The organism is Polaribacter sp. 11A2H (genome assembly GCF_011379025.1).
In the GTDB taxonomy this organism is placed as follows: Bacteria; Bacteroidota; Bacteroidia; order Flavobacteriales; family Flavobacteriaceae; genus Polaribacter.
Genome location: NZ_WTLD01000004.1, coordinates 115,344 through 173,014 on the forward strand (window position 1 = coordinate 115,344; position 57,671 = coordinate 173,014).

The following is a 57,671-nucleotide window of genomic DNA, read 5'->3' on the forward strand; positions in this document are numbered from 1 at the left end:
GATATGCTTCTTTCGATTATTCTCCAATTGGTATGAGAGAATCTAAATTAGTTAGAGTAGATTTATTGTTAAATGGACAACCTGTAGATGCCCTTTCTGCACTTTTACATGCAGATAACGCCTATACAATTGGTAAAAAAATAGTAGAGAAATTAAAAGAATTAATTCCACGTCAACAGTTCGATATTCCTATTCAGGCAGCAATTGGAGCAAAAATTATTGCCCGTGAAACTACCAAAGCATTGCGTAAAGATGTTACAGCAAAATGTTATGGTGGAGATATTTCTAGAAAACGTAAGTTATTAGAAAAGCAGAAAAAAGGTAAAAAGAGAATGCGTCAGGTTGGTAATGTAGAAATTCCGCAAGAAGCATTTATGGCAGTTTTAAAGCTGAATGATTAAATTTCAATTATGGAAGAGGCTTATGATGTTGTAATTATTGGAGCAGGAACAGCTGGCTTAATGCTTGCAAGAGAGCTTGGTAAGACTAAATGTAAAATATTACTTTTAGATAGGAGAAAAGATTTATTAAATTTTTCATTTAAAACTTTAGCGAGTTTTATGGATTTAAAAGATTTTGATTTATCAGAAAATATCGTTGCTCAGCATATTAATACAATGGTAGTTCACTCTAAAAGAGTAAAATCTGAAATTAAAGATGATTTATATATTTTAGACAAAGAAATACTTCATAAAGAACTTTTAGAGTCTCTTGATTATAATTATGTAGATATTAAAACAGGAGTACATGTAAATGATATTTTTAAAGAAAACTCTAAAGACTTATATACTCATATATCAGATAAAAAGGGAAATATATATAAAGGTAAAATCTTTGTTGATGCTTCTGGTACAGTTGGTGTAATTAGTAAAAAAGTTGGATTATTAGATAGTAGCTACAGAGTTGCAACAGGTGTTGAATACAACGTAAAATACCATGGGAATTCTAATGAGATGCACTTGATGATTGGCAAAACTTATGAAGGAGGTTATGGTTGGATTTTTCCATTAAAAAATGAAAGGGCAATTATTGGCTTTGGTACTTTAGAAGAGACACTTTTTAAAGGTTTGAAAAATAGATTAAATAAAATTATTGAATTACCAAAATTTAAAAAACTAGTTACTAAAGATAATGATTTAGTAGAAGGAGGTAGTATTCCAATAACACCAGTTTTAGAAAAATTTACTTTAAATAATTTAGTTTGTGTAGGTGATAGTGTTTCTCAAGTAAATCCTATTGCAGGGGAAGGTTATAAATTTATATTTGAAGCTGCAATTATGGCTAGTAAACATATAAAAAACGCTATTGAAAATAAAGATATTAATCTTTTAATTGGCTTTGAAGAAGATTGGAAAAAGAGATTTTCGTCTAATTATAAAAGATCAAAAATAGCGCAAAATAGAATCTTTAGTTCTTTTTCTAAAAATGATATTTCAACCGATATTGGTATGGTTTTATTAAAATTAAGATCCAATAAGAAAAATGTTCAAACGCTATCTGGAGAATATGAATAATTTTAATTTTTCAAAAAATTTATAAAAAATGCTCTTGATTTTATCAAGAGCATTTTAATTTTCATTAAGAATAGAAAAGTAACAATAGCATCTGCGATGCTAATCTCTTCCTCCTAATATTTGCAGTCCCCAATATAATAAAGAAGCTAAAGAACCTAAAGCAGCTACTAAGTAAGTTCTTGCAGCCCATTTTAAAGCATCTGTTGCGCCAGCTAATTCTTCTTGAGAAACCATATTCTTGTTTTCTAACCAAGCCAAAGCTCTATTACTTGCATCATATTCTACAGGTAAAGTAATAAAACTAAAAAGTGTTGCAAACCCCATAAAAACTAAACCAGCAATGGCAATGTAAAAACCAATTCCAGTAGCTCCAGAAGCTGCTCCCATAATTAGACCACCAATTACCAACCATTGCGAGAATTTAGAAGTAACACTTACAATAGGTACTAATTGAGATCGCATTGTTAAATAACTATACGCTTTTGCATGTTGTACTGCGTGTCCGCACTCATGTGCAGCAACAGCCGCAGCTGCAGCATTTCTTTGGTTATACACAGATTCACTTAAGTTTACTGTTTTATCTGCAGGGTTGTAGTGGTCTGTTAATCTACCAGGAGTAGAAATTACTTTTACATCAAAAATACCATTATCAGCTAACATCTTTTCTGCAATTTCAGCACCGCTCATTCCATTTCTAAGCTGAATTTTAGAGTATTTTTTAAATTTGTTTTTCAGCGTATTACTTACTAACCAGCTCGCTAAAGCAATTGCACCAATTAAAATATAGAATCCTATCATAAATTATATTGTTTAAAAATTGTATTTCACTTTTCTTTGATAAATTTACAACATAAAGTATTCCAATTTATTATTTGGAAGATAAAAATGACAAAATGACAAGGAAACCTAAAATATTACTTATATATACTGGCGGAACGATTGGTATGATGAAAGACTATAAAACAAATGCCTTAAAAGCATTCGATTTTAGTCAGATTGTAGAAAAGATTCCAGAATTACAACAGTTAAACTGTACTATAGAAAGTATTTCTTTCGAAGAGCCCATAGATTCATCAAACATGAATACTGTATATTATATAAGTATAGTAGAAATTATTGAAGAAAATTATAAAAAATTTGATGGTTTTGTGGTTTTATCAGGCTCAGACACTATGGCGTATACTTCTTCTGCAATAAGTTTTATGTTAGAAAATTTGCAAAAACCGATCATTTTTACAGGATCTCAACTACCAATTGGAGATTTAAGAACCGATGCTAAAGAAAATTTAATTACCTCAATAGAAGTTGCAAGTGCAAATAAAAATGGAATGCCCATTATATCTGAAGTTTGTTTGTATTTTGAATACAAATTATACAGAGCAAATAGAACAACAAAAATAAGTTCTGAAGAATTTGAGGCTTTTACCTCTTTAAATTTTCCTCCATTAGCAGAAAGTGGTGTGCATCTTAAATTTAATGAGCATATTGTTCAACACTCTAATAATAAAGATAATGTTTTAATTGTTAGAAAAAAATTGGTTGAGGAAGTAGTTATTTTAAAACTGTTTCCTGGAATATCAAATTTAGTGATAGAAAGTATTTTAAATATTCCAAATTTAAAAGGAGTTGTATTAGAAACGTATGGGGCTGGTAATGCACCAAATTCAGAAAGTTTTATTGGTTTGTTAAAAAAGGCAATAGAGAAAGGTATTAAAATTGTAAACGTAACCCAATGTATAAGTGGTCGGGTAATGATGGGGCATTATGATACAAGTTTACTGCTTTTAGAAATGGGGGTTATTAATGGTAGAGATATTACCACAGAGTCTGCTATTGCCAAATTAATGTACTTATTAGATAAAAACCTATCAGATGAGGAGTTTATACATTTTTTTGAAAAATCTTTAAGAGGCGAATTAACTGATAATTATCATTTTTAAACATATAATTGAGTTAAATGAAGTTTTTAACATCAAATAGATTGATTTTTTTTTTAAATGCTCAATATTTTTTTGTTACTTGGCACTCTCAAAAGTATTAGAGGGGTAATTTTTTAATTATTTTAGTTAAATTGCCTTTCATATTGTTTTTTTGAGATGAAAATTAATATCTTTAACCCGTTAACTATTAAAAATTAATTATAACAAAGATGAAAAAAGTAGTAAATGTCCTATCCGTAACAGGATTTATGTTTTTTGGAGCTATTCAATCAACTTTCGCACAAGAAGCAGCTGAAGAGTCAAAAACTTTCCACCAAGAATTAAAACAACGTTTTATAGAAGGTGGCCCAGAATTTATGGGAATTGTATTAGTAGCCTTAATTTTAGGTTTAGCAATTGCAATTGAAAGAATTATTTATTTAAACTTGGCAACAACTAATACTAAGAAATTAGTAGCTAGTGTAGATGAAGCTTTAAGTTCTGGTGGTGTAGAAGCTGCTAAAGAAGTTTGTAGAAACTCTAAAGGACCAGTTGCATCTATCTTTTACCAAGGTTTAGACAGAGTAGATGAAGGAGTAGATGCTGCAGAAAAAGCTGTAGTTTCTTATGGAGGAGTTCAAATGGGACTTTTAGAGAAAAACATTTCATGGCTATCTTTATTTATTGCTTTAGCACCGATGCTTGGGTTTATGGGTACGGTAATTGGTATGATTCAGGCTTTTGATATGATTGCAGTAGCAAATGATATTTCTCCTGGAGTAGTAGCAGTTGGTATTAAAGTAGCATTATTAACAACCGTATTTGGTTTAATTGTAGCTATTATTTTACAGATTTTTTATAATTATATCGTTTCTAAAATCGATAGTATTGTAAACAACATGGAAGATGCATCTATTCAATTAATAGATTTATTAGTGAAATATAAAAAATAAGATACATTATGAAAAATAATTTATCAAAAATTTTAAACATATTTATAGCTGTAATAGCTGTAATTGGAGCCTTTCTCTTTATCAACATCTTTATGAGTGATGAGGGAGACACAGCAGCCTTAAGTGGTTCTGTTGGTAGTATAGTGACATTTTCTACTATATTACTTTACTTTGCAGTAGGTACAACATTGTTGCTATCTTTATTTAGCCTTTTTACAAATCCAGAAAATTTGAAAAAGACTTTAGTAGGAGTTGCTGCTTTAGGTGTAGTATTAGTTTTTGCTTACTTTTTAGCAGATAGTAGTGCTGTGCTTGATACACAAGGAAAAGTACTAGAAGGTGGAGAAGCAGGTACTTCTAGTAACCAATGGGTAGGAACAGGTATATGGTATAGCGTTTGTCTAGGCCTAGTAGCTAGTTTGTTCTTTGTATACGATTTAGTAAAAGGATTAATAAAATCATAATAATATGGCAAGAAGAGAGAATCCAGAAATTAATGCAGGTTCTATGGCAGATATTGCCTTCTTGCTGTTAATCTTTTTCTTAGTAACAACAACCATGAATGTGGATTCAGGAGTTTCCAAAAAACTTTCTGAAAAACCACCAGCAGATTATGTACCACCTGTTATTAAAGAAAAAAACATTTTTGAGGTAAACATTAATAGAAATAATGAGCTTTTAGTTGAAGGCGAAAGAATGGATATTAAAGACCTAAAAGAAGCTGCTATTGCTTTTGTAGACAATGGTGGAGGTGAAGGTAAAGTTGAAAATGGTGTTGCTAGTGGACCATGTGCTTATTGTAAAGGTGAAAGAAGTGATGATTCTTCAGATCACCCTAACAAAGCAATTATATCGGTACAGAGTGATAGATTAACAGAGTATGGAACTTATTTAACTGTTCAAGATGAATTGTTAAAAGCTTATAGTTTTTTAAGAAATAGATTAAGTGTTGAGAAATACAAAATCCCTTTTGAAGAACTTGAAGAAGCTTATAAGGATGATAGGACTAATGAAAATTTGAAGAATAGAGTTGAATTTATTAAAACAGCTTATCCTCAGATTATTTCAGATCAAGAACCTACAAATTAATTTTTAAAATTTAACAGTATGTCTAAATTTAGAAAAAAGAAGAAAGGAATGCCAGGAGTAAATACTGCAGCTTTACCTGATATTGTATTTATGTTGTTATTCTTTTTCATGGTAACTACTACCATGAGAGAAACTTCTTTACAGATTGATGCTCCAAGGTTACCTTCGGCAACAGAAGTAAAGAAATTAGAGCATAAAAGTTTGGTAACAACAATTTATGTTGGTAAAGCAAAGGATGCTAAATATGGTACGAGTTTTAATAGAATTCAATTGAATGATAAAATTGCTACTGCGGATGAAGTTCCTGCATTTATAATAAATGCAAGATCTAAAGTTTCTGAAGCAGAAGTTCCATTTATGACAACTTCTATTAAGGCAGATACAGAATCTAGTGTTGGTACAATTACAGACATTAGATTAAAATTAAGAGACGTAAATGCTCTTAAAATTAGTTATTCTGCTTCTAAAAAGACTGAGTAATCTATATAATATAATTTTTAAGGAAAAGGATAATTCAATGGATTATCCTTTTTTTTATGTTTTTTTTTTTAAATTAAAATGTATTAATGAAATATTCTATATTTATAATTCGTTAAATTTATATATGAAAACAGTTTTAACTCTCCTTTTAATATTAATTAATGTATTTGGAGCTTTTGCCCAGAAAGACTCCTTAAATCTAGGTGACAGATATGCAGAAGATCAAATTTATATTGGAGTTTCTTACGCACAATTTGTAGATCAACCACAAGAAATATCTAAAAGTAATTTTTCCTATGGACTTTCTATTGGGTTTATGAAAGATGTAATTCTAAATAAACAGGGTAGTATATCTGTAGCAGCAGGAGTAGGGTATGGATTTGATTTTTTTAATCATGAGCTTAAAGTAGAAGAAATAAATAACACAACTACTTTTAGTAGTGATGCTAGTATTAGTGCTAATTTGTTTAAATCACATAACTTAGAGTTTCCATTAGAATTTAGATGGAGAACTTCTACAGCGACTAAATATAGTTTTTGGAGGGTGTATGGTGGTATTAAATTCTCTTACAACTTTGCTAATAGATTTCAATTTGATAATGATAGCAATAATACTTTTAAATTCAAGAATGTTTCTAGTTATAATAAATTGCAGTACGGCTTAACACTTTCTACAGGTTATGATGAGTTTAATATAAACCTTTACTATGGTTTAACACCAGTTTTTAAAAATAGTACTATAAGCGGAGAAGTTATAAATACTAAAATATTAAAATTTGGACTAACTTTTTATCTTTTATAAGAAGTAGTATACAATACTTTGATGTAAATAAACCTTACAATACTTAAATAAGCTTCTTTTAATGTATGGTTTTTTAACTGTAATCTTACACTAAATAGGATACCAGATAGTATTAAGGCCGATATAATTACTTCTATTAAATTCTGATGATATGATATGGGAAGTGTAAAAAATAAGTCTGTAAAGATCCCTAAAGAAGTTAAAATGTTCTCTTTTTACCTTAAAAGAAAATATTAAATATATAATGACAAACCCAATGTGATTGTATAATAAAGATTGCTAGATCTGATAATTTTGTCGTTTTATATAAGATATTAGTTAATAATTAGAAACCACAGCAATTAGTGTTTTTTATTTCTAAATGCTTTCTACGTTAAAAATTTTATAAAGTTAAATTTTTTAATTAATATGATCAATAATAAAGGTATTAGGTAGCTTGTTACAAAAATTAGGATCATAAAAGAAAATTTCTAAGTACTATTAAAATTTTTTTGAATGAATATAAAAATTAATAATACCTCAATTTTGGGGCTTTCAATTAGTTTTAATATTGCACATAAGAGTTTGTGAAATTTCACATTAAAGCTTGTTTATATGTTGGTATTTTATCTTTTATTATATTAATTTAACCTGGTAGAGAACAAATTTTAAGCTATCAGCAAAAGATACTAATGTTATAAATAGTATAGATTTAAGATTACTTCTTTTATTTTAACGATAACATTCTTCCTAAATTTTATTTTTGATTGATTCTAGTCTTGATTTGTTATTTATTGTTTCCAAAATAGCTTAAATTAAATACCTTTCTAATAATATAAACAAAGATTTACTGCCTTAGCATTTACACTTATTAAGTTATTTCAACAAAATTTTAACAGTGCGTTTTTTTAGCCATATTTCTAATATTTACTGTTTAATGCACTCAATTTGGGGTAATTTTTATACTTATATATAGATATAAAAGAAAGCAGTATTATTAGTTGTCTTAGGCTATTTTTAATGTCTTGTTACTAGTTTTCAAAGGGTTGTCTTAGAATTTGAATTGTTATTTTGGTCCGTATAAACTTAATCTTTTTATCAAATTTTAAAAATAACTTAGATCATTTTATATGTTGCACCTTTTGTAATTTATACTGCACAAACGTAGTAAATACAGGTTAATGCAACATTAATTACATTAGATGCTTTAATTTTATTTATTATTTCTTTAAGATTTCTTTAACATTGAGGACGGCTTAGCAACGTACTATAACTAGATGAATAACAGTGCGTTTTTAAAAAGAGCGGTTAATATAATGGTATGAAGTAAAAACAATGAAATTATGTATTAGTTAGATTTAGGCCATGTTAAGTAGAGTTACTAAAAGAGTAAAATTGGCCGGTTAAAACAAGTATCAACCAAAACTTATAGATATAAGTTATTAAAAAAAGATTTAAATGTATGACAAAACAAATCCTTTATGCAAAACAGCCCTTTTTCGGTTTTAATTTGTGCAGTAAAACGGGGCTCTTTGTATTACTCATTTTATGTCCCATTTTACTATTTGGGCCAATGAGAATCCTCAGAAGACTGTTACTGTTAAAGGTTTCGTAACCGAGGCATAAACGAGTATACCAGCTATTGGTACTAATATTCTACAACAAGGTAGTAGAAATAGTGTAGTAACGGGTTTTGATGGTATTCTTACTTTGTGTCTGTTTATATTGCAGATAATATTAAAATATAGGTTTAAATTACTAAATATGTAATATTTGTTATAAAAATAGTAGTTTTGTAACAAATATTAGGGGTAATTTTCTATATAAAAAGGGTAAAATTTTAAAACTATCACTATATTACAGTATAACTTAAGTGTTAAAGTTTTGTAAAATTGTGCATGTTATTATAAGTTTCTTTTCTAGATTCTTATTTCAATCGATTCAAATTATAATTAAATTTAAAACAAAAAATGAAGCAAAAACTAAAAAACGAGAAACCAGTTTCGGGATTTATGTTGTTACTCGCACTTGTTTTCTGCAGTTTTACAGCTGTTAATGTGCAAGCACAGGAAAAGATTACGGGTGTTGTCACAGATCTAAGCGGACTAACCTTACCAGGAGTAAGTGTAGTGCAAAAAGGAACGACTAGGGGAACAACAACAGATTTTGACGGAAACTATTCTATTGAATTAACTTCGGGAACCAAAACGTTAGTGTTTTCTTATCTAGGATTTAAAACTTTAGAAATGGCAGTTACAGGTAGTACTACAATTAATGTAGAACTAGGAGAAGATGTAGCTAGTCTAGATGAAATTGTAATTGTCGGTTACGGTAAACAAAAGAAAGAAAGTGTGGTAGGTTCTATCGTGCAAGTCTCAGGAGATAAACTGTTAAAGTCTGGTGGTGTATCTACTGTAGGGCAAGCACTTACAGGGCGTTTACCAGGTGTTACCACTGTATCTTCTACTGGTCGTCCAGGAGAAGAGTCTCCAGATATTTTTATTCGTGGAAAGAGTAGTTGGAACGGAAGTGGGCAACCACTTATTTTGGTAGATGGTATAGAGCGTAGTATGAACGATGTAAATGCCAATGATGTGGAGAGTATCTCTGTATTAAAAGATGCTTCTGCTACTGCTGTATTTGGTGTAAAAGGAGCTAATGGGGTTATTCTTATTACTACAAAACGTGGTAAAATTGGTAAGGCTCAACTTTCTTTAACGGCTAGTTCTACTTTGAAAAAGCCATCTAAATTACCAGGAAAATACGATTCTTATAATGGTATAAAAGTTGCCAATGAGTCTATTGAGCGTTCTGTACCTGCTAATGAGGGAGCTTGGAAATTTTATGTACCTGAGTCGATTGCAGATAGATATAGAAATCCAATTAATGATACTGATCAGTATGTGTATCCAAATGTAGATTGGATAAAAACAACTCAAAAGGATTTCGCCATGGATTATAAGGTAGATCTTTCTATTAGAGGTGGTACTGAAACTGTAAAATATTTTGGAGCAATTAACTATAACCACGTAGGGGATATTTATGACGCAAATGCCTTTGATACTGGAAGAGGTTATACTACAGAGTTTTCTTACAATCGTTTTAACTTTAGAAGTAATATAGATTTTGACATAACAAAATCTACGCGTCTTTCTGTAAACCTTTCTGGTTATTATGGAGTTCAAGGAGGTACAAGTGTTGATAGATCATTACTTAACAATAGTATTTATGAATTGTCGCCAGATTTGTTTTATCCTTTATATCCTGATGGTTCTTATGGGCGTGCAGATCCTAACAGATATGATGTTCTTAACCCTGCGGTTTCTTTAACAGCAAGAAGTGATGTCAATGAACATAGGGTACAGGTAAATACAGATTTTATCCTACAACAAAAATTAGACTTTATTACAGAAGGTTTAAGTTTAAGAGGTTCGTTATCATTTGATAACAACTTTAGAGGTAATGAGGGGATTGATGATCCTAAAGTTGATGCAGATGATAATGTGGTTTTTAAGATTTATAATGATGATGGAACCTTTTATTATGTGACACCTTCAGGTGAAAATCAATTTGATTATGTGGTTCAACCATGGTCTAGAAACGGATTGACAATTAATGATAATAATTCTAGTAGACGTTTGTTTTATCAGCTTTCTTTAAATTATGATCGTGTTTTTGGAGACAAACATACCGTAGGTCTGTTAGCTTTAATGAATAGAGAAGAGTATGCTATAGGTAATGAATTTCCAAGATATAGGGAAGATTGGGTGGCCAGAGCTACCTATAATTATGATAGTCGTTACTTTATTGATGTGAATGGAGCTTATAACGGATCGGAGAAATACGGACCAGGTTTTAGGTTCGATCTTTTTCCTTCTGTAGCACTAGGTTGGATGGTAACTAATGAGAATTTTATGAGCGGAACAGAAAGTTGGTTAAACAAACTTAAGATTCGTGGTTCTTACGGTGTTGTAGGTGATGATTCTTCAGGTGGTAGATGGGGTTATGTTTCTCAGTGGGGAAGTGGAGGAAGTGCTTTTTTGAACAATAGTAACAAATGGGATAAATCTCCTTATACTTTTTATAAAGAAGCTATAATCGGAAACCCTAATTTGCAATGGGAGACCTCAACGAAAGCCAATATTGGTTTTGAATTAGCTGCATTAAATAATATGTTTACCTTAGATGTGGATTTCTTTAAGGAGGATCGTGATAATATTGTTATCCCTGCTAATGACCGTAGTGTTCCTAGTTTTTTTGGTTTTCAGCCGCCAGATGTTAACTTAGGTAAAACGACTGTAAAAGGTTTGGAGATGGTTCTTAATTATAATCAACAACTTACAGAGAATTGGAGTGTTAATGGAAATTTTGCCTACACTTATACCAAGGATGAGATAATTTATAAGGAAGATCCTAAACTTAGACCTTCATATCAAAAAGAGGCAGGATTTTCTATAGGTCAACCGCGTGAATTAATAAGGGGAGATCTATTAGAGAATTGGGATGATGTATATGGTTCGTATCCTCAAGAGAGTAACCAAAGTGCACGTAGACCTGGTTTCTATGATGAGCAGGATTGGAACATGGATGGTTTTGTAAGTGGAGATTATGACCAAGTACCTTTTGGATATACAGAACGTCCTCTAAATACTTTTAACTTAAGCTTTGGTGCTAATTACAAGAAATTTAGTTTTAGTGTTCAGTTTTATGGGGTTAACAATGCTACCAAATCATATCAAGACAGAACATTTGTTGGTGAATCTCACTTATACTTTGATTTTCTTTCAGACTATTGGAGCAAAGATAATCCTGATGGAGAACATGTTCTTAGTGGATTTAATAACACACAACACAGTACAGATTCTTATAGACAATGGTATGATGCATCATTTATCAAATTACAAAATATGGAATTTGCATATACTTTTGATTCCAAAGAAGGTAGCAGCTATAGGTTGTTCCTAAACGGAAACAATTTGGCTTTCTGGTCAAAGCTTCCAGATGATAGATTGAGCAATGAAGATGGTAATTTTAGGGGTAGTTATCCTTCGTTTAGGAGAATTAACCTAGGGTTAAATATTAACTTTTAAGAGCGATAACAATGAAAAAAATATTTAAAATAATATGCTGCGTATTTTTGATAGGAACACTTACTGTTTCTTGCGAAGAATACTTAGATAAAACACTTGAAACCGACCTAAGTATCAATGAAGTCTTTAAAGATTTTAATAATTCTCAAGGTTGGGTAGAGGAAATGTATGCTATGATGGTTGATTATGCTGGAGCTTTCTGGCAGTACTACGGCTATTATGGTGAAGAATCGGTTAATAATCGTACTTGGATGTTCGATTTTGCAGTAGATCAAGGAGAATATGGTCAATGGGCAAATCAAAGAGGTATGTTTAAGATTGCCAAAGGTTCTGGTGGTAATGATGCAAAAGATACTAATGCAGACTATCCTTTTGATAGAAGTTCTGTTTGGGTAAGTAGCTGGAAAGGTATTAGAAAAGCAAACATAGCTATTGAAAATGTAGAGACCTTAATGGTAAATGCTACGCAACAAGAAAGGAATGCTATTTTAGGACAGTCGTACTTCTTTAGAGCATTTTTTCATCATGAAATTATGAAATTCTGGGGTTCTATACCATATATAGACAGAGTTTTAGAGGATGATTGGCAGTTACCAAGACCTGCAGAATGGTCTGAAACAGCATTAAAAATAGATGAAGACTTTGATAAAGCTATTGCGTTACTTCCTATAGAGTGGGACGATGCAACTTGGGCTCCTGGAGCGAAGACTAGAGGACAGAATATGTTCCGTATAACCAAAGGTGCTGCGATGGCTATGAAAGGTAAGAATCTTTTATACGCAGCTAGTCCATTAATGCAAGGTAGTAGTAGTACCTATGGATATAATAAGGAATTGAGTATGAAAGCTGCAGAAGCTTTGGCTCAGGTAATACAAATGCCTAGGTATCAATTAGTGCCTTGGGATAATTATGGTTCTGTGTTCTATTCAGAGAACGGACAGTATCCTTATTCTTCTGAGTTTATTTTAAGTCAACCAGGAAACGTAGGTTGGTATCCTAAGTATTTACCGTCTATATGGCAGTTAACAGATGTTGCAATGAGTTCAGGTGATACAGGTGCAGCCCCTACCCATAACTATATCCATAATTATTTTGGAATGAAAGATGGGTTGGCATGTGATGATAGTCCTTTGTTCGATCCTCAAGATCCTTGGAAAAATAGAGATCCTCGTTTTAATAAATGGATTGTGGTAGATGGTGATCAGTTGATTGACAATATAGGAGCCGCTACTGGCGCTAATGAAGTACACCGATATGCCCAACTTTATAATGATGGAGCACACCGTAATCCTAATCAAAATACTGGTTCCCTAACAGGATATGGTATGAGAAAATGGTCTCCAAGAAATTTTAATAAGTTCGATAATGTAGAAGCATTTGGTTGGAGATCTCATGTAAGGCTTACCGACGTATACCTGATGTATGCAGAGGCTGCTGTAATGGCTTATGGCTTAGACGGAAAAGCACCTGGATTCAATATGTCTGCAGTAGACGCGGTAAACGCAATACGTGAACGTGCCGTTCCAGACGGTAGTTTAAATGTTAAACCACAGAATTTAACCAGTGTAAACAAATTTATGGATGAGATCCGTAGAGAACGTGCCGTAGAAATGAGTTACGAAAATCACCGCTGGATGGATGTAAGACGTTGGAAATTGGGTACAGAAATGAAATATCGTTTGAAAACAGGTATCCGTTTTGACCGAAATTCTGCTGGAAAACCAATCAACTTCCAAGAAGAGATAATACGTACTAAAGTTTTTGAGGAAAAACATTATTGGTTACCATTTCCTCAGAATGATACGGAATTGTACGCTGGATTCCCACAAAACCCGGGATGGTAAAATTAAAACTGTTTTCACTATTTGTTAATATAAATAATCTATGACACACTTTAATAAATATAAAAAATCATTGTTGTTCGGTTGCGTCTCTGTGATGTTTTCCCTTACATTATCCGCTCAGGACAATGATCTAACCGCAACAACTGATTCCATTAAAAGGAATACCAATAAAATGGTATCCAAAATTAAGGAAGAAGTAAACTTAGGATTCCAGAATCGGGAGAATATAGACGTGGTAGGTTCGATATCTACTATAGAACCCGGAGATTTCCTTAAGTATGATAACACCCAATGGGTTCGAGATGCTTTATCTGGTAGAATGCTAGGACTTAAAGGAAGCGACAACATTCGTGGTTTAGGTTCTGCCTTAATCGTTGTGGATGGTATTCCAGGTAGAAGCGTCGATTTGCTTAATATGGAAGAAATCAAGGAAATTACCATTTTAAAAGATGCCAATGCAGTAGCGCTATATGGTGCTATGGGTAAGAATGGGGTTATCGTTGTAACAACGAAACGTGGTACGGAAAAGCAAGAGTTTAATGTAAGTATTAGTTCGGGAATTAAAGCCCCTACTAGTATGCCAAATTATCTAGGCTCTGCTGAATATATGACGCTTTTTAATGAAGCTAGAGCCAATGATGGGCTAGCTCGGAATCCTGGTTTTACAGATGAAGCAATTGCAAATCATGCTAGTGGAACTAATCCTTTTAGATATCCTAATGTAGATTTCTACAGTAGTGAATATATGAAAGATTACGCTTCATTTACCAATGTAGTGGCAGATTTCTCTGGAGCAGTAGATGATACCAAATATTACATCAATCTTGGTTTTAAAAGCGATCAAACCATACAAAATGTTACCGATAATGATAAAGGTGTTAAGCGTTTTAATGTTCGTGGAAATATCGATTTTAGAGTAAATGACTGGATTAAGAGTAGCTTTGATATGATTGCTATTATTGAACAGAATACAACTTCTTTAACCAATCTTTATGATGCAGGAAATAATTTTAGACCTAACCTATATGCTCCTTTATTACCTATAAGCGCTATAGATGTTACCGGTAATCCAGAATTAGCAGGGGTATTACAGGCAGCCAAAAAATTTAATGGATTCCTTATTGGAGGAAATCAAAATTTTAAAGACAATGTGCCTTTGGGTAGTGTATATGCTGGAGGTAGTAGAACTAACGTAACAAGAATAAGTCAGGTAAACAATGCCATTGATTTTGACTTGAGTGCTATTACAGAAGGCTTATCTGCTAAAACATATTTAAGTTTTGATTTTTATAATTTATATAACACTAGTAGTGAAAACGACTTTGCTGCATACGAACCTACCTGGAACGATGATAATAAGATTGTAGGATTGGTAAACGTAAGGGAAAATGACCGTACAGAGCAAAATGAGAATATTAGTTCTAATCTGTTTACTATTCGTTATGGTTTCTACGGGATGATTAACTACGAGAAGATGTTAGGTAAAAATCACAAGATCAATGCTTCTATAATAGCGCTTGCTAATAGCACACAGGTTATAGATGAAGAGCAATCTGATAAGAATAACCATTTAGGAATGAGTGTTAACTATACGTACAAGAACAAATTGATGTTCGATTTTAATGCTTCTTACGTACATTCTATAAAATTAGCAGAAGGTAATCGTGGTAAGTTTGCTCCAACATTAGGTTTTGCATACGTACTTACTGAGGAAGATTCTTTAAAGGATTCTTCTTGGTTGAATTATTTAAAAATACGATCTTCTATGGGAGTTGTTTATTCTGATGTAGGTATTGATGGGTATTTTTTATATGATGCCATTTATCAACAAGATGGAGGTTCTTATAATTGGGGAGACGCATCAAATGGTTCTGGTTTCAATAATCAATACACCACAATAGACAGAGGACAGAACAATAATTTGGGTATGGAGAAAAGAATGGATTATAACCTTGGTTTTGAGGCCTTAATTGGTAAAAAATTATGGGTAGAGGCCAATGTTTTTAGATCAGATATGACAGATCAAGTAATCAATGCAACCACTGTGTACCCAGAATACTATGGAGGGTTTAGACCTTTCTCTAATTTTAACGCTGATAAATATTCTGGTTTTGAATTCGGTGCTAACTATTTGGATCGTTTTGGTAAGTTTGGGATGAACATCGGGGCTAGAGTATTATACACTAATTCTACTAGAAAGAAGGTAGATGAAGTTTATGCAGACGATTATCAGAATAGAGAGGGGAAACCTGTGAATGCTATTTTTGGTTTAGAGTCTATAGGCTTCTTTGGTGAAGATGATTTTAACACAGATGGTTCCCTTAATGCAGGTATACCTACTCAGTTCGGGGCATTACAGCCAGGAGATCTTCGTTATAAAGATATAAATAACGATGGAGTGGTAAACAATCAAGATGAAGTTTCTATAGGTAGATGGGATTCACCTTGGACATTCAGTTCTGATATTACCTTAGATTATGGTCCTTTTACGCTTTTTGCACTTTTAACTGCAGAAGTTGGTGGTAATGGTGTAGCCGATGGTAATTATTATCGCCCTCAAGGAGATCAAAAATACTCTGAAGTAGTTCGTGGTCGTTGGACACCAGAAACAGCTAATACGGCAACTTTTCCAAGATTGTCTTCCTTAACAAATACAAACAATTTTGGTAACAACTCTACCTTTTGGTTGTATGACAATAGTAACTTTAGGTTACAAAGGGTACAATTGACATATGATCTGCCAAAAAATTGGGTAGATAAGATGAACATGGAAGATTTTAGTGTGTACGCTTCCGGATCAAACTTGGCGGAGATTTCAAAAAATAAGGACATTCGCCAACTGCAATTGAATAATAGCCCAATGTACCGTTACTATTCTTTGGGACTTAGAATGAAGTTTTAACTAAAAAAATAGATTTTAGATATGAAAAATTTTTTTAAATATACAACGATAGCTATCGTTCTCTTATCCTTAGGAGCTTGTACTATCGAGCCTTTGGATGAAAATTTACAAGGAGAGAATCGATTGAACAATGATCCCTCCTTTGCCGAAGGCTTACTGCTTAATGGCTATGAGGGAATGCCAAATCAGTATTCTTTTAGTGACGTAGCTACAGACGATGCTGTTAATAACGTTGTTAACGATTTTAGACGTATGGCTACAGGAGAATGGAATGCTCAAAATGCATTTTCAAGTAGATGGGGACAGTATGAACAAATCCTATATTTGAACAATTTCATGGAAGTTATTGATAATGTATCTTGGAAAAGAGATACAGTTACCAATCAACTTTTTAAGGAAAGAATGCTAGGTGAAGCGATTGCCTTGAGAGGAATAAGACATTTCTGGATTTTACAAGAACATGGAGGAAAAAGCAATTCAGGCGAATTATTAGGAATACCTTATATTTCTGATTTCTTGTCTTTTGATGCTGATTTTAATATACCAAGATTAAGCTTTCAAGAAACGGTGGCTCGTATCAATACAGATTTAGAGGAAGCCTTAGAGTATTTACCAATGGATTGGGATGGTGATCTTTCAAAGCGCCCCTCAAGATATGACGGTATTGATACTGAAAGATATCAGTTTGTTTTTGGTAATTCTCAAGATGGACGTGTTAGTGGAAGGATTATCAAAGCTATTCAAGCAAAAATGAATATGTTAGCAGCTAGCCCCGCATTCTTAAACGGATCAGGAGGTAATTACCAAATAGCAGCTAATATTTTGGCTGATTTATTGAACGATAATGGAGGAGTAGCTGGATTAGATCCTAACGGGTTGACCAACTTTTATGATTTCCCAAACGGTACTCGTACATTTCCAGAAGTGCTGTGGAGAGAAAATGTATTTACTTCTGCATTTGTAGAGGAAAATAATTTTCCACCTTCTTTAAATGGAGATGGAGCTGTAAATCCTACTCAGAACTTAGTAGATGCATTTCCAATGTTAGACGGTACTCCGTTCTCTACTTCTCACCCAGATTACGATGCGGCTAACCCATACACCAATAGAGATCCTCGTTTGGCTTTGTATATATTGTACAACGGAAACGATCTTAATGGTAGAGTTATCAATACCGGTGTAGGTGGTGGTAGTAATGAAGTAGATAAGGTACAAGGTAAATCTACACGTTCTGGTTTCTATATGAAGAAATTGTTAGCTCCAGATTTAGTAATTAGTAACGATGGAAGTACAACCACAACAGAAAAAATGAATATTTATCTACGCTATACGGATCTATATCTATTGTTAGCTGAAGCTGCCAATGAATTGGGAGGTCCTGATAATATGGTAGATGGTATGAGTGCTCGTTCTATAATCGGTGCTATCCGATCTAGAGCTGGAGTAGGTCAAAGTAGTGGGGATGCTTATTTATCTAGTATTACTTCTAAAGCAGATATGCGAGAATTGATTAGAAACGAACGCAGATTAGAACTTTGTTTTGAAGGGTATCGTTTGTATGACTTAAGACGATGGGGTATTCTTAATACAATACCTAACGTTAAAGGAGCTAAATTTAATGGGGCCAATTATACAATTTTAAATGTGGAATCTAGAATTTATAATAGTAATGCTAACTACGGACCAATACCACAAAACGAGATAGTTAAATTTAACCAATTAGTACAAAACCAAGGTTGGTAACCTATTGGATAACCAGAAATAAATTAGATTTGGTTTAAGTTCCCGGTAGGTTACCGGGAACTAAATCCAAAAATATGTTTAATAACAATTAATTCTTCATTAATGAATACAAAAAATATAGTTTTATTAATAGGTGCTCTGATAGCTTTATCATGTAGCAATAGCGAACCTGAGTTTGATGATTTCGAGTTTCAAGGAGCTTATTTTCCTTATCAAAACCCAGCACGTACTCTAATCCTAGGAGATTATGATTTAGCCTTTAACGATAACGATAATGATCATAGGTTTGAAATAACAGCCTTAATGACAGGGGTGTATACTAACGATATAGAAAGAAAAATCTATTTTGAAGTAGATAATAGTATTTTAAACAACGTAGCTAATGTAAAGGCACTTCCTGCAGAGTATTACACGTTTGAAACTGTAAGCCCTGTATCTATTCCGGTAGGTTCTACCAAGGGTAGGATTCAGGTTCAATTACGTGATGCATTTTTTAAAGACACATTGTCGTTTGGAAAGGTAAATACTACTAATTATGTAATTCCTTTAGTAATGACTAAGGCAGATAATTTGGATACTTTGTCTGTAGGAAGAAGTTTTATAGCTAATCCAGATCGTCTAAATCCATTAGATTGGGATGTGCTTCCAAAGGATTATACCTTATTTGGTATTAAATTTATGAACAGATTTCATGGGAACTACCTTAGAAGAGGTAATGATATGATTACAGAGCCTACCGCTACAGTAGGAAGAGTATACAATGCAGATTTTGTAGAGAGAGATGAATTAACACTTTTAGAAACAGCTGGTATGGATAAGATTAAATATCAAAATCTTATTGGACGTGGTGAAAACTCTAGTCCAGGAAATGTTGTTATGGAACTTTCTTTTAATGCAGATAACACTTGTACTATAAGTAGTTATAAAAACGATCCTTATGGGGTTACAGGTACTGGTCAATTTGTTGAAGACGGAGATTCTTTTGGAGGAAATAAAAAAGATGTAATTTATTTAAATTATACTTATAAAGATGCCGTTAATGCAGAGACACATACCGTAAAGGATACTCTAGTAATACGAGATAGAACAGCTATTTTTGAAGAGTTTACAGTTGAACTTAAAGACCTATAGATAATGATAAAAAATATAAATAATTTACTATTTAAGCTCGTTGCCATTGTATTGCCTTTGGTATTATTGTGCACGTCTTGTAGTAGTGATGAAGAAAATTCCTATTCGAGATTAAGTGGTATTTCAATGAAAACGCAACCCAAAGTAAAGTATGTTTTGGGAGAAACATTAGACCTTACCAGTATGGTAATCACCTTAGGTGAAGGAGAGAGTGGTGAAGATATACCTTATGCTTCTTTTGACGCAAAAGGTATTACCACAGAGCCAGTTAATGGAAAAGTATTAGATTTTTCTGATGAAGCTCTGATTATAACAATAGATAATTCGGATAAAGGTATGATTCAAGCTATTGAGGTTACCAATGATATCGTAGAGCTAATTGTAAAAACTGAACCTAAGAAGAATTATGTAAGCGGAGAAAAATTAGATTTATCTAGCCTTTTAATTACTACGGTACAAGAGGATGGAACTACTACTGATGTAGCTTTTGCTGATTTTGGTAAAAAGTTTGGAACTACACCAATGAATGGTGATATTCTTGCAGTAAGTAATACAGCTGTTGTTATTTCTTATTTAGAAACAGAAGCAAAGGTTACTCAATCTATTAATGTAATTGCATTTGAACCGGTAAGCGCTACTTTAGTGACTGGTCCTACAAAAAACGTATATGATATAGGGGAAAGGTTGAATCTTGAGGGTACAGCTATTAATTATATGCTTCCAGGTGGACTTGAACTTGAGCTTTCTTTTGAAGATTTTGCTTCTTTTGGAGTTACGACCACGCCAGCCAATGAAGATAAATTGAAGGCTACGGATAATGAAGTTCAAGCAATGACAGGTTCTGGATTTGCGGTAGGAATACCTATAACAGTGAACGAAATTAATGTTACAGGAATGACTTTAGAGATGAAACCATCGAAAACTCTATATATTGCAGATGAATTGATAAATCTTCAAGATTTAAGCGTAAGATTAGCTATTTCTGGAAAAGAGGACTTAATTGTTAATTCACAAGATTTTGATATCTATGGTATTACTACAAACCCAGCAGAAGGAACAACTTATGTAGACGGTACTTCGGAAATCGTTGTTAGTTATCCAGGAATTACAGATACTATTTCCATATCCTTGGGATCGGAGATTTTGTACGAATCTAATTTCACTGACGGTATAGATGGTTGGACCAACCAAGGTTCTGATGGTGGTTCTTCTAATGTTTATGCTAAAGATGGAGTTATGATTTCTGATAATATTGTTGTAGGAGAACAGACATATTCTTTACAATTGTATAAACCAGGCATTACTTTGAAGAAAGGTGCAAAATATAAAATTACTATAGAATTAATGGCTGTTCCTGGTGAAGGAGGTTTTGATTTTAGTTTTAGTGTTGGTGATGGAGATGGACGTCATGGTTATTCAAATTACTACGGAAATGAGACTTTAGCACTTTCAGATTCAGAATCCACAAGATTTACTGGTGAGTTTACAATGTCTAATGACACTACAGATGCTGCTAGAATCTTATTGAATAATGGGTATCAAACCAACAGTGTTATAGTTAAGTATGTTAAACTTGAAGAGTTATAATTAAAATAATTACTTGGTTAATTATAAATAGGGTTAAGGCTAAGGAATGATAAAATCATTTAGTCTTGACCCTATTACTTTTTACATAGTATTGTAAAATAGAGAAGTCGTATTTAAAGTACAGATTTTATAAATTTAATATCAAAAAACATAAAAATGAATAATAACAATTTATTAAAGCATTCCTTAATAGTATTATGCTTAATTTCTTCACTATTAAGTTTTGCACAAAAATCAAAAATTAATATGCCTAAGGGGCGTATCGCTTTTAGTTCTGATGGAAATTTACATGATTCAGACGATTGGGGAGCAACCGCTTTTTCACTAGCACTTTTGCATTATGCAGATTTAGAAAAACGCTTTGTACATTATGATTATAATAATCATTTAGGAGACTCTAGAGAAAGTTGGGAGAAAATGATGGATGAGGCTGCTAAAGGTGGTGCTAAACGTTTTGGACTTGATGTTTCTAAAGTATTTAACGATCAAACTGAAAAGGAAGCTGCAATAGCCAATTTTGTTAAAGAAGCTAAAAAAAGCAGTAAAAATAACCCACTTTGGTTTATTTGCGCTGGTCCAATGCAAATGGCTTACAACTTAATAGAAGCTACACCAGAAAATAAACGTCAATTTATTTATGCCATATCTCATAGTACATGGAATGAAGATCATACCGATGGAGAAAATGAAAAAACCTGGGCAGATATGAAAAAGGATTTTCCGTCTGTAACTTATTATGATATTATTGACCAAAATAATGCAAATGGAGAAGATGATTTTAAATCACATATAAACAATTGGCAATGGTTAAAAAATAGCTCAAATAAAAATTGGCAATGGTTATACAATATAGATGATACTTACCAAGTGGATGAGTTAGAGAATTGGGATTCTAATACAGAAAAACATTTTGATATTTCGGATACTGGTATAACATATTGGTTAATTACTGGAGGCCCAGATAATGGAAATGAAAAAGGAGGTTGGAAAGAAGTGAAAGCTCTTTTTGAAAACAAACCTATTGAAATGACTAATCCAACACCAGAGGTTAAACTAACCTCTAACGATTTTATTTTTATAGAAGCAGAAAACACAACTTCCGATTTACAAGAATGGAACGTTTTAAAAAAGGGAGATGCTCTTTATACTGAAAAAGCTTCTGGGTTTGCACATATTGAGTTTACAGGTAATATGGCGAATACGGGAGAACCAAATTCACCTTTAGAATATACTTTTGTGGCACCTAAAGATGGAAATTTTAGGTTATTAATGATGAGCAGTAAGCGATTGGAAGGAGCGCAGGGTGATTGGTGTAATGATGGTTTTGTTAAAATGAAAGGAGATTTTACTTCAGAAACAAATTTATCTAAAGCGGAGCTAGAAGATTATATTAAATATTTTCAAGAGGGGAGTACAAATACACCAGAATTAGAATGGCATTGGGGACAACGCGCAGAAAAAGGGACACACACGTTTTTTAATTTAATCTATGGATTAAAAAAAGGAGAAGAATATACGTTAACCTTAGCAGGTAGATCAAAACGATTTAGTGTTGATTATTTAGTGTTTTATGATGCAGATAAATTGAGTTTAATTGATGCCAAAGCACTTTTTAAAAATCAATAACTAGAATATCAGATTGGTATTATAATAAAAAGACCTACTCTTAATTTTCGTAATTAAGAGCAGGTTTTTTTTATTCTATTTTAGATGTATTTTAAACAATTGTTTACATAGCTCTAAAGCATCTAGTAGTAAATGATATTCTTCTTTTTTTTATGCATTTAATAAATGCGAAGTAGTTTTTTTTACTTGTAGTCTCTTACAAATTTACGATAGTGAATAATATCTTGAATAGTTAATACCATCAAATCGTGTTCACCTGCAAACGAAATAATAGTGTCCTTTTTTGCCATTGTTCCGTCGTCATTCATTAATTCACAAAGCACAGCTTCTGGTTTTAAGCCTGCTAATTTCATTAAATCTACGCTACCTTCAGTATGCCCTTTTCTTTCTAGAACACCGTTATTTTTAGCTCTTAATGGAAAAATATGACCAGGTTTTGCTAAATCATTACTTGTAGCATTTTCATTAGATGCTACTTTTATGGTTGTTAATCTATCTTTAGCCGAAACCCCTGTAGTTACGCCTTCTTTTGCTTCTATAGAGACTGTAAAAGGTGTTTGATAGCTACTAGTGTTTTCCGTTACCATATAAGGAAGCTTAAGTAAATCTGCTTTTTCGTTGGTTAAACAAAGGCAAACAATACCGCTACATTTTCTAATCATAAGTGCCATATGTTTATTGGTCATATGGTGTGCAGAGAATACTAAATCACCTTCATTTTCTCTGTCTTCGTCATCCATTAAAATAATTCCTTTTCCATTTCTAAGATGCATCAATACTTTTTCTACCCGCTCTTGACTATTTTTATTAACTGTTTGTAATGTATCTAATTCTGCAAGTACCATTTTATATTTTTATAATTGAATTGCAAAATTAATGTTGTCTTAAGTCAGATTATTTGACCTAGGTCAATAAATTCATTTTATTTTAGAAAATAACTAAGCTTTAGTTTTATGACAAATCTGTAAATGATAATATGTTTTTAGATTTCTTGTTTAATTTATCGCTATACCTAGTTTGTTTAATTACTTAAAACAATTAATAAGCTAATAAGTAGCAATTTCTTAGAACTTCATTTTTATTAAAACTGCTAAAGGTAATTTGGCTTCTTTTGATTGGTAGTAACATCAAAAAAAACTCTTTTTAAAACGTACATCTTTCAATACTTACTTCAGTATTAATTTTTAATTGACTTTCATTTTAAAGATTAGCAAGAGCATCTATAAAATCATTGTAAGAATAATGTACTCATTTATCCTGTAATCCTAATTTAGTTATAATAGCACAAGAAGCTACTAAAGTGTAACAATTATTAGAGGGTAGTTTAGACTACTTGTATAAATTATTTTGGTTACTGTTGCCGTAAAAGCTAACGGCCATAACATTGTTATGGCCGTTTAATTCTTGAGAGTAAACTCTATAATACTTATTAAAGTTAATATAAATATTGTTGCTTTTTTATCCTATTTATATAGGATGTTTTAAAAATAAAATCAACAAAATAATTTATTTATATACCCATAAGTTTCTGTATTTTTTTTGGTAAATCTGTATTGTCAAAATATTTAGAAAACTCTTCTTGACCTTTACCTATAACTCTAACAGGAACTGGTGTACCAGAATGATCGCCAGAAGCCCAATTTATTCCTGCTTTTTTATTCAAAATATAAGCAGCTGTTTCAGCAATAGATTTTACTGCAGTTTTACTTAAATAATCTGCATCTGCGTTTACATTCTTATTTCCTTTAAACTGTTTGTTGTAAGCAGATTTTAATAGCGCTAATTCTTTATCATCTAAAGACAAACCGACATCCTTGTTTCCTAAACCAAAATCTGCCTGTACTAATTCTAAAATAGTATTAAAAGAAACTTCTGGATCAGTACCTTTAAGTTCTGTCATTTTTCTTTTAAACTCTTGAACTGAAATTATTTGATATTTTAAGTATTCTGGATTAGTTACATAATTTATCCCTGTAGTTAGGGCACCTGTTTCATGGTCTGCAGTAACAATTATTAAGGTTTCATCTGGTCTTTCTTTATAAAACTCATAGGCTTCTTTAATAGCATCATTAAAAGCTAGTACTTCATGAACCATAGATACACCATCGTTTCCATGACATGCCCAATCAATTTTACCGCCTTCTACCATCATAAAAAAACCTTTGTCATTATCAATCACTTCAATTCCTTTTTTTGTAAAATCGGCAAGAGAAAATGCTTCTTCTTTTTGGTCAATAGCCCAGTGAAATTCTCCTGAAGGATACATGTCTGGATTTATAGCGATTATTTTTTCATCTCCATTTTTTAAATTTCTAATATCTTCTATAGAGTTTGCAATGGTATACCCTTTATTTATAGCATTTTGATATGAATCTGGTTGATCTCCTTTTTTCCCTTTAGGATGATGGAATCCTCCACCTCCAAAATAATCGATATTATAATTGGGTAGCTCCATACTAATTTCATAATACATATTACGAGAATTTTGATGTGCATAAAAAGATGCTGGAGTAGCATGATCTATCATTACACTAGATAATATACCTACTTTAAAACCTGCTTTTTTAGCTTTCTGAGATATGTTTTCATACGATATTGTTTGGTCTGGCGATTTTCCTATAATACCATTATTTGTTTTAAACCCTGTAGACATTGCTGTTGCTGCAGCACAAGAAGTAGTAACATAAGAACTAGCAGAATAGTTAGTCATATTAGAGTTAACCGGAAAACTACTCATTAATAGTTTTTCTGATTTAATCTCGTTAGGTTTCGAATTTAAATACATTTCGGTAGTATAAATTTGACTTAACCCCATACCATCTCCAATAAACAAAAAGACATATTTTGCTTTTGTTTCAGTTTGACTGTATCCAATAGTGCAAAAAAATGTTATTGAAATTAGCACTATATTTTTTATCATTTTTACCATAATACTTTTTTAAGTAAATGTACTATAAGTTATGTTTTTAGAGTATAAAAAAATAGGCGTATTTATGGTAATTATGGTGCAATATTCATTGTAAATATTCATTGCAAAATTTTGTCTTGCTTAAAAAATAAAAGTAATATAGTTTTAAGAGACTTATTTTTTTAATTAATTATGATTCGTGTAAAGTCGTTTTTTTAATTAATTGTGGCAATTACCTTTAAAATATTACCTTAGATTTTTAGTAATATTTGCGTTATTTTATTAATACATTGTACTTTAAAGTATCATATTTAGCTTTAAAAATATTTTAACATATTGTAAAAATGGGTAGTTAGCAGCATTTTTGTTATAAGATGCTTGATTTGTTATAAATGCTTTGTTTACTTATGGATAGTTTTATAACCGGTTGATTTTTAATACTTAAAATCGATTTAACACTTAAAATTAAATTATGATGAAAAAACTACTTACAATTACTCTCGTTTTATTTACTGTTATTTCAGTAAACGCACAAAGTTTAAGCGACCTTGTGTTTGAATCTACAATTACTCCAACTACAACTTCTGTAGATTTAACTTTTAATTATAATGGAATCTCTGCAGGAGATAAATTCGAATGGCAGTTAATATTAGCAAAAGCAGATGAGTCTCCAGATTGGGGATCAAAGAACATTACTTATCTAACTGATATAACTCCAAATGGAATCGGATCAGGTACTCAAACTATAACTTTTAATGTGTCGAATGGCCCTATAAATGGAGAAGTGTATACTTGGGCAGGAAAAATTACAGTGGCTTCAACTGGTGTAGATTTATACAATAACACCGGAAATTTGGTTACTATATCTACTACTGCTGGTTTAGAGGATGCAAAATCTAATGCAATAGCAATCTATCCAAACCCTGTATTAGATGAAATATTTGTTAAAAATTTATCTGAAGTAAACCAAGTAAAAGTGATTGATATTACTGGTAAAACAGTAAAAAATGTAAATGATTTTAATCAATCAAATTCTATTAATGTATCTGCTTTAAATAAAGGAGTTTATTTTTTGATTTTTGATAATAAAAAACAAGTTAAGTTTCTGAAAAATTAGAAGTTTAATTTAAATAATAAAACTGGAAGGTTTTTTAGAAAACTCTTCTAGTTTTATTATTTAAATACTGTTGCATTATTTAATAGGAGTTCTACCTAAGCAATAGTATGATTAGGTAACCTGTTAAAGGTTTTTAAAGAAGTTTTTTAGTATATCATTTACTGTTTCTAAAATTGCTTTTTTATGTTTTGCCTAATTTTAGTTATTAAATGAACTCCGTCTACAAAAAGTCTTTAAAATAAATTGTTGTGAAACTTTTTCTTTTTATAATGACATACTTCTAAAGGAGTAGAATAAATCAAAGAGATATCTGCACAATGATATAAACAATTCATTTTCATAAAATAGTTAAAATGAATGTGTTTTTTTAAAGCACTACCTACCTTATATAGTAAACCACAATTAGAGAACATATCTTATCTATATTTACAAATATGGTTTACTAAAAAAGATTAAGTTTTTGGTGAATTTTAAAGTAAAATATTAAAATAATGATCACTTCACTATTCGATATTTTAAATTATTGTTACGTTATTAGCTGTTATACTTTCTAAAATACTGTTTCTTTTGAAGCATTATATTATAATTTTGGGATGATATTATCTAAAAAGAAATAATTGATTTGATAGAATTGAAAGCTTGGTTTCGATAAAAAAAAATGGAATTTATAATTTTTTAGTTGAATCTATTTCATATAAAATGACGATAGATTATAGAAGTCAATGAAGTACCAGTCATTTTCTATGATTGTATAAGTGAGTCGATGGTATTATTTTAAATTTGTATGGTCGACAAATTCAGAAATAACAAAAGAAATGATTACTACAGGTGCTAAAATTTATAAATTAGATACAGATCTAATTGTTGTGGATAACACTAAACTTAAAAGTTATTTACGAGATGCACTAAAAGCAGTCGATAAAATTTTAGTGGTAATTAATGGGAAAGAGGTTTAAAAATATATAAAAACTGAGGCTACCCGCTTTAGTTAAATGTGTTGTAAAGTTATTTTGTTTTACCCACATATTTTGTCAAATGCTTTAAAGTACACTTGAAGATAATGGATGCAGAAATTAAATTAAATTCTATTTAATAAAAGGAGTAAGTCATCTGTTTTTAGCTTCATTATGTTTTATTAATTGTAATTTTAGGTCTCTTAAATATCTAGTTAGTCTAATTAAATTAGTAGTTTTAATAACTTAATTACCTTTAAGAATAAGCTGCAATTAGTATGTAGCGTCACTTCTGCTACTATAACAAATGTTGCGACTTATGTATTATGTTGCGCGTTAAGTGTTAGAAAGCTAATTGCAAGAATTCTTTTATGAATTGCTTTATAAGTCTCATCATTTGCTTTATTCAAAAATTATATTTGTTTCAAGCATTTTCTATGTAAGTAATAATGAAGACAAATAAATCAAAATATAAGTTGTGGATAGAATTTCTCATAATAGGGTTTATGCTGTTTTTACTTATACTAATATTTGATTACATATAAATTTCATCAACTATAAAAAACCAACCTACTATATGAATATAAATAATAAAACACAATCTTTAGTTAAGTTTTCAAAATCATGTTTAGTAACTGTTATGGTACTATTTATGGTTGTTTCGTGTAAAACAAACAAAGAAAATCTAGCAGAAACTGAAACCTACAAGTTTAAATTTCAAAATACTTCTTTGTCATTTGAAGATAGAGTTCAGGACTTAATAAGTCAAATGACGCTTCAAGAAAAAGTATCTCAAATGCGCTATGATGCTCCGGCAATAGACAGATTAGGAATTCCAGAATACAATTGGTGGAATGAATGTTTGCATGGGGTTGGAAGAGCAGGAGAAGCAACGGTTTTTCCACAAGGTATTGGTATGGGAGCTACTTGGAATGCTCCTTTAATTTTTGAAATGGGAACGGCAGTTTCAGATGAAGCAAGAGCAAAACATCATAAATTTGTTAGTGAAGGTAAAAGAGGTATTTACCAAGGTTTAACGTTTTGGACACCTAATATTAATATTTTTAGAGACCCACGATGGGGAAGAGGACAAGAAACCTATGGGGAAGACCCACACTTAACAAGTAGAATTGGTGTTAACTATATAAAAGGACTTCAAGGAGATGATCCTAAATATTTAAAATTGGTGGCAACGGCAAAACACTTTGCTGTGCATAGTGGTCCAGAAAAATCAAGACATGAAGATAATTATCAAACATCAAATAAAGATTTATACGAAACGTATTTACCAGCTTTTGAAGCAGCTGTAAAAGAGGCTAATGTGCACTCTGTTATGTGTGCATATAATCGTTTTAGAGATGAAGCATGCTGTGGTAGTAATTTGTTGTTAAATAAAATTCTTCGTGACGATTGGGGGTTTGAAGGCTATGTAGTTTCAGATTGTTGGGCAATTAATGATTTTTGGCAATCAGGTCATCATGAAATAGTACAAACAGCAGAAGAAGCAAGTGCATTGGCTGTTGCTAGAGGAACAGATTTAAATTGTGGAGACTGTTATGATCCTAATTTAACAGAAGCGGTGCTTAAAAAAATGATTGATGAAGAAAAAATTGATTTGGCATTAACTCGATTAATGATTGCACGTTTTAAACTGGGTATGTTCGACAACGATAAAGACGTTAAATGGGCAAAAATTCCTTATAGCGTTGTTGCAAGTGAAGGTCATTATGCTTTATCTAAAAAAATAGCAAGAGAATCTATGGTATTGTTAAAAAATGAGAACAATATACTTCCGCTAAGTAAAAATATAAAATCTATTGCAATCATTGGTCCAAATGCAGACTCTAAACAAGCGTTATTAGGTAACTATCACGGTACACCTAATCAATTTAATACACCATTAAAAGCAATTACAGATAAATTACCTAACGCTACCATAAATTATGCATTAGGAAGTGATATTGCCATAGGTTGGCCTACTTTAAACACCATACCAACTTTAGCTCTTAAAAATGGTGATAACAAAGGTTTAAAAGGGGAGTATTTTGCCAATAAAGATTGGGAAGGAACACCAGAATTTACAAGAAACGATGCAGAAATTGATTTTATATGGATGAAGGATAGACCCATTAAAAATTTAAAAACTGATGTTTTTTCAGTAAGATGGACAGGACAATTAGTTCCAAATGAAAACGGGAATTACAGAGTAGGGTTTAAAGCTTGTAACGATGTTAAATTTTATTTTGATAACGAACTTAAGTTCGAATTTAGTGACGATCATAATACTCAAACCAAGTATTTTGATATGGAATTAAAAGCAGGACAGTCTCATGACGTTAAAATAGAATATTATAACCACCACTCAGATCCTCAAGCACAATTTGTTTGGGCAAAAATGGATCAAGATTTAATGACGCCAGCTTTAGAGGCTGCAAGAAATTCTGAAGTTGTGGTGCTTTGTTTAGGGTTATCTCCAGATATTGAAGGTGAAGAAATGCCTGTATTATTGGAAGGATTTGATAAAGGAGATCGTACTGATATTAAACTTCCAAAAACGCAAATTGAATTAATGAAAAAAATTCAGGCACTTGGTAAGCCAACCATTTTGGTTTTAATGAACGGAAGTGCTTTGGCTGTTAATTGGGCTGCCGATAATGTTCCTGCTATTCTAGAAGCATGGTATCCGGGTGAATTTGGAGGAAATGCTATTGCAGATGTGTTGTTTGGCGATTACAACCCTGGTGGAAAGTTACCTGTAACTTTTTATAAATCAGTAAATGATTTACCAGATTTTAAAAACTATAACATGGCGAATAGAACCTATAAATACTTTAAAGGAGATCCACTTTTTCCTTTTGGTCATGGTTTAAGTTATACGAATTTTACTTATACTAATTTAAATGTTTCTAATGAAGTTGTCGTAAACAAAGAAATTCAGGTAAGTGTAGAGGTAAAAAATACTGGAAGCGTTGATGGAGATGAAGTTGTACAACTGTATATTTCTCATGAAGGCAAAACAGATGCAGCAATAAGAACTTTAGTAGGTTTCGAAAGAATTCATTTAAAAGCTGGCGAAACAAAAATGTTTAGCCACAGTATCACTCCAAAACAATATGCTTTAATAAATAATGATGGTGGTTCTGTGTTAGAACCTGGAGCATTAACAATAAGTGTGGGTGGTAAACAACCAGGTTTTAAAGGTGTTGCAGATGCTACTACAAGTGGTGTGTTAACTAAAAAAATAGCATTAATAAAATAACTAATAACAACTTAAATTATTTAGGGAGTAGATTAGAAAAAGAGAAATTGTAGATTCTTTTTTAAAGGGTTACAATAAAGATTAATCAATAATTAAATTAAAGGATTTATAAAACTTGATATTCATAATTAAGCTTTTTTTAAGTCCTTTTTTTTAAAATAACAATATTAATTAGTAGCAGATGGTATATAAAAAACAAAGGTATTTTCAAATTAAAATAGTTCATATTGTCTTAATTGTGTTTGCTTTTACAAGTTGTAAAAGTGTGAGCCAAAAAAAGATAGATGAGCCAGGTCTTAAAAATGTTTCAGAGTTTCCAATAGGTACTGCAGTTAATATTAATAGGCTAATTAATGATGACGCATTAATGTCTTTGCAGATTTTAAATTTTAATAGTATTACAGCTACAAGCGATATGAAAATGCAGTCTATTTTGCCTGCAGAAAACCAGTTTAATTGGAAAAAATCTGACACGATTTTATATTATGCCAACAAGCACAACCAACGTGTTTTTGGGCATAACCTTATTTGGCACAGCAGTACACCAAAATGGGTAGAAGAAAAAGGGACTAAAGACAGCCTTTGGTTGGGAGAATTTATGAAAGATTATATTCATAAATATGTAGGCAGATACAAAGGCAAAGTAGCTGGATGGGATGTTGTAAACGAAGCTTTTGAATCTAAAGGTGGTGCATATAGAAAAACATTTTGGTATAATAATTTAGGTAAAGAATATATAGCAAATGCTTTTAGATATGCACATGAAGCAGATCCTGATGCCGTATTGTTTTATAATGATTTTAACATTGAGCGTGATACTCTAAAATTACAGGCCGTTTTAAATATGGTTAAAGATTTTAAGAAAGAGGGTGTACCTATTCATGGTATTGGTTTTCAAATGCACATTCGTATGGATACGCCAGATGAAGTTATTGCTTATTCATTAAAAAAAGCGGCAGAAACCGGTTTGCAAATTCACTTATCTGAAGTAGATATTATTTTTAATTCTCACAATGATGAAAGATTGGGTGGTATAGAAAATTATAGTTCTATTACTAATGAAATGAAATTAGCACAGGAAGAAAAATATAAAAATCTAGTTTTAATGTATCGCAGAATTGTTCCGAAAGAGCAGCAATTTGGAATTACAGTTTGGGATTTTACAGATAGAGATTCTTGGATTAAAGGTTTTTTTAATATGAAAGATTGGCCTACTATTTATGATGAAGATTTAAAGCCAAAACCAGCCTATAATGGTTTTCTAGAAGGTTTGAAAGAGAAAACTGAAAAGAAATAATATGAGGTATCTTAAAACTGAAATTATAAAGTTTACAACCCTGCTTTTTTTGCTATTGGTTTTAAAGGTTCATGGTCAAGAGACTGAAGGTATCCATGAGTTTTACAATGCTAAATACGAACCAGAAACAGGAATTTATCACGGTGCTGGTCAAGATAAAAATGGATTCCAAGATTATGTAAATGCTTTAGGGCAATATAAGATGCCTGCAATTTATATGACGTATGTTAATATTACGTCATCTGTAAAAAAGATTGAACGTTGGGGAAAAAGTTTACAACAAGTTTTAGATAGTTTACCTAAAGGTATGATGCCTCAAATTGGTTTAGGATTTACGGGAGGTAAGGATACCGGATCAGGTTTGGATAAAGAAGTAACTGATGGTAAGTATAACAAGCAATTACAAGCATTTTATAAAGTGCTTTTAGATTTAGACAGACCCTCTTTTACTAGAATTGGTTATGAGTTTGAAGGCGATTGGAACGGCTATTCACCTGAAAGTTTTAAAAAAGTATTCATCACTATTTCAAAGGCATTTAAAGAAAAGAATATAAAATCGGCTACAGTTTGGTGTTCAGGTGGTGGCTCTGCAAAATTTATAAGTCTAGATAAGTTGATGGAATACTATCCTGGTGACCAATATGTAGATTGGTGGGGTATTGATATTTTTAGTCCAGAAGAATTTGACCATGTTGGTTTACAAAACTTTTTTGATGCAGCGCATATTCATAAAAGACCCGTTATGATTGGTGAATCAACACCAAGATTTGTAGGTGTTTTAGATGGTGAAATTTCTTGGGATAAATGGTTTAAACCTTTTTTTAAAATGCTACATGATAACCCAGGAATAAAAGCATTTTGCTACATCAATTGGGATTGGGAATATTGGTCTAACAGAAATGGTTTTCCTTGGCATGATTGGAAAGATGCCCGTATAGAAAAAAATCCATTTGTATTGGAAGCTTATAAAAAAGAAATGGAGCAACCATTATTTATTCATCTTGATAAAAAATAAGAAAATTGAAAACAGTTATATCTTTAGTTATTTTTCTAAATGCATTAGTCAGTTTTGCGCAAGAAAATTATAGTTTGTCTTCTCAAAAAGAAAGATTAAGACAATACTCTGGTCAATGGGTAAGTGCTATTAACCCCAGTACAGATAGTGTAGCAAAACATCCTCAAATAAAAATGAGTAGTTTGAATAATTTCAACAATCATTCACTAACAGTTAAAGTTTTACAAAAAGATAGTGTCAATCAATACCATCCAATACTTCAAGAAATTATTGGATATGATAGGGGGACCAATACTATTTTTGCTGCAGGACATAATGCACAAGGCGCATTTTTTACAGGGAAAGGTAGCTTTCCTTCAGAAAATAACTGGACGATGCAAGACAAAGATCTTAATGGTAATAATACAATGAAGGTTGATTTTAACTTTCAAAATTATACGGATGTTATATTGGAAGGATTTGATACTAATGAAAAAAGTTTATGGAAAACCAGATACATTAAAAACAATCCTAAAGACAAAAATATTGGTATTCAGCTCGTTTCTGTTCACAAAGAAATGCTTAAAAACCCAGAACAAACCTTAATTCAGTTAGGCAGAATGGGGTATAGTTATGTTGAAACTTTTGTATATAAAAACGGTGGATTTTACGATCAAAGTCCAACGCAGTTTAAGGCTATGGTAGAAAAAGCAGGTATGCAGTTTTTAGGTTCTATGACTTTTTTCGATCCAGAAGATAAAAATGATGATGTTGCAATACATACGTGGTGGAATAAAACAATACAAGACCATAAAAAAGCTGGTGTAGAATACCTATCTACCTCAAATAGCAAATTAAAAGGCATTAAGACCATCAAAGAACTGCAAGAGTATTCTAACTACTATAATAAAGTTGGAAAGCTTTGTAAAGAGAATGGACTTAAGTTTGTGTTTCATAATCATGCTGATGAATTTTTAAAAGTAGAAGGAGTAACCATTTATGATTATTTGCTTCAAAATACCAATCCTGAATATGTCTATTTTCAATCGGATGTATATTGGATGCAGGTGGCAGGAGTTAACCCTGTAGATTATTTTAAAACCTATCCAAAACGATTTATTAGTTGGCATGTTAAAGACTATAAAGAATTAGGCGAAAGTGGTAAAATAGATTTCAAAGATATTTTTAACTATCAAGAAATAGCAGGAGTTCAATATATTTTGTCTGAAGTAGAAGATTATAGCTTTCCACCTTTATTTAGTGTTGGTTTAGCTTGGGAATATATTTATTATGAATTATTAAAATAAACATTTAATTATAACACCTTTAGAATGAAGTATCTTTTATTAACTATATTTTTCTTTACAATGATTAAAACAAATGGGCAAGACCAGTTTAGTGTTTTGTTGTTTACGCAACATGATGCCTGGCATCACAATGCTATACCTGTTGCTGTTGATGCTTTTCAAGAAATGGCATCAGAAAATCAGTTTAAGTTTGATTGGACGCAAATACCAGATGACCTTATCACTAAATTACCAAAATATGATGTAGTTATATTTATGAACGCCAATGCTAATTTTTTGACGCCAAAACATATCGATGCTTTAAAAGCATTTATGAAACGAGGCGGAGGCTTTGTAGGTATACACGGAACTGCAGATGGTGAAAATAATAATACTTGGTTTAATGGTCTTGTAGGAGCAAGTTTTGTAAATCATCCAAAATTACAATCAGCAATTGTAAAAGTAGTCAACAGTGATTTTCCTGCAACATGGCATCTACCAAAAAAATGGCTTAGAAGTGATGAGTGGTATAACTTTGAAAACATGAATTTAGATAAACTAACTATTTTAATGACTGTTGATGAAGCTTCTTATGATTTTGCTGCGGGTTATGATGATATTCCGTTAAAAGGTATGGGAGAAAAACATCCTATTTCATGGTATCAAGAATACGAAGGAGGAAAATCTTTTTACACTGCTTTGGGTCATAAACCAGAAACTTTTAAAGATAAAAACTTTTTGAATCACATTTTTGGAGCCATATATTGGGTATCTAAATAAATTATTCTTGGTAGTATTTATAGAATATTAGTGATGCATTATCATGGTTTACGCTTAGTAAATTTACATCTTTGTTATGTATTTACAATACATAATATAAGCATCAGTCTTATTTTTTTAATAATGGTTTTACTTCTAATAAATTTATAAAATCACTTTAAATATTTAAAAATAAACAATAAAATGAAAAAATTAACAGTTAAAAATTTCTCTAAAGTAATTTGTGCTTTACTTGTATTATCAGGGTGTAATGATAAAACAACTACAAAAAATACAGTTTTACCAGAAACTAATAAAAGTCAAGATATAGGATTAAAAACTGCTTTTAAAAATCAGTTTATAATAGGTAGTGCATTAAGTGTTAATGATATTTTAGACAAGGATAATGCTATAAAGCAAATTGCAAAAAAGGAGTTTAATACCATAACTCCAGAAAACTGTATGAAAGCAGAAACGGTAAATCCACAACCTGGAGTTTATGATTTTAAAGCAGCAGATGCCTATGTTGCTTTTGGTAAAGAAAACGACATGTTTATCATTGGGCACACATTAATATGGCATAATCAAACACCAGCTTGGTTTTTTACCAATTCAAAAGGAGAACCTAATTCACCCGAAGAACAGAAAACGCAATTGCGTAACCATATAAAAACTGTTGCAGGACGATATGCAGGAAAAGTACAAGCTTGGGATGTGGTAAACGAAGTTCTCGATGATGATGGTTCATATAGATCAACCACGTGGGTAAATAGTATTGGTGATGGTGATGAGCTGGTTAGACTTGCTTTTAAATATGCAAGTGAGTTTGCACCGGATACAGAATTATATTATAATGATTTTAATGCATGGCGTCCAGAAAAAAGAGACGGAATTATTCGTATGGTAAAGATGCTTAAAGATGCCGGAATTAGAATTGATGGTATAGGGATTCAAGCACATTGGGGTTTAAATTTTCCTGAAAACAAATATATTCAAGAAGCAATTGATGCTTATGCTGCACTAGGAGTTAAAGTTTTGATTACAGAACTAGATGTTGATGTATTGCCACTAACTAAAGAAGGTCAAATAATAGGGCGTAGTATGATGGAGCCTCAGTTTCAATTAGAAGAATTCGAAACATTTTTAGACCCTTACAAAGATGGTTTACCTGCATCTGTAGAACAAGAACTTGCAGATCGTTATAAAGAATTATTTGAAATTTTTGTAAAAAACAGCGATAAAATAGATAGAGTTACTTTTTGGGGAATGCATGATGGAATGTCTTGGAAAAATGACTATCCGGTACCAAATAGGACTAATTATCCGCTTTTGTATGACAGAAATATGGAGCCTAAATTAGCTAGACAAACTATTTTAGAGACGGTAAAATAAAGTTTAATTTTTTGTGTAAACTTTTGTAAAAGTATTAAACGCTTCCTAAAAAGGGAGCGTTTTTTTTTGTCTTTTTTTTGAGATTTAATTGTTTAGCATCCAAGTAATTTTCAATTAGATTTCTTTGTATTCAGACCAAAGTAAAGTAGAAAAGTATTCCCGAAAACAGGTAATACATAGACTTGAGTTAATTTTTAGTTGTATTCACCGTGTAGATTATTTAAGGGTGAAAAAGATTCCTATTTAAAAGCAGTAGCATAAACTATGCAACAATGGTTAATCTTGAAATACTAAATATCATCTATACTTTTAAAATTAATAAAAAAAGTGCTATTTCTGATTCAATTGACAAACTACATGAAAAGACTCGTGTGGTATCTGTGATATTTTTTGGCATATTCAATTCTAAAGTCATTAATGTAAAATGGATAAACTCGATAATTGTGTTTTGTGTTAACGTATAAATTTTAAAAGAGATATGCAGAAATATTTAAGTTGAAAAACTAAATTAAACTTCAAAGTGATACTTATATAATGTATTGAAATTCAATTTATTACTCAAATTAAAATCTTATCATAATTTTAGAGTATAATTTTTAGTAAAATAGAAAAATGCATCAAAAGTTATAGTTTTTACCGTATTTTTCCTATTGATGGTAAATGAATATTTATATGTTTACAATGTTATCTAATGGTAGATGACGTAAACTTTATTAACTAAACCAAACTAAAACCAAAATTATGAGAAAATTAAATTTTTCAGTGTTACGAGGAACATTATTATTGTCAATTGCATCTTTGTCATTAATAGCCTGTTCCGAAAACGATTTGAATCTTGAAACACCAAGTGGACAAGCACAAGGTGAAATTGAAACAGTTAAAAGTGCAACAACTCCAGTTAACGAAAGAGTAGGAAATCAGAACAACTTTTTTTATTCAATTGATGCTGAAGACCAACTTGGAACAATTAATATTACATCACCTAATGGTAATGGTCATTTTAATTTTACATGGAATGGGGTTCGTCAGGTAGTAGGTGGCCTAGGATGGAGAAATACACAAAGAATAAGTGTAGGCTACAATATAGGTTCTGTAACTACAGATAACAACCTTAAATTTGTAGGATTGTATGGTTGGACTAGAAGTCCGCTTACAGAATTTTATGTTTGTGAAAGAGGGCCAGGTGCACTTTTTAATGCAGCAAGCGCAGGTACTAATTATACAGCTAATAACCATACCTATGTTATGACAAAGTCTCAAAGAATACAACAACCTTCTATTGATGGTACTCAGACTTTTTGGCAAGTACAAGGTCGTTGGGGTGGAGCTGCTCTTAATTCTAATAATTCTATAAATGTAGGAACTCATTTAGATAATTTTAAAGGAGCATTAGGTGCTGATTTTGGATTAAACTTTGCTACTCCTGCTGGTGGTACAGATGCGTACATGGTATTTGGATGTGAAGCTTACGATTACGGTAATAATCGTAATAATAGAATAAGTGGTGCTATGAACGCAACTATTTGGAAGATATAAAACAAGCTTCAATTTATAAGTGAGAATTGTAATTGTATCGCTAACAAAATAAGTAATATTTGGCTGCCATTATTGGTACGCTTTTAACTATAAATATTACCTGAGCTAACACACTCAAAGATTTTGTTATGCTATATTAATAAGACTCAGAATATTATTCAAAAAAAATGCAGATTTAATCAATCTGCATTTTTTATATATTAAAATATAAAACATAAATGAGAAAATTATTTATATTATTATTAGTACCATTACTTATTATAACCTCATGTTCAGAAAAAGAAAATACAAATTTTGTATTTGTAGAAGGGGGTTCCTTTAAAAATACAAATTCTACCTATTATAATAAAGATGTAACTGTTTCTAATTTTTATATTGGAAAATATGAGGTTACTCAAAAAGAATGGGTAGAAATAATGGGTAGTAATCCATCAGAATTTCAAGGAGAAAATTTACCTGTAGAAAATGTAAACTGGTATGATTGTGTTGAATATTGTAACCTAAGAAGTTCTAAGGAAGGTTTAGAGCAGTATTACACTATCGACAAAAACAAGAAAGATCCATACAACGACAATGTCTTAGATGAAATTAAATGGAATGTTACTATAAATGAAGGAGCTAAAGGATATCGTTTACCTACAGAACAAGAATGGGAATTTGCAGCCGGAGGAGGGCAGATGAGCAAGAATTATACATACAGCGGTAGCAATACTATAAATGAAGTAGGGTATTATTGGTGCAATTCAGGCGATAAAGACTTAAAAGGTACAAAGTGGCAATGGTCTGCATTACAAAGTAACCATTGCAAAACAAAACCGGTAGGTAGTAAAGCGCCAAACGAGTTAGGTATTTATGACGCCTCTGGAAATGTTAGAGAATGGTGCTGGAATTGGCATACCGATGCATCAGCTCCTAAAGGACGTGTTTTAAAAGGTGGTGGTTGGATAGGTGCTGATTATTGTTGTGAAGCAAGTTTTCAGGGTAATTATGAAGCAAACGGTAAGGGAAGTGATACCGGTTTTAGATTATGCAGAGGTGAATAGTTTAAATTATATAGTAAACGTATTCTCGTAAAAATAAACTAAATTCAATAAGCGATAGTATTTATGAACACCAAGACAAAATCTAAATATGTTACATTAAAATTTAGCTAATATTAAAAAAATGTTGATGGTGAGCTTTTTAATGCAATTTATTTTGCAAACATAGAACGGATCCAAATTTAGAACACAAAGAGATGTAATAAAAAAGGAGTCAGTAACAAGTGTTACTGACTCCTTTTTTAGATTAAAACAAACTAAACTAATTATTTAATTTATGGTTTTAGAGGAACAATTATTCCATTTAGGTTATTTCTAATAATTTTACAGATTGTAAATACGTAACTGTTTAATAAATGGATTAGTAGTAACGTTAGAATAATACCATTTTTGTTTACTTTGTAAATTGAGTAGATTTTAACACTTGGTTTACATTGCTCATATAAGCAGACTTTTCAATTCAATAAATTGAGTTAGTGATTGAATAAATTGTTGTGTGGGTTATGGTTTGAATGCTGCTTATTTTTTAAGTAGCATTTTTTTTATTTAAATATACCAGCTTTATAGATGAATATTTTTTTGCTATTTAATCTATAAAAATATAATTTATGCAAATATAGAGTGTATAAGTGCTAATTTAATGCAATTCTTAATGTATTACAAAGGTTAAATTTGTGATATTATAATTTTAAACCAATATAAAAAATGAATTTATCTACTGCAGACACTATTGTTTTTATCACATACTTTATGTTGATATTACTAGTTGGTTTTGGAGCTGTTTTTTATAATAAAAAAAAGCAAACATCAAATGACTACTTTTTTGCAGGTAATACACTTCCTTGGTGGGTAATTGGATCATCAGTAATTGCTGCTAATATTTCTGCAGAACAATTTATAGGAATGACAGGTTCTGGATTTGCTATAGGTCTTGGAATTGCAACTTATGAATGGCTAGGTGCTATTGGGCTTTTAGTAGTAGCAAAATTCTTTTTGCCTATTTATTTAAAAAATAATATTTATACAATGCCTGGTTTCTTAGAGAAAAGGTACGACTCTAGGCTTAGGGTAAGTTTAGCAGTATTTTGGTTGTTGGTGTATTGGTTTGTTAATTTATCATCAGTTTTTTATCTGGGAGCTTTGGTTTTAGAAGGCTATTTAGGTTTAGATTTAATGGAATGGATTTTAGTACTAGCTGCAATTTCAGGTTTATATTCAGTATTAGGAGGCTTAAAAGCTGTTGCTTATACAGATGTTATTCAAATTATTTTTTTAGTTGCAGGAGGGTTAATGACTACGTTTTTTGTATTGCAAGCAATTAGTGATTCTAACGATGTATTTTTAGGACTAAGAATGATGTTTGATGCTGCTCCAGAAAAATTTGATTTAATTTTAAGTAAATCAGATCCCAATTATAAATATTTGCCAGGAGTAAGTGTTATTCTAGGAGGTTTATGGGTTGCAAATATTGCCTATTTTGGATGCAACCAATACATTATTCAGCGTTCATTAGCTGCAAAAAATATTAATGAAGCCCAGAAAGGAATGGCATTTGCAGCTTTTTTAAAATTATTTATTCCAATAATTGTTGTTTTACCAGGAATTGCTGCTTTTGTGTTAAATGCTGGCATAGATAAGCCAGATGAAGCCTACCCTTGGTTGTTAGCTAATTTTATTCCATCAGGTTTTAAAGGCCTTGCATTTGCAGCTTTAATTTCTGCAATAGTATCCTCATTAAGCTCAATGGTTACAAGTGCATCCACCATTTTTACATTCGATATTTATAAACCGTTGTTTAATAAAACAGTCACAGATAAAAAGCTCGTAACTGTTGGTAGAATAATGAGTGCTGTTTCTTTACTAATAGCCATTATTATAGCTCCACTGTTAGCATCGCTAGAACAAGCATTTCAGTTTATACAAAATTTTACAGGCATGGTAACTCCAGGTATAGTAGTTGTATTTGTATTTGGTTTGTTCTGGAAAAGAGCAAACGCAACAGCTGCTTTATGGACCGTTATTCTAACAATTCCAGTGTCCGTTTTATTAGATATATGTATTAAAGATTTACCATTTTTAGATAGAATGGGGGTTTCATTCTTACTATTATCAATAGTATTAATTGTAGTATCACTTTTAAAGAAACAAAAAAGTAGTGATTTAATAAAAATAGATGAGGGTATTTATAAAACTACCACTGTATTTAATGTTTTAGCAATAATCATTTCAGCTGTTTTAGGAGTTTTTTATTATACTTTTTGGTAGTTAATTAATAATTTTTTAAAAAACAATAATGGATAAATTTTGGAACAATGATAAAGAGCTATTCTCTCTAGCAAAAAAAGAGTTATTTACAGCTGTAATTGGTGATGCAATGGATAAAATGAATTTATTACACCAATTTCTTCCGCCACAAATTCAACCATTAAAAGATGATATGTTTTTAATTGGAAGAGCAATGACTGTACTAGAAGCAGATACTTTTGAAGAATTAAGTCATGGGAGTCAAAACCCATTAATGGCAAAACCATTTGGGTTAATGTTAGAAGCTTTAGATGATTTAAAAGAAAACGAAGTATATATATGTTCTGGAGCTTCGCTAAATTATGCTTTAGTTGGTGAGTTAATGATGACTAGAGCAAAAATACTAGGTTCGGCTGGTGCAGTTGCTAACGGCTACTCACGAGACACAAATGGTATTTTAGAATTAGATTTTCCTGTATTTTCTTATGGAAGGTATGCCCAAGATCAGGGGCCAAGAGGAAAGGTTATAGATTTTAGAGTTCCAATTGAAATGAATGGTGTAAGAATTAATCCTGGAGATATAATTATTGGTGATAATGATGGCGTTTGTGTTGTTCCTAAAGAATTTGAAGATGAAGTTTTTATTAGAGCTTTTGAAAAAGCTAGAGGTGAAAAAACAGTATTAAAAGCAATACAAAACGGTATGAGTGTTATAGACGCTTGGAATAAATACCAAATAATGTAATTATAAAATAATTTAAAAAATAAAGTACATGAAAACTTGGATTTATCTTTTATTCTTTTGTTCAACTTTGGGAATATATGCCCAAACAGGTAAAATGAATTCGTTAGCATACAATGACAGTGGCAATATTAATAACCAACCATTTCTTATAAAGGGAGATAATTATACTTTTCCAGATAAAGAGTTAGGGAATGAAGTAGATAGGTCTTGTAATTATGGAAATACAATTATTTACGCATTTAATAATTTCGATTTAAAAGCTTCCTATAATTTAAGAGTCGTTTTTGTTTCAGATGAAAATAGAGTTATTGCATTAAGTGCAGATGGAAATGCTTTAGGAGACGAAATTACTATTAAAAAAGGTGAGCGTAAAGAAATAAATTTTAAAATACCAGAAAAAGCTTATGCCTATGGACAGTTTGTATTATTATTTGAGTTAATTGAAGGAACAAATGCTGTAGTGTCTGAAATTGAAATATATTCATCAGACACTACTAATGTTCTTTCTCCTTTTTCTGAAGAACAAAAAAAAGAAATACTAAAGAAAAAATTAATTGTTGTAAATGAAATAATTAATGTAGAGAGTGTGATGCCAAAATATGTTCCTCGTCCAATAAAGGTAACAAAGGTATTTAACCCAAAACTATCTTTAAATGGTGATTGGAGATTTAATGAAAAACCGGGTAATACATTCTTTAAAAACACAAAAGAAACAACCAATTGGAAAACAATTAATGTACCAGGAGAATGGGCTATGCAAGGCTACAAAGTAGATTCTGCTGCTTTTGCAGGATATAATAAAAAATTTAATATTCCGAGAGATTGGAATGGAAATCGTATAAAGATTCGTTTTGATGGAGTTTCTAGCGAAAGTATCATTTGGATTAACGGAAAAGAAGTGGGGTCTCATATGGGAGGAATGACAGCTTTTGAATTTGATATTACCGATTTTTTAATGAAAGGAGAAAATAGTATTTCATTAAAAGTTAGAAATGAATCTTTGGCTGATATGTTGGGTAGTTTAACTCAGTATGCAGCACATCAAATAGGTGGTATTACTAGAAAAGTTACACTTTTTGCAGTGCCAGATGTACATATTTCAGATTTAAGAATTGTAACCGATTTAGATGAAAATTATAAAAATGCCAACTTAAAAATTCAATTAGGTATTACAAATTATGGAAATAACAACTCTAAAGAGCAATCGGTTAGATTTACAATTCCAGATAAAAATATAGTAAAAGAATTTATTATTGAAGAGATTAAGGTTGGTGAAACAGTTGTTAAAAATATTGAAATACCCGTTACAAATCCACAAAAATGGACCAATGAAACACCTAATTTATACGATTTATTTATCGATTTATTAAAAGAGAAGAAGCTTTCAGAAAGATTAATTAATAGAGTTGGTTTTAGAGAAGTTGAAATTAATGGAAGTGAATTACTAGTCAATGGTGTTTCGGTTAAATTAAGAGGAGTTAACCGACATGAAATACACCCATTAAAAGGAAGATCTTTAGATCAAGAAACTTGGGAAAAAGATATTGAATTGTATAATAAGGCAAATGTTAATTATATAAGAACATCACATTATCCTCCATCAGAAGAATTTATAGCTTTATGTAACGAAAAAGGAATGTTTGTAGAAATGGAAGCTCCGGTTTGTTGGGTTGGGCACCATGCTAACAAAAATTGGCAAACGCTTAATTATACAGATGAAAAGTATTTCCCATATATGTTACAAGCAAATATGGAAACTATTCATTTTTATAGAAATAACCCGTCTATTATATTTTGGTCTGCTGCCAATGAATCATATTGGAACTATAATACAGCAAAACTAATGAAGTATGTTGATGCTGCAGATACAACACGTCCAAATGCATTTCACGATCAAGCATACGGAGGTTTTAATAACCAAGGAAGTACAGCTTCAATAGCAAACATTCATTATCCAGGACCAAATGGTTACAAAAAGGCTACTGATTTTGATAAACCATTAATTTATGGAGAGTACTGCCACTTAAATGTTTATAATAGAAGAGAATTAATAACAGATCCAGGTGTTAGAAACGATTGGGCTTCAGCATTAGCTCCAACTTGGGAAAACATGTATAAGACTAAAGGTGTTTTAGGAGGTGCTATTTGGTCTGGTGTTGATGATATTTTTCAAATGCCAAATGGAGATGCTGTTGGTTATGGCCCATGGGGACCAATTGATGCTTGGAGAAGACCTAAGCCAGAATATTGGCATGTAAAGAAAATTTATAGTCCAATTAGAGTAACAACCAAAAGTTTAGAAGCTACTACTAATTTTGAACTTGAAATTGAAAACAGATATACATACACAAATCTTAAAAACACTAAAGTTGTTTGGAGTTATGCAGGTGAAACAGGTAGCATTTTTCCAAATATTGAACCAGGAGCTAAAGGGAAAATTAAAATAAACGTAAAGAATATTGCTACTAATAAAAGTTTAAAATTAGTATTTTTTGATCCTAGAGGTTTTTTAGCTGATGAGTTTATAATACCAGTTGGAGAACAGTCTTTTGATGCAATTGTTAAAAATGATGCTGCAGTAAAAACAAAGTTAAAAACAACTAGCACAAGCTTTATAATTACTGGAACTAATTTTACTTGTGTAATAAGCAGAGCTACAGGACAAATAATTTCATTAAAAAAGAATGACAATATTGTATTAAATGGAGGACCTTGGTTAATGGCTTTACCTTTAGATGGTGAAGGTTGCGAACCAGATCACGATGCAAATATTCCACCTTTTAATGAGCTTTGTACTAATTGGAAAGCAACTAAAGTAGTTGCAGAAAGGTTAAATACAGGAGTGAAAATTGAGGTAAAAGGATCGTATAAAGAATTTAAGGGTGATTATTCTTTACATATTAATGCAAACGGAGAAATTAATATTGATTATGTTTTTGCAAGTAAAGTAGCCGTGAACCCAAGACAATGGGGAATGGTGTTTGATGCACCTAATAATTACAATAAATTTTTCTGGAAAAGAAATGGGAGATGGACGTCTTATCCACAATCACATATAGGTAGAGCAATTGGTGAAGCACCATTGTTTTATGAAGGTGTACCAGAAAGTATAAGTCCTAATGAAAGACCATTATGGAACTGGAGTATGGATTTTAATAAATTAGGAAGTAACGATTTTAGATCTACACGAAGAAATTTTTGGTATGCAGGGTTGCGTTCAAATTCTGGAAATGAGGTTCTTGCTGTTTCAGAAAATGCATCTCAACATTGGCGATCTTGGTTAGATGGAAAGAAAGTAAGATTTTTAGTAGCTGGTTTTGTAACAGCCGGAAACGAATTGTTTTTAGGAAGTTTTTATGGACCTACTCGAGTTCCGTTAGAAATTGGAGATGAAATTTCAGACTCTATAAAATTAATAGTAAGTAAATCTGATGTAGAATAATAATATTATTTATCCTATAAATTGAAGTGTATTTTAAAAAATTAAGCAAGCTTAAGTTTTTATAAGTATTACAATCTAATTTTCACTAATTAAACTTAATGATATGTTGAAGTTGTTTTTTTTGAATAGTATTCAAAATAAATATAAATACATGTTTATTGTATTTATAACTCTGGGAATCTTTTTGTCTGTAACAAGTTGTTTTAATAAAAATGATAAGCAAAATGAAAACCCGTTAATGAAAAATGAAGCTAATATGGATCCTTCTTTAGAAGGAATTCCTTATAAAATTAAAGATTTTATAGCGCCAGCTAATTTTTTAGAAAAGGATTGGGTAGATTTTCATAAAAATAATAAGAGTAAAGTAAATGCTTTAAATCTACTAAAAAGTCCATGGGAACAAGTAAACTTTACGGTAGATCATACAGCAGGAAGTTATGGTGCACATGGTATTGGAGTGATACGCTCTATAGCTATTCAGCCAGGAAATACAAACCGTGTTATTGCGGGAACATTACTTGCAGGTGTTTGGATAACAACTAATAAAGGTGATAATTGGGTGTCTGTTGGTCAAAATGTACCATTGGTAGAAACTATTTGGGAAGTGAAATTTGCACCTAGTAATGCCAATATTGTATACGCAATTACCAACGTAGGATTGATTAAATCTATGGATGAAGGGCAAACTTGGAACTATGCAACTAACTTTCTTTCTACACTTCCTTATACTGCTAAAGAGGCAATGTTAGATATTTCTCCAACAGATAGTGATAAAGTATTTGTATCTACAAAGAATAATTATACTAATAATGGTGGTATTTATTTAACCACTAATGGAGGAACAACATGGAGTACCTTGCATGAAGGGAGTGCTTATTGGGATCTTAAAATTAATCCTGGGAATAGTTCTATAATTTATGCAATAGAACAAGTAGGTTCGTGGACTAAGTTTTTACGAAGTACAGATTCAGGGGTTACGTTTACAGAAATTAACAATGGTTACCCTTCTGCAGCAATTTCAGGACATCAATTATATCGTGGTGCTATTGGGGTAACTCCAGCTGCACCAAATTATGTATATGTGTATAGTGCAGGAAATGATGAGTATGGATTTTGGAAATCTACAGATGCAGGTTTGAATTTTACAAAACAAGATGAAGGATGGGCAGGTAACACTATATTATCCGTTGTTCCTTCTGGTACAGATTATACCTTTGATAATAAGCTTACTGCAGGTTATGGACAAACAACTTGGGATTTTGCAATAGGAGTTTCAACAACAAATCCAGAACTTGTTTATGCAGGTTGTAATAAAACGATGTTTTCAACAAATGGAGGTACTACATGGTCTCATGTTGGTAACCCAGATCAAACTACTTGGCCTATTCATGGAGACATACAAGGCATTGATGCAAGCGGTGATGAGGTTTGGGTTGTAAGTGATGGTGGTGCCTATTATTCTTCTAATAATGGAATAAATGCTATTTCTAAGTATGATGGTATTTATAGTCAAGAATGTTGGGGCTTTAGTCAAGGATTTAAGTCAGATATTATGGCAGCAGGTATCAATCATAATGCTATTTATATAAAAGATGGTTCGTTATACAACCAATGGTTAACAGGGCCAGGAGCAGATGCACAAACAGCCACCGTAAATCCTTTAGATGACCGTTATATTTATGCGATGCCTTGGTGGGATCAAAGGCTTACTAGACCAGCATTACGTAATACAGCACCTGGTAATTCAGGTAATCTAGGTGTTTATTCTGGTTATGTAAATTTCCAAAATTATATTATGCATCCAAATCTATATAATAAAATTTATGTTATTGGACACCCAAATTCTCTAAGACCAGAATTAGTTACAGGAGTAGCAGTAAGTAATGATAATGCGTCAAGTTGGTCATCATTAAAAGATTTTCCAGACATTAGTAATACAGGAGGAAGAATGCAAGTTAGTTTTGCAGATGCCAATACAATGTTTGCTATTATAAAACGTGAGGCTAAGTCATATCAAATATGGAAAACTAATGATTCTGGAGTTAATTGGTTAAATGTAACTCCCTCTTCATCTCTAACATCAGAATTTAATATTAGAAACATAGCATTAAGTGAAACAGATACAAATATAGCTTGGGTTGTACTTGGCTCATCAAGTAATGTAAAAGTTCTAAAAACAATTGATGGCGGAACAACTTGGGTAGATTATTCAACTGGTTTACCTAATAGTGAAGGGCGTTTTGGAATTGTTAATCAAAGAGGAACTAATGGTGGGGTTTATATAGGAACAAGAATGGGCGTGTATTATCGTAATGCTTCTATGAGTTCATGGGATTTACACGGAACAGGAGTTTTAGGTGGTGAAGTTAATTTTTTACAAATTAATTATGCAAAAGGAAAAATAAGAGCTGCTGGAACTAGAGGTATTTGGGAAAATGATTTGTATGAATCTTTTAAACCTGATGCAAATTTTGCTGCCGATAAAATTTTGGTTGATTTAACACAAGATGCTATGGTGCAATTTAAAGATCATTCTGCAATTACTCAAATAGGAGCTACTTGGAGTTGGTCCTTTCCGGGAGGCATTCCTAGTACTTCTACAGATGAGAATCCTTTAATATCATATGCCAATGCTTCAGAAGGAAAACATGATGTAAAATTAACAGTTAAAGATGTAACTGGTAAAGAAAGCACTAAAACTATTACAAATTTTATAGAAGTATTTACCACGCCATGTCCAACACTTATTCCTAGCAATAAGTATTCTATACATCAATTTGATAGTCAGGAAATTGTTGGAGAAACATCTCCGGCTACCAATGTTATAGATGGAGATATTTCAACTAATTGGGTTACTCAATGGTATAGCCCAGAAGTACCTATGCCACATTATATATCAATAGATTTAAGTGCTAATTATAATGTTTCTCAAATGAATTATGCTCCAAGGCAAAATCAAGAAAATGGAAGAATTAATTCATATCAAATACATTCAAGTTTAAATGGTACAGATTGGACTCTAGTTACTTCTGGAAATTTTGTAAACTCTACAGAGCTTCAAAAAGTTGTTTTTTCTAGCCCTATATTGGCTAGGTATGTAAAACTAACTGCTTTATCTGAAGTAAATGGAAACCCATGGACAACCGTTGGAGAGTTATCTTTTCTTGGTTGCTCAGAAGTACTTTCACTTAGAAAGGAGCAAGTAGACAAAGTGATGGTGTATCCTGTTCCTACGGGTAGTAATATATCTATAAAGACGTCAAACATGAAAGGTTTAGAAATACAAGTTTCTTTAGTAAGTATTGATGGCAAACAGGTGAAAAAAATGAATCTTAAAAATAAGAATGGTGAAGTTACAATGGATATAAGTGATGTAGCCAAGGGTATTTATGTATTAAATTTAATAGATGAATCGGGTAAAAAGTATCAAAAAAAAATAATAAAAAAGTAGAAAGTATTATTCATCTTTAGAACAAGAAATGTTCTTTGTTTTTTAATAAATGTTGTAAAAAATAATTTTGAAGATAGTCATAATAACAAGAATAAAAAAATATGAAAATTACAGATGTAAAAGTTTGGCTTGTAGAAGGGGTAAAGTATAATTGGACATTATTGAAAATTTATACAGATGAAGGTTACACAGGTGTTGGTGAAGCCACAAATTGGCCAGGGAGTCAAATAGTAGAAGCCGCCGCAAAAGAACTTGGACAAAGAATTATAGGTTTAGATCCAATGAGAACCGATTTTATTTGGACCAAATTATATAGAGATATGAACTGGGTTGGGCCAAGTGGAGCAAGCTTATGTGCAATTTCTGGAATAGACATGGCTTTATTAGATTTAAAAGGAAAAGTGTTAGGAGTTCCTTGTTATGAGCTTTTAGGAGGGAGTTATAGAACAGAAATTCCTTTATATGCTAATTATTGGTTTACAGGAGGGGGACATAATGGTGAAGACTATGCAAAACAAGCAAAACAAGTTAAAGAAGCTGGGTTTACAGGCTTAAAATTTGATCCATTTGCTCATACTAATTATTTTTATGGAGATGATTTGGCAACAAATTTATCATTAACTAAATCTGAACAGGATAGAGCGTTTGAAGTTAGTAAAGCGGTAAGAGATGCTGTAGGACCAGATATGGATATTATGATTGAAACACATGCAATGCTTAATTTTAAAGTAGCAGTTTCAATGGCTAAGCGATTATCTGAATTAGATATTGCTTGGTATGAAGAACCAGCAGGACCAGAAAGTGCAGATACTTTGCGGGCATTAAGAGAACGAATTGATCCAAGTGTATCTATTTGCGTTGGTGAAAGACATTATACAAGACATGGTATTAGACCAATTTTAGAAAAACATGTATGTGATGTTATAATGCCTGATATTACACGTTGCGGTGGTCCTTCAGAAATGAAAAGAATGGCTACAATGGCTGAAGCTTATAATGTATTAGTTGCTCCGCATAATCCAAACGGACCATTATCTACATTATCGTCTGCTCATGTATGTGCATCCATACCAAATTTCTTTAGGCAAGAATTTATTTTTAAAGACGTAAGTTGGCGAGATGAAATTATAGATCATCCTATAAATATTAAAAATGGAAGTTTAGTTTTGAGTAAAAGACCTGGTTTAGGAGTTGATTTAATTGAAGAAGAAATGGACAAACATCCAGGTGTTAGAAAGCATAGAGAAGGATTTTATATCTAAAAAAAACAAAAATGTTAAATATTAATTTAGAAGGTAAAACAGTTTTAATAACAGGTGTATGCAGTGGAGTAGGACAAGGAGTCGCAAAAGTATTTGCAAAAGCAGGTTGTAATGTTGCTGGTTGTGGTATATCTTCTAAAGATTCTCAAGGAGCTAAGGATTTTTTTGATATTTTAAAAAATGAAGGAGTAAAAGGACTTTATTTAAGTGTAGATATTGTTTCCTCAAAAGATCAAGAAGCGTTAATAAACAAAACGATAGCAACCTTTGGTAGAATTGATATTTTAATTTCAAATGCGGGAGGTAATGTTTTTGAAGGAGCTGAACAATGTACACTTGATAAATGGGAATTTAATATGAATCTCAATTTAAAATCACATTGGATGCTAAGCCAGAAATGCAAACCTTGGTTAGAAAAAAATGGAAATGGAGTAATTATTTTAATGACTTCAAATCATTCTAATTATACAATACCTGGCTGTTTCCCATACAATGTAACAAAAACAGCAATAAAAGGTTTGGTTCAAAGTTTAGCAATTGAATGGGGACCAAAAATTAGAACTGTTGGTATTGCTCCTGGATTTATTGATACACCCGGAAACCAAAAATGGTTTGATAGTTTTCCTGACGCAGAAGTAGAAAGAAATAAAACAATAAATTTACATCCTGTAAAAAAATTAGGTACTACTGAAGAAGTAGGTAACTTTTGTGCTTTTTTAGCTTCAGATTTAGCTTCATTTATATCTGGTTCTACCTACTTAATAGATGGAGGAAGATCTGCACTTATGCAAGATTAATAGTTTTATATTCTTATTAAAAATCATCAAAAATCAATCAGATTTTTATGTTAATTGAGTAGTAAACCCAATAATAAATTTAAATGGATATTGGAGAATATCCTTCTAATGCATTTTAGAAGGATTCCATTCTTAGATCATTCTAAAAAAAAGATTAAAGTTTTAGTAGCGGTTATGCTGCAAGGATTTTTTGATATTTTTTTTCCTTTCTCCTATAAAAAGAAATTTCTATTCCTTTAGAGTATAAAAATATTTATTTATAATGAGAGGGTTTATCTTAGAATAGGAAACCTTATTGAAACCATACCTCAATAATTAATATATAGGTTTTAAGTATAGATTTCTTTTGTACTTGTTATAAAATAAGGTGTATTTAATTTATGTTTTTATTTTGTGTAGTGTAGCTGTGAAAAATACAGTTATAGTTCTAGTTAAAGCGAGACTTTTTTACAAAGTTAATATGTAGCAGAACAAGTGAAAATTTATAGGTATTTCGTAACAAACCCTTAGAAATGAAAAATGATAAAAAGATAATAAAAAAAGCCTTATTATGGTACAATATTAAAGCTAATTTAGGAGAAGGTCCTTTATGGGTAACGCATTCTAAAGAATTATTATGGGTAGATATTAAAGGAGGACTCGTCTATGCTATAAATGCAATTACTAGAGTAAATAACGTTATTTATAAAGGAAATAAACCTTCTTGTATTGTTCAAGTTTCTAATCATGAATTCTTAATAGCAGATGGTCATAAAATAGCACTGTTAAATCTAATAACTAAAAATTATAATGAATTTGCTTCTTTAAAGTTTAATAATTTAAACATACGATTTAATGATGGAAAAGCAGATCCTAATAGTAATTTATGGATAGGAACTATGGATAAGAATGCACTTCATAACCAAGGAAGTCTATATTTGATAAATCATAAAAAAAAGATTTCAGAAAAATTAAATAACATTACCATATCGAACGGTATGACCTGGTCTTTAGATGCTAAAACAATGTATTATATTGATACTTTTGAGGCTAAAGTTTATGCTTTTGATTTTAACGAAAAAAGTGAAATTTTAAATCAAAGAGTAATTATTGATGTTCCAAAAGAATTAGGCATGCCAGATGGAATGACAATTGATAATAATGGAAATTTATGGATAGCTATGTGGGGTGGGTTTTCAGTAATTTGTTGGAATCCTAGCTCTGGAAAAATTATTGATAAAATAGAAGTTGAGGTACCAAATGTAACATGTTGCGTTTTTGGTGGTGAAAATATGGATACATTGTTTATTACTACAGCAAGAGATGGACTTTCTAGTGCTGAATTAGAAAAATATCCAACTAGTGGAAGTGTTTTTTATACAAAAATGAATGTGTCCGGATTCAACTCAAACTATTTTAAGATATAACTAATTCGGTAATTTTTATATACGATTGATAAATTTAAGTAACAGATAAAGAAAACCAATCTTATATTCCTTGCGAATTTTTATAAAACTCAGTTGGTGATGTTTTTTTAATTAAACGAAATTGTTTATTAAAATGAGAAGGACTGTTATAACCGCTTAAATATGCAGCTTCAGTAATATTATACTTTTCTTCTCTTATTAATTTACAAGCGTAACCAATTCTAATTTCATTTAAAAAGGAAGAAAAAGTTTTTTTAGTTCTTTTTTTAAAATATCTACAAAAAGCAGTTTTATTCATTGAAGCAACTTGTGCAACTTCATCAAGCGTAATGGAGTTCGAAAAATTATCCATTATATATTCGAACACATTATTAATTTTTAAATCGCTTTTAAAAATAGTCTCTTTAAATAACGGAGAAGCAAGTAATAAATACTCTTCAGATTTAGAAGAAAAATGTAAAATATCAAGAAAAAACAATAAACGCTCCATCCCTTCTAGTTCTATGAGTCTTTTAATTTTTTCTATTAATTTTTTTCTTGTTTCATTTTGAAATGAAATACCCATTTCGGCATTTTTAAAAAGTTTTTTTAGTTTATCTGATTCAGAAAGGTTTAAAAATGTTGTTCCTAAAAAATCAGGAGAGAATTGAATAATAATAGAAGAACATTTCATTTTTAAAGAATTCTTCTTTTTTTGAGGATTGCTTCTCCAAACATGAGGTAACTTTTTTCCTACTAAAATAACATCTCCCTTAGAAAAAGTTTCAATTGAATCTCCAACAAACCGTTTTCCACTTCCCTTTAGTATTACAACAAGTTCTAACATTTCATGAAAATGCCATTTATCATCAAAAGAAGTTCTAACATCTTTTTTAATATGAAAGGCGCTTTCGGTAGGTTTTTCTAATTTTCTAAAATTCGCCTTCATTCTTTATTATTTGATTTTAAGGCAAATATAGAGAAAGTTATTGATAATTAAGAGCAAGCTTTCAATGGAAAGTAGCGGTAAGTTTGTTACAAGTAATGTTCTTTGTAGTAATGTATAGTTTGAGTTAATTAATAATTTCTAAAAAAAATATATATAATATTCTTTCTTTATTAAAATAATATCTATTTAATTTAAAGGATGTTATGTTTAGTTTTAGAAATTATTAGTAGTTAAACTTCAAGTAATACATGATATATTGACTTTAAATAATAATCATAAAAACAATTATTAACAAAATTTATTTAAGTATGAAAGCAAAAATATTTAAAATTTTTATTTTACTTGCAATTTTTACTGTTAGCCTGGGTTTTGCTCAGAATAATAGTGTTAGTGGTAAAGTAACAACTTCGGATGATGGAATGCCATTTCCTGGAGTTAATGTATTCGTTAAAGGTTCTCAATTGGGAGCAACTACCGATTTTGACGGTAACTTTACAATAGCTAATGCCGATCCTAATGGTATTTTAGTTTTTAGTCATGTTGGGTTTAAGACACTTGAAATAGCTATTAATAACAAAAGAACATTTTCTGTTTTAATGGAAGAAGATGCTTCGCAATTAGATGAAATTGTTATTGTTGGGTACGGAACACAGAAAAAAATTAACTTAACAGGTTCAATTTCAACAGTAAAACTAGACGATGCTGAAAATAGACCTATTGCCAATGCTAGTCAGGCACTTGCAGGTAAAGCAGCAGGTGTAACGGTTACTCAAAACTCTGGCCAACCAGGTGCAGATGGAGCTAGCATTAAAATTAGAGGAGTAGGTACTTTAGGAAATAGTAATCCATTAGTAATGATTGATGGAATTAGAGGAAGTTTGGGAAATGTAAATGTATCAGATATTGAATCAATTACGGTTTTAAAAGATGCAGCATCCGCAGCAATTTATGGATCAAGAGCAGCAAATGGTGTTATATTGGTAACAACCAAAAAGGGTAAATCTGGAAAATTCACTGTTAATTATGATGGATATACAGGTGTTCAAACAGCTACATACTTAGCAGATTATGTTACAAATTCTGCAGAATATATGGAACTGTTAAATCTTGCAAAATTTAATGAGAGTCCAGGCTCTACTCCAGAATTTACAGCAGACCAAATAAATGCATTTAGAACTGGAACAAATTCTGATTTATATCCAAACACAAATTGGAACGATGATTTATATAGAAGTGCACAAATTACCAGTCATAATTTAAGTGTACGTGGAGGTAGTGAAAAAACAACTTATTCTTTTTCACTTGGGCATCTTAACCAAGATGGTATTTTATTAGGTACCAATACCAAACAATATACAGCGAGGTTAAATTTAGATACAAAGGTATCTGATAAGTTTAGCACTTCCTTAAAAATTTCAGGAAGACATGACGATGTAAATCAACCCGTAGCAGGGTCGAGTACCGTAATAGGTTGGATAAACAGGGCATCACCAATGCAAAACCCGCGTTTAGCTGACGGAAGTTATGGATTTCCATGGTTAGCTTTCCCTAGTGCTACACAAGCATTAGCAGGTGCATTAGAAGGTAAAAATAATACGAGTTGGGATAATTTAATGGTAAACTTATCTGGTGAATATGAATTTATTGAAGGATTAAAGTTAAAAAGTACTGTAGGAGTAAGAACGTCTCATAGTTTACAAAAAGTATTTAGACCTTTAGTTGAACTAGTAAACCCTTCTGATGGTTCTACAACTAGCTTAAGTGTTGGTGGTAATCCATTGTCTGCTTGGAACGGTTATAGCAATTCTAGAGATATTACTTTTGTAACCACCTTAAACTATAATAAAACAATTGCAGAGAATCACAATTTTACAGGACTTGTTGGTTTTAACCAAGAAACAAACAAATATCAAGTTTTACAGGCTTCTAAAGATGGAATTCCTAGTAATGCACTTCAAGAAATTAGTGCAGGCGCTATAGATCCAACAGCACAAGGGTATACTGTAAATTTTGGACTTCAATCTTTTTTTGGAAGGCTTACATATGATTTTAATAGCAAATATCTATTTGAGGCTAATGTACGTTATGATGGGACTTCAAATTTTGCCGAAGGAAATCGATGGGGACTATTTCCTTCTTTTTCTGCAGGTTGGAATATTTCTAATGAATCTTTTATGGATGAGGTAGATTTTATCGATAACTTAAAATTAAGAGCTTCATGGGGACAATTAGGAAATCAAGCTATTGCAGCTGGTCAGTACTCTTCAATATATAGTTTAGGACAAAATTATTCGTATGGAGGTAGTTTAGTTAGTGGAGCTGCACAAACCAACTTATCTAATCCAAACGTAACTTGGGAAACATCTACACAAACCGACATAGGAGTAGATTTAACAGCTCTTAATGGTAAATTAGGGATTGTAGCAGATTATTATATAAAAGATACTGACGATATTTTACGAGGAGTAGCGGTTTCTACAGTTGTTGGAGGATTAAGCCCACCTACGGTGAATTTAGCTTCTGTTCAAAATAAAGGATTTGAATTTTTAGTTAACTATAAAGACAACGTTGGAGATTTTGAATATGGTGCTAGCATTAATTTGACTACTATTAACAATAAGGTAACCAAATTACCTACACCACAAATTGGTAGCAGAAGATTGGTAGAAGGGAGTTCAATTAACGAGTGGTTTGCTATTAAAATGTTAGGGATTTTTCAAGAAGGAGATGATATTGCCAATAGTGCACAACCTACAGCACAACCAGGAGATATTAGGTTTGAAGATTTTAACGAGGATGGTAAAATAGATAATGATGATAGACAGGCGGCGGGTCAATCAATACCTGATTTAATTTATGGTTTTGATTTGTCACTTGCTTACAAAGGTTTTGATTTTTCTATGCTTTGGCAAGGAGTAGAAGGTATTAAGGCAATAACAGAAGAAGAACAGAAACCGTTTTTTAATAATGCGGGAATTCCAAAATTTTGGGCAGAAAATTCTTGGACGCCAGAAAACCCTAGTAATCAATATCCAAGATTGGTAAGATCTAGTAATTATGTTAATAACATCTGGAGGTTTTCTGATTTTTTACTTGAAGATGCTTCTTTTTTACGATTAAAAAACGTTCAATTAGGGTATTCACTACCTACTCAACTTTTAGATAAATTAAAATTAGATAAACTAAGAATTTATGTGAATACTACTAATCCTTTAACGATTACTAAATATAGAGGGTTAGATCCAGAGAAAAATCCTGCCGCAGGTAGAGGTTCTTATTCAAATGTTCAAGTATTATCATTAGGTGTTAATATTTCTTTATAATTAAAAAAAAATCTATAGATATGAAAACATATATAAAAATTATTTTTGGGCTATTCTTTATTTTTGCTTCTTGTGATGAAGACATTCTAGAGGTTAGTTCTACAACTCAGATATCTTCTGAAACATTTTGGCAAACAGAGTCTGATGTTCGTTTAGGTTTAAACGGAATTTATAACAGATTCAGTGCTTTAGAGCAAAATTATATTTATTTTGATGTAATGTCAGATAATGCATACAACAATTATCCATGGGAAGGTTATAAAGCTATAGCTGATGGAACACATGATGCCAGTGGTCCAGGAGCAATTTCTTGGATATGGGCAGATTGTTTTAGAGGTATAGGAAGGGCTAATGTACTTTTAGAAAATATTGAAACTATGGATGGGCTTAATTCTGATTTTAAAAACTCAACCATGGGAGAAGCTTTGTTTTTTAGAGCCTTTTTCTACTTTACTTTAACAGATTTTTATGGAGGTGTACCTCTAATTTTAGAAAGTCCAAAATTAGAACATGGCCAATTACCAAGAGATTCAAAAGAAGTAGTGATTACACAGGTATTGGCAGATTTAAATGCTGCAGCTGCCTTACTACCAGAAAGTCAATCTGAAGTAGGTAAAATTACAAAAGGAGCTGCTAAGGCTTTGAAATCTAGAGTTTTATTGTATAATAGTAGGTGGGGGGAAGCAGCTACTGCCGCACAAGAAGTAATGGGCATGGGGTATTCGCTATTTCCTAATTATAGAGACTTATTTCGTGAAGCAAATGAAAATAATAAAGAGGTTATTTTTGATGCACAATATATATCTCCAGAACAAGGTAATTTTATGGAATTATATCTTGGTAGCTATACTGTAGGAGGTTGGTCATCTGTTG

Annotated in this window: 38 protein-coding genes (2 of these 38 cut by a window edge); 34 read left to right on the forward strand and 4 right to left on the reverse strand. The window is 31.4% G+C overall.

The annotated features are described in order from the left end of the window. On the forward strand, nt 1-401 hold the final stretch of the coding sequence (lepA, locus tag GQS58_RS06550; RefSeq protein WP_166384102.1) for a translation elongation factor 4. It extends 1,396 nt beyond the left edge of the window; 401 of the gene's 1,797 nt are visible here — the last part of the coding sequence; its start codon lies off the left edge, out of view; it ends in the stop codon at nt 399-401. Between the two features lie 9 nt (nt 402-410). After that, nucleotides 411-1,514, forward strand: a complete 1,104-nt coding sequence (locus tag GQS58_RS06555; RefSeq protein WP_166384104.1) for an NAD(P)/FAD-dependent oxidoreductase — start codon at nt 411-413, stop codon at nt 1,512-1,514. Nucleotides 1,515-1,613: 99 nt separating this feature from the next. Here GQS58_RS06555 and GQS58_RS06560 read toward each other — a convergent pair whose 3' ends face one another. After that, nucleotides 1,614-2,312 carry a zinc metallopeptidase gene (locus GQS58_RS06560; protein ID WP_166384106.1) on the reverse strand — a complete coding sequence of 233 codons (699 nt, stop codon included), beginning with the start codon at nt 2,310-2,312 and terminating at the stop codon, nt 1,614-1,616. Between the two features lie 95 nt (nt 2,313-2,407). On the opposite strand from GQS58_RS06560, the gene GQS58_RS06565 reads away from it, so the two are divergent. The 13 genes from GQS58_RS06565 to GQS58_RS06625 all read left to right on the forward strand — a co-directional run bounded on the left by GQS58_RS06565 (nt 2,408) and on the right by GQS58_RS06625 (nt 22,659). Then, nucleotides 2,408-3,454: an asparaginase gene (locus GQS58_RS06565; RefSeq protein ID WP_166384108.1), complete on the forward strand. Its 1,047-nt coding sequence runs from the start codon at nt 2,408-2,410 to the stop codon at nt 3,452-3,454. Between the two features lie 209 nt (nt 3,455-3,663). Continuing rightward, nucleotides 3,664-4,386 (forward strand): MotA/TolQ/ExbB proton channel family protein, encoded by a 723-nt coding sequence (locus GQS58_RS06570; protein ID WP_166384110.1) that lies wholly within the window; start codon nt 3,664-3,666, stop codon nt 4,384-4,386. Nucleotides 4,387-4,394: 8 nt separating this feature from the next. Beyond that, nucleotides 4,395-4,850, forward strand: a complete 456-nt coding sequence (locus GQS58_RS06575; protein ID WP_166384112.1) for a hypothetical protein — start codon at nt 4,395-4,397, stop codon at nt 4,848-4,850. 4 nt (nt 4,851-4,854) lie between these two features. After that, nucleotides 4,855-5,475: an ExbD/TolR family protein gene (locus GQS58_RS06580; RefSeq protein WP_166384114.1), complete on the forward strand. Its 621-nt coding sequence runs from the start codon at nt 4,855-4,857 to the stop codon at nt 5,473-5,475. A gap of 18 nt (nt 5,476-5,493) precedes the next feature. Then, nucleotides 5,494-5,955: an ExbD/TolR family protein gene (locus GQS58_RS06585; protein WP_166384116.1), complete on the forward strand. Its 462-nt coding sequence runs from the start codon at nt 5,494-5,496 to the stop codon at nt 5,953-5,955. 124 nt (nt 5,956-6,079) lie between these two features. Then, nucleotides 6,080-6,757: a porin family protein gene (locus tag GQS58_RS06590; RefSeq protein ID WP_166384118.1), complete on the forward strand. Its 678-nt coding sequence runs from the start codon at nt 6,080-6,082 to the stop codon at nt 6,755-6,757. Between the two features lie 1,949 nt (nt 6,758-8,706). After that, entirely contained in the window at nt 8,707-11,826 is a 3,120-nt protein-coding gene (locus tag GQS58_RS06595) for a SusC/RagA family TonB-linked outer membrane protein (RefSeq protein WP_166384120.1), read from the forward strand. A gap of 11 nt (nt 11,827-11,837) precedes the next feature. Continuing rightward, a complete protein-coding gene (locus GQS58_RS06600; protein ID WP_166384122.1) occupies nt 11,838-13,670 on the forward strand; it encodes a RagB/SusD family nutrient uptake outer membrane protein in 1,833 nt (610 codons plus the stop codon). Nucleotides 13,671-13,842: 172 nt separating this feature from the next. Then, complete coding sequence (locus tag GQS58_RS06605; protein ID WP_166384124.1) at nt 13,843-16,572, forward strand: SusC/RagA family TonB-linked outer membrane protein; 2,730 nt, start codon at nt 13,843-13,845, stop codon at nt 16,570-16,572. Nucleotides 16,573-16,593: 21 nt separating this feature from the next. Next, complete coding sequence (locus GQS58_RS06610; protein WP_166384126.1) at nt 16,594-18,315, forward strand: RagB/SusD family nutrient uptake outer membrane protein; 1,722 nt, start codon at nt 16,594-16,596, stop codon at nt 18,313-18,315. A 102-nt stretch (nt 18,316-18,417) separates the two neighbouring features. Then, the gene (locus GQS58_RS06615; protein ID WP_166384128.1) at nt 18,418-19,446 is read left to right on the forward strand and encodes a DUF5627 domain-containing protein; all 1,029 of its coding nucleotides are present in this window, start codon (nt 18,418-18,420) and stop codon (nt 19,444-19,446) included. 3 nt (nt 19,447-19,449) lie between these two features. Further along, nucleotides 19,450-21,033 (forward strand): carbohydrate binding domain-containing protein, encoded by a 1,584-nt coding sequence (locus tag GQS58_RS06620; protein ID WP_166384130.1) that lies wholly within the window; start codon nt 19,450-19,452, stop codon nt 21,031-21,033. A gap of 156 nt (nt 21,034-21,189) precedes the next feature. Beyond that, on the forward strand, nt 21,190-22,659 hold the full coding sequence (locus tag GQS58_RS06625; RefSeq protein ID WP_166384132.1) for a hypothetical protein: 1,470 nt from the start codon (nt 21,190-21,192) through the stop codon (nt 22,657-22,659). A 182-nt stretch (nt 22,660-22,841) separates the two neighbouring features. Here the strand turns inward: GQS58_RS06625 and ribB are convergent, their stop codons facing one another. Both ribB and GQS58_RS06635 read right to left on the reverse strand, forming a co-directional pair. Continuing rightward, a complete protein-coding gene (gene ribB, locus GQS58_RS06630) occupies nt 22,842-23,504 on the reverse strand; it encodes a 3,4-dihydroxy-2-butanone-4-phosphate synthase (protein ID WP_166384134.1) in 663 nt (220 codons plus the stop codon). Nucleotides 23,505-24,169: 665 nt separating this feature from the next. After that, nucleotides 24,170-25,579, reverse strand: a complete 1,410-nt coding sequence (locus GQS58_RS06635) for an alkaline phosphatase (protein WP_166384136.1) — start codon at nt 25,577-25,579, stop codon at nt 24,170-24,172. Nucleotides 25,580-26,039: 460 nt separating this feature from the next. On the opposite strand from GQS58_RS06635, the gene GQS58_RS06640 reads away from it, so the two are divergent. The 17 genes from GQS58_RS06640 (at nt 26,040) to GQS58_RS06720 (ending at nt 52,547) form a co-directional block, all read left to right on the forward strand. Continuing rightward, nucleotides 26,040-26,684 carry a T9SS type A sorting domain-containing protein gene (locus GQS58_RS06640; RefSeq protein WP_166384138.1) on the forward strand — a complete coding sequence of 215 codons (645 nt, stop codon included), beginning with the start codon at nt 26,040-26,042 and terminating at the stop codon, nt 26,682-26,684. Nucleotides 26,685-27,499: 815 nt separating this feature from the next. Continuing rightward, nucleotides 27,500-27,640, forward strand: a complete 141-nt coding sequence (locus GQS58_RS06645) for a hypothetical protein (RefSeq protein WP_166384140.1) — start codon at nt 27,500-27,502, stop codon at nt 27,638-27,640. A gap of 574 nt (nt 27,641-28,214) precedes the next feature. Further along, the gene (locus GQS58_RS06650) at nt 28,215-30,896 is read left to right on the forward strand and encodes a glycoside hydrolase family 3 C-terminal domain-containing protein (RefSeq protein ID WP_166384142.1); all 2,682 of its coding nucleotides are present in this window, start codon (nt 28,215-28,217) and stop codon (nt 30,894-30,896) included. A gap of 265 nt (nt 30,897-31,161) precedes the next feature. Further along, on the forward strand, nt 31,162-32,193 hold the full coding sequence (locus GQS58_RS06655; RefSeq protein ID WP_317168365.1) for an endo-1,4-beta-xylanase: 1,032 nt from the start codon (nt 31,162-31,164) through the stop codon (nt 32,191-32,193). Nucleotide 32,194: 1 nt separating this feature from the next. Beyond that, nucleotides 32,195-33,208: a hypothetical protein gene (locus GQS58_RS06660; RefSeq protein ID WP_166384146.1), complete on the forward strand. Its 1,014-nt coding sequence runs from the start codon at nt 32,195-32,197 to the stop codon at nt 33,206-33,208. A 5-nt stretch (nt 33,209-33,213) separates the two neighbouring features. Beyond that, nucleotides 33,214-34,494 (forward strand): sugar phosphate isomerase/epimerase family protein, encoded by a 1,281-nt coding sequence (locus tag GQS58_RS06665; protein WP_166384148.1) that lies wholly within the window; start codon nt 33,214-33,216, stop codon nt 34,492-34,494. 24 nt (nt 34,495-34,518) lie between these two features. Further along, on the forward strand, nt 34,519-35,253 hold the full coding sequence (locus GQS58_RS06670) for a ThuA domain-containing protein (RefSeq protein WP_166384150.1): 735 nt from the start codon (nt 34,519-34,521) through the stop codon (nt 35,251-35,253). Nucleotides 35,254-35,436: 183 nt separating this feature from the next. Beyond that, nucleotides 35,437-36,624, forward strand: a complete 1,188-nt coding sequence (locus tag GQS58_RS06675) for an endo-1,4-beta-xylanase (RefSeq protein WP_166384152.1) — start codon at nt 35,437-35,439, stop codon at nt 36,622-36,624. Between the two features lie 741 nt (nt 36,625-37,365). Then, nucleotides 37,366-38,160, forward strand: a complete 795-nt coding sequence (locus tag GQS58_RS06680) for a glycoside hydrolase family 11 protein (protein ID WP_166384154.1) — start codon at nt 37,366-37,368, stop codon at nt 38,158-38,160. Between the two features lie 218 nt (nt 38,161-38,378). Beyond that, nucleotides 38,379-39,203 carry a formylglycine-generating enzyme family protein gene (locus GQS58_RS06685; protein ID WP_166384156.1) on the forward strand — a complete coding sequence of 275 codons (825 nt, stop codon included), beginning with the start codon at nt 38,379-38,381 and terminating at the stop codon, nt 39,201-39,203. A gap of 702 nt (nt 39,204-39,905) precedes the next feature. Next, nucleotides 39,906-41,465, forward strand: coding sequence for a sodium:solute symporter family transporter (locus GQS58_RS06690; protein WP_166384158.1), 1,560 nt, complete (start codon nt 39,906-39,908; stop codon nt 41,463-41,465). A 28-nt stretch (nt 41,466-41,493) separates the two neighbouring features. After that, nucleotides 41,494-42,189, forward strand: coding sequence for an RraA family protein (locus GQS58_RS06695; RefSeq protein ID WP_166384160.1), 696 nt, complete (start codon nt 41,494-41,496; stop codon nt 42,187-42,189). Nucleotides 42,190-42,217: 28 nt separating this feature from the next. Then, nucleotides 42,218-45,631, forward strand: coding sequence for a glycoside hydrolase family 2 protein (locus tag GQS58_RS06700; RefSeq protein WP_166384162.1), 3,414 nt, complete (start codon nt 42,218-42,220; stop codon nt 45,629-45,631). Between the two features lie 151 nt (nt 45,632-45,782). Further along, nucleotides 45,783-49,082: a discoidin domain-containing protein gene (locus tag GQS58_RS06705; RefSeq protein WP_166384164.1), complete on the forward strand. Its 3,300-nt coding sequence runs from the start codon at nt 45,783-45,785 to the stop codon at nt 49,080-49,082. A 101-nt stretch (nt 49,083-49,183) separates the two neighbouring features. Next, the gene (locus GQS58_RS06710) at nt 49,184-50,344 is read left to right on the forward strand and encodes a mandelate racemase/muconate lactonizing enzyme family protein (RefSeq protein ID WP_166384166.1); all 1,161 of its coding nucleotides are present in this window, start codon (nt 49,184-49,186) and stop codon (nt 50,342-50,344) included. A gap of 11 nt (nt 50,345-50,355) precedes the next feature. Then, entirely contained in the window at nt 50,356-51,141 is a 786-nt protein-coding gene (locus tag GQS58_RS06715) for an SDR family NAD(P)-dependent oxidoreductase (protein ID WP_166384168.1), read from the forward strand. Nucleotides 51,142-51,653: 512 nt separating this feature from the next. Further along, nucleotides 51,654-52,547 (forward strand): SMP-30/gluconolactonase/LRE family protein, encoded by an 894-nt coding sequence (locus tag GQS58_RS06720; RefSeq protein WP_166384170.1) that lies wholly within the window; start codon nt 51,654-51,656, stop codon nt 52,545-52,547. Nucleotides 52,548-52,608: 61 nt separating this feature from the next. Here the strand turns inward: GQS58_RS06720 and GQS58_RS06725 are convergent, their stop codons facing one another. Further along, complete coding sequence (locus tag GQS58_RS06725) at nt 52,609-53,475, reverse strand: AraC family transcriptional regulator (RefSeq protein WP_166384172.1); 867 nt, start codon at nt 53,473-53,475, stop codon at nt 52,609-52,611. A 308-nt stretch (nt 53,476-53,783) separates the two neighbouring features. Between GQS58_RS06725 and GQS58_RS06730 the strand changes: the two genes are divergently transcribed. Continuing rightward, complete coding sequence (locus tag GQS58_RS06730) at nt 53,784-56,798, forward strand: SusC/RagA family TonB-linked outer membrane protein (RefSeq protein ID WP_166384174.1); 3,015 nt, start codon at nt 53,784-53,786, stop codon at nt 56,796-56,798. 20 nt (nt 56,799-56,818) lie between these two features. Further along, nucleotides 56,819-57,671: the 5' portion of a RagB/SusD family nutrient uptake outer membrane protein gene (locus tag GQS58_RS06735; protein WP_166384176.1), read on the forward strand. Its footprint extends 641 nt past the window's final position; only the first 853 of its 1,494 coding nucleotides appear in the window; the start codon lies at nt 56,819-56,821; the stop codon falls past the right edge of the window.

Excerpts from the sequence above, each read along its gene's own strand:
- GQS58_RS06635 (WP_166384136.1), bottom strand. The coding sequence starts at position 25,579 with ATGATAAAAAATATAGTGCTAATTTCAATAACATTTTTTTGCACTATT.
- GQS58_RS06585 (WP_166384116.1), top strand. The coding sequence starts at position 5,494 with ATGTCTAAATTTAGAAAAAAGAAGAAAGGAATGCCAGGAGTAAATACT.
- GQS58_RS06620 (WP_166384130.1), top strand. The coding sequence starts at position 19,450 with ATGATAAAAAATATAAATAATTTACTATTTAAGCTCGTTGCCATTGTA.
- GQS58_RS06660 (WP_166384146.1), top strand. The coding sequence starts at position 32,195 with ATGAGGTATCTTAAAACTGAAATTATAAAGTTTACAACCCTGCTTTTT.
- GQS58_RS06580 (WP_166384114.1), top strand. The coding sequence starts at position 4,855 with ATGGCAAGAAGAGAGAATCCAGAAATTAATGCAGGTTCTATGGCAGAT.
- GQS58_RS06595 (WP_166384120.1), top strand. The coding sequence starts at position 8,707 with ATGAAGCAAAAACTAAAAAACGAGAAACCAGTTTCGGGATTTATGTTG.
- GQS58_RS06605 (WP_166384124.1), top strand. The coding sequence starts at position 13,843 with ATGGTATCCAAAATTAAGGAAGAAGTAAACTTAGGATTCCAGAATCGG.
- GQS58_RS06560 (WP_166384106.1), bottom strand. The coding sequence starts at position 2,312 with ATGATAGGATTCTATATTTTAATTGGTGCAATTGCTTTAGCGAGCTGG.
- GQS58_RS06600 (WP_166384122.1), top strand. The coding sequence starts at position 11,838 with ATGAAAAAAATATTTAAAATAATATGCTGCGTATTTTTGATAGGAACA.
- GQS58_RS06730 (WP_166384174.1), top strand. The coding sequence starts at position 53,784 with ATGAAAGCAAAAATATTTAAAATTTTTATTTTACTTGCAATTTTTACT.
- GQS58_RS06725 (WP_166384172.1), bottom strand. The coding sequence starts at position 53,475 with ATGAAGGCGAATTTTAGAAAATTAGAAAAACCTACCGAAAGCGCCTTT.
- GQS58_RS06640 (WP_166384138.1), top strand. The coding sequence starts at position 26,040 with ATGATGAAAAAACTACTTACAATTACTCTCGTTTTATTTACTGTTATT.
- GQS58_RS06680 (WP_166384154.1), top strand. The coding sequence starts at position 37,366 with ATGAGAAAATTAAATTTTTCAGTGTTACGAGGAACATTATTATTGTCA.
- GQS58_RS06570 (WP_166384110.1), top strand. The coding sequence starts at position 3,664 with ATGAAAAAAGTAGTAAATGTCCTATCCGTAACAGGATTTATGTTTTTT.
- GQS58_RS06615 (WP_166384128.1), top strand. The coding sequence starts at position 18,418 with ATGAATACAAAAAATATAGTTTTATTAATAGGTGCTCTGATAGCTTTA.
- GQS58_RS06670 (WP_166384150.1), top strand. The coding sequence starts at position 34,519 with ATGAAGTATCTTTTATTAACTATATTTTTCTTTACAATGATTAAAACA.
- GQS58_RS06720 (WP_166384170.1), top strand. The coding sequence starts at position 51,654 with ATGAAAAATGATAAAAAGATAATAAAAAAAGCCTTATTATGGTACAAT.
- GQS58_RS06715 (WP_166384168.1), top strand. The coding sequence starts at position 50,356 with ATGTTAAATATTAATTTAGAAGGTAAAACAGTTTTAATAACAGGTGTA.
- GQS58_RS06675 (WP_166384152.1), top strand. The coding sequence starts at position 35,437 with ATGAAAAAATTAACAGTTAAAAATTTCTCTAAAGTAATTTGTGCTTTA.
- GQS58_RS06590 (WP_166384118.1), top strand. The coding sequence starts at position 6,080 with ATGAAAACAGTTTTAACTCTCCTTTTAATATTAATTAATGTATTTGGA.
- GQS58_RS06710 (WP_166384166.1), top strand. The coding sequence starts at position 49,184 with ATGAAAATTACAGATGTAAAAGTTTGGCTTGTAGAAGGGGTAAAGTAT.
- GQS58_RS06565 (WP_166384108.1), top strand. The coding sequence starts at position 2,408 with ATGACAAGGAAACCTAAAATATTACTTATATATACTGGCGGAACGATT.
- ribB (WP_166384134.1), bottom strand. The coding sequence starts at position 23,504 with ATGGTACTTGCAGAATTAGATACATTACAAACAGTTAATAAAAATAGT.
- GQS58_RS06700 (WP_166384162.1), top strand. The coding sequence starts at position 42,218 with ATGAAAACTTGGATTTATCTTTTATTCTTTTGTTCAACTTTGGGAATA.
- GQS58_RS06705 (WP_166384164.1), top strand. The coding sequence starts at position 45,783 with ATGTTTATTGTATTTATAACTCTGGGAATCTTTTTGTCTGTAACAAGT.
- GQS58_RS06690 (WP_166384158.1), top strand. The coding sequence starts at position 39,906 with ATGAATTTATCTACTGCAGACACTATTGTTTTTATCACATACTTTATG.
- GQS58_RS06555 (WP_166384104.1), top strand. The coding sequence starts at position 411 with ATGGAAGAGGCTTATGATGTTGTAATTATTGGAGCAGGAACAGCTGGC.
- GQS58_RS06650 (WP_166384142.1), top strand. The coding sequence starts at position 28,215 with ATGAATATAAATAATAAAACACAATCTTTAGTTAAGTTTTCAAAATCA.
- GQS58_RS06575 (WP_166384112.1), top strand. The coding sequence starts at position 4,395 with ATGAAAAATAATTTATCAAAAATTTTAAACATATTTATAGCTGTAATA.
- GQS58_RS06645 (WP_166384140.1), top strand. The coding sequence starts at position 27,500 with ATGATTACTACAGGTGCTAAAATTTATAAATTAGATACAGATCTAATT.
- GQS58_RS06695 (WP_166384160.1), top strand. The coding sequence starts at position 41,494 with ATGGATAAATTTTGGAACAATGATAAAGAGCTATTCTCTCTAGCAAAA.
- GQS58_RS06685 (WP_166384156.1), top strand. The coding sequence starts at position 38,379 with ATGAGAAAATTATTTATATTATTATTAGTACCATTACTTATTATAACC.
- GQS58_RS06610 (WP_166384126.1), top strand. The coding sequence starts at position 16,594 with ATGAAAAATTTTTTTAAATATACAACGATAGCTATCGTTCTCTTATCC.
- GQS58_RS06625 (WP_166384132.1), top strand. The coding sequence starts at position 21,190 with ATGAATAATAACAATTTATTAAAGCATTCCTTAATAGTATTATGCTTA.